We start from the raw sequence: 57,671 nt of genomic DNA on the forward strand, positions 1-57,671 counted from the left end.
GTTCAGGGCCAGGCCGGTCAGGAGCACGAGGGTGATGGCGCCGGCGATGGGAGCCGCTCTGCGCCAGGGGGACGGTGTGCGGGGCGCGGGCGCGGGCGGGAAGTAGTTGTGCTGGATGTTGGAGGCGCCGTGCTGCTGCGCGGTGTTCCCGGAGAAGGCCGCGGTGCCCGTGTTGTGGCTGCCGGTCTGGACCGTGGTCGGCCCGGCGAAGATGTTCTGCTCCGCGGTGCCGCCGTCTCCGGCCGTCGGCCCGGTGATCGCCTGGATCTGGGCGACGGCGTGCTGCAGGCTTTCGGCGAACGCGGGATCCTGCTCCATGGCACGTCTCAGGGCGAGTTCCACCTGCTGCCGGGTGCGCGCGGTGGGGTGCTCCCGCGCCGAGCCGGCCTCCTCGGTCAGGTCGCGGAGCGCGGGGTCCTCGCCGAGCTTGCGGCTGACCAGGTCGTGGAGTCGGCGCATACCGGCGTCCAGTGCGTGGTCGACCTCATCGTCGGCCAGTCCGGCCACCCGCTTCGCCTTGCCGACCAGCCAGGCGAACACGTACCCGACCGCGATCTCCACGCCCGTCACCGCCGCCCCCAAGCAAGGTTGACTGCCCGTCAGACGGTACCGGTCAGGGCCTGCGCCTGCGCCGCATTTGACGGACACCTCGATCGGAGAGGTCCGCCGGAACGGAGCGGGCGCAGGCCCCGGGAGGTCAGGACGCCGGGCCGGTCCAGGTGGTGGGGACGTGGCCGAGGCGGACGCGTTGGGGGTGGTCGCCGACGGGGACGGAGGAAGTGGGGAGGCCGGTGGCGAAGTCGATCGCGGTGACGCGGTCGGCGCCGCTCTCGGAGATGATGCAGGAGCGGCCGTCGCCGCTCACCGTGGCCCAGTACGGCTTGACGGCCGGGACCAGCGGGCCCTCCTGGAGGGTGGCGCGGTCGACGACGGTGGCGTAGTCGTCCATCGTGCCCGCGACGCACAGCCGGTCGCCGGCGGGGCTCATCGCCAGGCCGTGGTGGCGGGAGTCGTTCACCCAGGTGGTGCGGTCCTCGCTGGTCGCGGGGTTCTTCGGCAGGGTCTTGACCCGGGTGATCCGGTCGCCGGCGACGTCGTACTCCACGAAGCCGTTGAAGAAGGAGACCTGGAAGTACAGCGTCGAGCCGTCGGGGGTGAACGCGGCCGGGCGGACCGCGTTGGACAGGTCGGAGCGGCCGAAGGCGTCGAGCCGCTGGCGCATGTCGATGGTGCGGACCGGCTGGAAGGTGTCGGCGTCGACGACGGTGATGTGGCGGTCGCCCTTGGTCCAGTCGAGCCACGGTGCGTCCAGCGCGGTGGTGACGTCGCCGATCGACATGTTCCAGATCAGCCGGCCGCCGTCGGTGAACAGGTTCTCGTGCGGCTTGTCGCCGGTCCGGAACGAGCCGAGCTGCCGACCGGTGGCGATGTCCAGCACGTGCACCGTGTTGGCGGTGGAGGCGGAGACCGCGACCCGGGTGCCGTCCGGCGAGACCGCCATGTGGTCGGATCGGTAACCCGCCACCGGGAAGCGCCAGTTGATCCGTCCGGTGGCGACGTCGATGGAGACCACGTCGGCGAAGCTCGGCCGGGAGACCACCACCGCCGAGCCGTCCGGGGTGGAGTACATGTCGTCGACGAACTGGTCGTGCCCCTCGCCGGGGCCGAGCCGTACGCCGAGGAAGTAGCCGAGCTTGACGGGGTTCAGGTAGATCTCGGCGAGGCGCTGGTCCTTGTCGGGGATGACGTTGATCCGGCCGATCCGGGCCAGGTCGCCGCGGGAGGTGATGACGTCCGCGGTGCCGTCCCAGTTGTTGCCCACGAACATCACCTCCCGCAGCGACGGGGCGGCCTGCTGCGGCCCGCTCGCGGCGGAGGCCGCGGCCGAGGCCGCAGACGGGAGGGCCAGGCTCAGCGCCGCCGCGAGGCCGAGGAGCGGCCGAAGACGACGGGAGCGCCGGTGCTGGGGGAGGGACATCGCGGGCTCCTTCGCGGTGCGCGGGCGGGCCGGCGGCCGGTGGGCAGGCCGGGGCCGCGCTGCGCACGAAGTCTGAAATGACGGATTGTCAGATTGGCGCTACTCGACGGTAGGGAGGGTGCGGCGGCCCTGACAAGACCCCGGTGGGCGAGAATCGTGTCGGGCGGCGAGGCGATGGGGCGGGTGGGGCGGATGGGGCAGGCGACGGGCACGTACGGCGGCCGGTCGGCGCAGGAGCGGCAGGCCGAGCGGCGGGAGCGCTTCCTGGCGGCCGGACTCCAGCAGTTCGGCGACCGGCCCGGTTACCGGCACGCCTCGGTGGCCGGGCTGTGCGAGGCGGCCGGACTGTCGACCCGTCAGTTCTACGAGGAGTTCCGCAACCTGGAACAGGTCCTCGCCCAGCTCCACCTGCAGGTCAACGACCACAAGGAGCAGGCCGTCCTGCACGCCCTGACCAACGCCGCCGGGCAGCCCTTCGCCCAGCGGATCGCCGCCGTGCTCGGCGCCTACGTCACCGCCGCCACCGAGGACCCCCGCCGGCTGCGCATCGCCTTCGTCGAAATCGTCGGCGTCAGCGAGGAGTTGGAACGCCAGCGGCTGGTGCGGCGCAAGCGCTGGGTCGAACTGATCGTGGCCGAGGCGGAGGCCGCCGCCGCCCGCGGCGAAGTGCCGCCCCGGGACTTCCGGATCGCCGCCACCGCCTTCATCGGCGCCGTCAACGGACTCCTCCACGACTGGACGGCCGGACAGTTCGAAGCCACCCTCGACCAGGTGGTCCACGAGCTGACCACCCTCCTGCTCGGCGCCACCGGCCGCTGACACCCGGCGCGCCGGCACGCCGCCCGGCGGTGGCGACCAGGCGATGGCGGCCGGCCCGGTGGCGACCAGGCGGCACCGGCCCGGCGGTGGCGGCCAGGCGGGTGGAAACGGGACGGGCGGGTGGGGATCGGCCGGGTCGGCGGGCGGGGGCGTGGTCGGCTTGACGGGTGGTCGAATCCGCCGCCGGCCCGTTCCGTGCCGGTCCGTTCCGTGGGAAGTGATGTGCTGTGATGCGACGATCCTCGGCTCTGCGGCTGGCCGCCGTCCTGGTGGCCGCAGCCGTGCTCGGCCCGGTCGGCGGGGTGCAGGCGCAGGCCGCGCCGGTGTCCGTGGTGGCGCCGCGGACGGTGGACGAGGACTGCCCGCTGGACCCGGCGCTGGCGGCGCGGCTGGACGAGGCGATCGCGCGGGTGCAGGCCGAGACGGGGACGCCCGGCGTCGCGGTGGGAGTGTGGCTGCCGGGGCGGGGGAGCTACCTCCGGGCGACCGGGGTGGCCGACCTCGCGACCGGCGAGCCGATGCGGACCGACATGATGGTGCGGATCGGCAGCGAGACCAAGACGTTCACCGTCACCGCACTGCTGGAACTCGTCGACCAGGGACTGGTCGGACTGGACGACCCGATCGCGAAGTACGTGGACGGCGTGCCCGACGGGGCGAACATCACGCTGCGTCAGCTCGCCGGGATGCGCAGCGGGCTGTTCCCGTACACCTCGGACGAGGAACTGCTGCGCACGGTCTTCACCGACCCCGGGCGGAGCTGGACGCCCCAGGAGCTGCTGGCGTACGGCTTCCGGCACGACAACACCTTCGCGCCCGGCGCGCAGTTCGAGTACTCCAACACCAACCTGATCCTGCTCGGCCTGGTGGTGGAGAAGATGACCCACCGGGACCTGGCGGAGGTGATCCGCGACCGGGTCGTGCGGCCGGCGCACCTGCACCGGACGTTCCTGCCGTCCGGGCCGGAGTTCCCGCAGCCGCACCCGCACGGGTACACGCTGGACCTCGCCGGGCAGCGCGTCGACGCCACCGACTGGAACCCGAGCTGGGCGTGGGCCGCCGGCGCGATGATCTCCGACCTGCCGGACCTGCGGCGCTGGGCGAAGGTGGTGGCCACCGGCGAACTGCTCAGCCCCGCGACCCAGGCGCAGCGCCTGCGCTTCGAGCCGACCGGCTTCCCCGGGACGGGCTACGGCCTCGGCCTGATCGACAGCGACGGCTGGATCGGGCACAACGGTTCGCTGCCGGGCTACGAGACGGTGACCGTCTACCTGCCGGAACAGGACGCCACCCTGGTGATGATGCTGAACACCGACCAGCTCGTCGGGACCCAGGAGCCGAGTTCGCTGTTCGCCCGCGCGATCACCGAGATCATCACACCGGACCACGTCTACGACCCGAAGCAGCCCCCGCTGCGCTGACGGGTCGTCGGACGGTGCGGCTCGGGTCTACGCGGCGAGCAGCGGGGCGGTCTCGGCGCGGGTGAGTGCGATCAGGGCGACGTCGTCGGCGAGGTGGTGGGTCCAGTCGCGGACGTCGTGGTCGAGGAAGGCCAGGAGCTCGGCGGGGCTCTCGCAGGGGTGCGTGGTGACGCGGTCCGCGGCGGGGTAGAACTCGCCGCTGGCGTTCCGGGCCTCGGTCAGGCCGTCGGTGTACAGCAGGAGCGACTCGCCGTCGACCAGCGGGAGTTGACGGGGCGTCGGGGCGTCCGCGCCGAGCGCGCCGAAGCCGAGCGGGAGCAGCGACGGGACGGCCACCTCGCGGGCGCCGGACGGGCCGACGGCGAGCGGGGCGAGGTGGCCGCAGTTGACCACCTCGACGGCGGGACGGTCGGCCCGGTGCTCCAGCAGCAGCGCGGTGGCGAACAGCTCGTGGTCGCCCCGGGACGCGGCGACCCGGGAGGTCTGCCGGTCCAGCCGGGCGGCCACTCGCCGAGGTCGCCGGTCTCGTGGGCCTGGGAGCGGAAGCAGCCGAGCAGGTCGGTGACGGTCTGCACGGCCTGCAGGCCCTTGCCGCGGACGTCGCCGATCAGGATCCGGGTGCCGTGCTCGGTGTGCACCGCCTCGAAGAAGTCGCCGCCGATGCCGGTGCCCGCGGTCGCCGGCTCCTAGTGGCCGGCCAGCCGCAGACCGCCGAGACGCTCCGGAATGGTGTGCAGCACGGCCTGCTGCAGGGCCGCCTCGCTGGCCCGGCTGCGGGCCAGCCGCTCGCTCTGCTGCCGGCGGGTCCACACCGCGAGGCCGGTCACCGCGCCGACCGCCAGCGCCGCGGCCAGCGCCGCCGGACGCTGCGCCGCCTGCTCGCCGGCGATCACCCGCACCAGCAGGTACTCGCCGCCCGCCGCGGCGGCCACGCCGACCGCCACCGCCGGGATGCCCGCGACCAGCGCGGCGGCGGCCACCACGCCGACGGCGACCCAGAGCAGCTGGGTGGCGTCGCCCGGGGCCGCACCCAGGCTGATCGCCGAGGTGTAGGGAAGGGCCTGCGCCGCGGCCGCGCCGAGCAGCACCGCGACCGGGTGCAGGGCCGCGGCGCCGAGCCGGGCCCGCGGCAGCGAGGAGAGGAACCAGGCCATCTGCGGGACCTGGGCGATCATCACACCGAGGCCGGTGAGCGCGGTGGCGAGCGAACCGGCGGCCAGCCAGGCGTCCGTACCGGCGGGCAGCACGTGCAGCAGCACCAGGCCGAGCGCGGCCAGCGGGAGGCCGAGCGAGCAGCCGGCGACCGGGGCGATCCGGCGGTGGCGCACCAGCACGGACCCGGCCGCGCCGCCCAGGCCGAACATCGACAGCAGCAGCGTGCCCTGCGCGGGGGTCGCCCCGGCCTGCACGGCCAGCACCGGCACGGCGGCCATCAGCGCCAGCTGGGTGCAGCCGACGGCGACACCGGTGGCCAGTGCCATCCAGGCCGCCCGGGCGGGCATCGCGAACGGCAGGCCGCGGCGGACCAGCCGCCAGCCCAGCACGGTCAGCCCGAGCGGGACGGCGGCGAACAGGGCGACCGTCCGCGGGTCGGCCCAGCCCCAGACCGGGGCGACCTGCAGGGCGGCGACCGCGGTGGCCGCGACGCCCGCCAGGGCGGTGGTCAGCACCCGGTCCCAGGTCCCGGCCGGGGAGCCGACCGGCTCCGGCAGCCGGCGGCGGGCCGAGGCCAGCAGGACCAGGGCGATCAGGCAGCCGATTCCGGCGGCAGCGCGCAGCGAGAACAGCGACGGGGTGCGCGGGATCAGGTTGGCGGAGACGAAGAACGCCGCCGACATCACGGCCAGCCAGCCGCCCAGCACCCGGGTCATCCGGCCCGGGGCGTTGAGCGCCGGCACCAGCATCAGACAGCTGACGAACAGCGCCGCCGCGGCGACCGTGATCACCCCCCGGCCGAGCAGGTACGACCAGCCGGAGAAGGCCGCCGTCTGGACGGCCAGACCGGCGGCGAGCGCCGCCAGCGACCACAGCAGCACCCGCCGCCGGCCCCAGCGGTCGCCCGCCTGGCCCGTGCCGAACATGGTCAGCACCGTGGCCGCTGCGCCCGCCACCTTCATCACGGCGACCTGGCCGGGGCGCAGGTCGAAGGCGGCCACCACGACGGGCTGGGCCGCACCCTGCAGCACCGGGGTGATGACGTAGTAGACGGCCGCCAGCGACAACAGCACCGAGACCGGCCGTCCGGCACCGCCCCGCGCCAGGGCGGGCAGGGCGGTGACGGCGCGCGGCGGGTCGGCCGTGATCTCGGCGGCCATGCGGAGAACCTCGTTTTCGGTGGCGAGTGGGACTTCCTCCCCCTACATTCCGAGGCTCCCGCGAAAATGTGCCGCAGATAAGTAACAAAAGTCCCCTGTCGGGAAAGGCTCGGCGAGCCTGCCTGAACCTAGGGCAGCGGAGCGAGCGAGACGCCCGAGGCGTCCTGGCCCGCGGTGCTGCGACAGGCGAAGTTCCGGCCGGCCGGCTGGGCGGAGACCAGGTTCAGGCAGCGGCCGAGGCCGAGCTCCCCGTAGTAGTTCGGGTGGAACGACTCCTGCATGGTGCCCTGGGTGGCGCCGGTGGTGAGGAAGCGCGCCCACTCGCCGGTGGCCGCCGTCACCGGCTTGGTGTCGGTGGCCAGCCGGGCCGCGGTGGCGCAGACCTCGTGGCCCTGCAGGAAGTTCTGCAGGTCGAGGAACTGCACCCGGCGGTCCGCCGCCACCTGGGCGAGACGCTGCGCCAGCTGCGGGACCAGGCCGTCGCGGGCCCAGTCCAGGTCGCCGTCCCAGAACGGGCAGCCGCCCGTGCTGGTGCGGGCCCAGCCGCTCTCGCCGTAGCGGGCCTCGGAGCTGCGCGGGATCGGCGACGGGTAGGACTGCAGCACGATCCGGTAGTCGGCGTCCGCGTAGCCGTCGGCGGTCATCACGGCGCGGATCTCGTCGATCGACCGGCCGACGTCGGCCATCGCCGAGTCGATCTTCGCGTCGATGGCGGCCTGCTGGTCGTCGTGGCAGTACGAGTACCAGATCTCGTAGTCCTTGACGCAGGTCGCGATGGCGTCGGCGAAGCCGAGGTCGTTGCCGCCGATCGACAGTGCGATCAGGCCGACCCGGCGCTGCGACGCCAGCGTGGCGAGCTGGTCGGCCTGCGGGGCCTCGCCCTTGAAGGACTGGCCGCCGCTGCCGGCGCGGAACACGTTCGCGGTGGTGGCGCCGGAGCAGGCCAGGTTGACCGCGGTGGCGGAGCCGAAGGCGCTGAGCACCTCGGCGGAGTCGGAGCGGTCGCACCCGCTCTGGTAGGTCGTGCCGTACACCTTGGCCGGGGTGTAGCCGCTGCCGTTCCACGCCCGGTCGGTGCCGCTGCGGCTGCCGGAGGAGGTGTCGCTGTTGCCGGCCCAGCGGCCGCCCTCGCCGGAGATGTAGCTGTCGCCCAGCGACACCGCGATGGCGGGGCCGCTGCCCGGGGCGGCCAGCGCGGTGGGGGCGCCGACGGCCAGCAGGCCCGGGACGAGGAGCGGGAGCGTGAGGGCGGCGGCGGTGAGCCGTCTGCGGGCGCGCCGGGGCGCGGTGGGGCTGATCGGTGACATGTGAGGGTACTCCTGCGCTCGGCCTCAACTGCCTGACACAGCAAGGCGCGACGGGGGAAACAGGAACCGGCGGGGGCGGATCCGCCCAAGGGCCGGATATGGCGAGAAATGTGACACAACCGGCTTTGTTACCGCTAGGTATCTGCAGCACCTTTCTCGGCTCGCCGCCCCACCCGTCACATCTACGCGCGATGCTCAACCCGCCTGGTCCGTACCAGAGTTGATCTCCGGGCGGGCATCCCGGGGGTCGGTGGCGGGGCGTGACAAGTCGAGCGCGGAAAGTGTTCACTCGATCGGATGGCCGACGGTGCGTCAGGGCGCGGCGGGCGCGGGTTCGTGGCTTGCTGGCACCTGGTGGAGCGCGGAAGGCGCGCTGCGGAGGAGCGGGAGTCCAGTTGCCCAGAGTCACACCGGACCGGCGGGACGGCGGTCGCCGGGCGGAAGCGCCGGAACTCGCCCGGGGGCAGGTGCGGCCGTGACGCCGGGGGCGGCCCTGCTGGTCGTGGCCGGGGTGCTGGCCGGATCGGCGCTCGGCTGGTGCGCGGTGAACCGGGTCGTGGGCCGCCGCGAGCGGGCCCGGGCCGAGCGGGCCGCCGCCGACCTGGCGCTGTGCGAACGCCTGTGGGCGCTGCCCGCCCGCGACCGGGACCGGGGCTGACAGCGGAGCGGGGCGGCGGCCCGGCCGTCGGTCAGTGGTGGTCGGCGGGTCGCGGGTGGTGGCCGCCGCGGGGCTTGGGCAGGTGGTTGTCCAGCGCGTGGCCGGTGTGGTCGTCGGTGTGCCAGGACTGCGACTGGAAGGCCAGGAACATCGCGATCCAGCGTGACGCGCCCGGCAGATGGATCAGCAGCGCGCCGTCCTGCCACACGCCGTCGTCGCCGCGGAACTGCGTGCTGTTGCCCTGGTTCATGTGCACGTCGTGCACGCCGTTGCCCGGCTTGAAGCCGAACACCTTGTCCGGCACGCTCGCCTCGGTCGGCCACCGCTGGCCGAACACGTACAGCACCGCCCGCGGGTCCTCGATCGCCTGCAGCACCTGACGGTCCAGCAGGTCCGGCAGGTCGTTGTCCGCGCCCGGGCGGTCCGGCGGCAGCGTGCGCATCGCCGCGTGGTCGAACAGCTTGCCGCGCACGAAGTCCAGCGCCGCCGTGCCCGGCCGGGACGGCAGCGCCGTCCAGCCGGCGGCGGTGGCCGGAAGCTGCGCCGTCACCGGGTGTGCGAAGTCCTCGTCCACCAGGTACAGCAGCTCCGAAGGGGCCTGCTGCGACTGGACGTTGACGGCGGCCCGGAAGTGCGTGCCGGCCTGGTCCACCAGGTGGATCTGGTAGTGCGGGGTGTCGGTCGTGCCCTCGCGGCGACGGTCGACGGCCCGGGCGGCGAGCACGCCGTAGTGGTCGATGGGCATCCGGAGTCCTCCCGGCGGACGGGTACGAGGCGAGCTTTCCTTCCCCGCACTCTCCCGCACGGCTCGTCGCCCCGGCCGCCAAGTCACCCGATGTTCACCCGCCCGGAAGCCAACTCGCGCGTACGCCTTGACCGGGTCCGGCCGAGCTCCGGAACGGCGACGGTCTCCGCCAGCCTGATCCCGCGCGCTCCCCAGCTTCGAAGGTTCCCGCACTGGCGGAGCAGCGCTAGGCCACCGGCGGGTGTCAGGAGGCCTCGCGGAGGGGGCGGGTGCGGGCGGAGTCGGTGTGCAGGAGGGTGCGGGCGGCGAGGTCCACGGCGAGGTGGGTGCCGCCGAGGAGGACGGCGCGGTCGCCGAGCGCGGAGCGGAGGACGGCGGGCGGTTCGGGCAGACGGCGGGCGAGTTCGGCCCGCAGCGGGCGAAGCATCCCGGTCGGGTCGAGCCCGCCGCTTCCGCCGAGGACCACGGTCTCCAGGCCGGTGGCGAGGGCGAGCGGCACCAGCGCGTCCACCAGCCGGGCGAGCGTCTCGGCGGGCGTGGCCGGGACCGGTCGCGGCGAGCCCGGACGGGCGGCCAGGTGTGGTCGGCGGTGCAGCACCAGCCCTACGCCGGACGGATCGGCCACGTCCACGAACGCCAGGTGTTCGACCTCGCGGCCCGCATTCAGCAGGTGCCGGTGCTCTGCGTACGCGGCGAGCTGGGACGGCCGGACCTGGATCGGTTCGGCGACGGTCTCCCGGCCGACGGTGCCCTGCCCGGCGCCGGTGGCGGCGGTCCGGCCGCTGGCGCCGTCGCGGCCGTGCACGGCGAGCACCCCGCCGTGCAGATCGGCGACCGTCACGCCGGTGCCGCGCAGCAGCAGCTCGCGTAGGCGGCGGGCCTCCTGGCGGGGGTCGTCGGTGCGGCGGCGGGGCCGTTCGACCTCGGCCAGCGGGACGCCGTCGAAGCCGGCCAGCAGGGCCCGGCACGTGTCCGGGCCGATCTCGGCGACCAGAACCCAGGCGGCCTCCGGGGCGAGCGCGAACGCGACGGGGGGCCGCCCGGTGCGCACGGTCGCGCCGTCCGCGCGGACCAGGCCCTTGTCGAGCAGGTCCTCGAAGATCGCGGAGACCGTGGGCTTGGACAGCCCGGTCAAGCGGGCGAAGTCGGCGCGCGAGCCGGGGCCGCCGGTGCGGAGCCAGTCGACGGCGAGGCGCAGGTTGTGGACGCGGGTGAACTGCGGGGTGGCTCCTGCCGGGAAGCGCATGGGTCTGCCTCTGCGGGATCGGGAATCGGATGGTCGGAGCGCGCCGGGCGGAGCGGGAGACCTGACGGTCCAGCCTGCCGGGAGGTCGGGGTCGTTGGGCCTGACGGTGCGCCAGGTCGGGAAGGTGCTGCGGGTGACGGTCCGGCGGGCGGACGACGGGCGTCCGCCCGCGTGTCGGAGCGTCGGGAGCGGGGTGTCGGTGGAACGGTGGCAGCGGACGGTGCGTCAGTGGACGGCGGCGCCGGACAGGTCGGGGAAGAGCACCTCGGTGAGGTAGCGCTCGGCCTCCTGCGGGCCGAGGACCCTGGTGAGGATCGCGCGGCGACCCGGGTCGGTCAGCTGGGCGGCCCGGTAGCGGTCCCAGTGGGCGAGGAGTCGGCGGTCGAGCGCAGGTCGTCGAGCGGTTCCTCGGAGGCGATCGCGGCCAGGTACTCCTCGATCACGGTGGCCGCGAATGCGCAGAAGTCCTCCAGCTCCGCCGGGTCGGCGGGCGTGACGGCCAGGCAGAACGAGGAGAACACCGAACACCACGGCGGCAGTTCACGGGCCACCGAGCGGGTCGGCCGGTCCGGCGTGGCCAGGATGCGCCGGTAGCGCTCGGGCAGGCCGGCCTCGGAGACGGGGGAGAGGTCGACCACCGCCGCCAGGGCGCCGCGCGGACCGGCCGCCGCGAAGAGGCCGAGGATCGGGGCGGGCCGCTCCGGCCACGGCACGGCCACCACCCGCACCCCGCTGACCTGGCCGAGGAACTCCTGGACGTCCACGTAGGCGAAGTGCTCGGAGCGCAGCGGCGTCGGGCGGACGGTGTACGCGCCGTCCGGGCTCGACAGTTCCGGGGCGTCGAACTCGGCCGGTATCGGGGCGGGCATCACGCCCGGCAGGGCCAGCAAGCCTGGTGCGGGTCTCGGCCGCGAAACCCGCGAGCAGCTCCGGGAAGCCCGGGCCCGTCGCGGCCTGCCCGCCGAGGCGGCACCGGCGCAGCCAGCGGCCGAAGGCGTGGAAGTGCGCACTGGCCGCCGCGGTGGCGGCGGCAGTCCCGGCATCGTCGAAGCCCTGGGCCTCGGCGACCTCCACGAACGAGCGGAACCGGCGGCGGGCGTCGCCGTCACCGGCGAAGAAGGCCACCCCGTGCTCGGGGGTCAGGCCCAGCGCGTCGTTCACCCAACGGGTGATCAACTGCGCGCCCAGGCCGGATCCCTCGACCACGTACAGCATGCCGAACAGCCCGGCCGGGCCGTCCGGGCGGGGTACCTCGGTACAGCGCGGCAGAGCGGCGATCCGCTCCGCCGACCAGCCGAGCCGGCGCAGGTCCTGCACCAGCCGCGCGGCGCCCGGCGGGACCCGCCAGGCCAGGCCGTGTTCGGCGGCGGTCGCCGCGAGAAGGTCCTCCAGGGGCTCCTGGAAACCCAGGAACGCGCCGAGTACCGCCGCGTACGCCTCCTCCGAGGTCAGGCGGGCCAGGAAGTCGAGTTCCTCCTCCTGCGCGGCGTGCGCCGCTCGGGTGCCGTCGCGCAGGTGCTGGAGCAGCGGGGTGGAGGTGGTCGGTCGCACAGTCGCCATGCTGGATGTCCGTCCGGTCGGATGCCCGTGTGCGGGGTGAACGCCCACCGTTGGGCCCCACACCCCGTGCAACGGGCCGTTGCCGGGACCGGTTCGAAATCCGGCCGCATCTGCTCGAACCGGCCCGTGTCCGGCCACGTTCACCGCGCGAGGAGCACCATCGCGTTCCCCGGCGTTGGCTGTGCGGCCCTCCACGCTCGGCGCCCTCACCGGGGGTGGGGGGGAATGCCGTGACGTGCGCACGCGGCTGCTTCGCCGGCTGGGGACGTAGCTCCGGGCGCCTGCGGCGGGCCGGGCGGACGGTCGGGGAGCCGGGCCGTGTGCTCCCGGCGGTCGGCCGGGGTGGCGTGACGCGGGCTCAGGCGAGGAGGGCCTGGACGGTGCGGGGGACGGCTTCGGCGGGCGGGGTGGTGGTCCAGCCCAGCTCGGTGCGGGCACGGGTGGCGTCGGGGAGGGGGTGGGAGAGCAGGAAGTGGAGTTCGCCGCTGGCGAGCAGCGGGGGACGGCGCAGCAGGCGGGCGGCGGACTCGCCGAGGGCGGCGAGGGCCTTGGCGACGGGGGCGGGCATGGTGGGCGGGACCTTGGCGCCGGGGGCCGCGGCGGCGACGAGCTCGGCGATCCGACGGAGCGTCAGGTACTGGTCGGAGAGGATGTAGCGGGAGCCGACCGGCGCGGCGGCCGCGAGCAGGTGGCCTTCGGCGACATCCGGGGCGTAGACGACGGGCAGGCCGCCGGGCGGCAGCGCGGGGACCTGGTTGCGCAGCAGCTTGAGCAGGACCTGGTTGAGCGTGGTGCCGACCGTGCCGGGGCCGTACACCGCGGACGGGTGGACGATCCGGGCGGGCAGCCCGTCGCGGAGCACCGCCTCGGTGACGTGCTCGTCCGCGGCGAGCTTGGAGCGCTGGTAGGCGGTTCCGAGGCGGCCACTCGCCAGCCGGCTCTCGTCGAACGGGACGCCGGGGCTGCGCTCCAGGGCGTCGATGGTGCTGGTGTGGACGAAGCACCGGACGCCCTCGGCGAGGGAGGCGGCGACCAGGTGGCGGGTGCCGCCGAGGTTGACCCGCTCGAAGGCGCCCGGGTCGGACAGCCACTGCTCCGGCAGGCCGGCCACGTGGAAGACCGTGTCGCAGCCCGCGACGGCCTGCCGGACGCTCGCCTCGTCGGTGACGTCGCCGGCCGCCAGCTCCACCGCGGCGGGCAGCAGCGCGGCCGCCCGGCCGGGTGCGCGGACCAGCGCGCGGACCTGGATGCCGTCTGCGAGCAGCCGCCGGGCGACCAGATTGCCCACCGTGCCGGTGGCGCCGGTGACGAGTGCGCGGTGCATGGAGAATTCCCTTCCGTCGGAGAGTGATTGAGCGTATCAGTCGGTGGTCGGGGAGAATTCCCGGTGAACCGGCGGGGGTTGGCGGGACGTCAACGGGAACGGAGCAGATATCACGATCCGGAGAAGGTGAACCCGCATGGCGGAAACCCGAATGACCCGACAGAACTCGCTGGTCCGTGCGGTGGCGGTGTTCGCGCTCACCGCCGCGGGGCTGGCCTCGAGTTCCCCCGCACAGGGCCGGTCGGCGCCCGACCATGCCGGCACGGCGGCGGCGCCGGCCCCGCGCTGGGAGCTCGGCACCGCGAGCCGGGGCGGTGAACGTCCGCAGCTGACAACCGATCTGACGGACCGTCCGGAGCTGCGCGGCGCCGACCACGGAGTCCAGCGACTGCCTGTGGTACCGCCGCCCGCCGCGCAGCCGGCGGCCCAGACCGTGGTCGAGCCGGTGACCGAGGCGCGGGGCGAACGGGCCGTCCGGCTGGCGCTGGAGCAGGTCGGGAAACCGTATCGCTGGGGGGCCGAAGGGCCCGATTCCTTCGACTGTTCCGGCCTGATCGAGTTCGTCTACGGAAAGTCCGGTGTGGAATTGCCGAGAACCACCTGGGACCAGCTGGGAACCGGGCGTCGGGTGAATGTGTCGGAAATCGCTCCGGGCGATCTGGTCTTCTATCACCAGGGCTCGCACGTCGCCCTCTACATCGGCGGCGGGAAGGTGGTCCACGCGCCGCACACCGGCACCGACGTGCGGGTCGCCGAGCTCGACATGATGCCGGTGCAGACCGTGGTGCGGCTGCCGCGCGCGGCGGAACGCACGGAGGTCGGGCGGTGACGGCGAAGGCGGGCCTGCTGGCCGTGCTCGCGCTGCACGTCTGCTCGCTGCTCGGCTGGTTCGCGGCGAAGACGGTGTCGGTCCGCCGGGAACGGACCAGGGCTCGGATGGCCGCCGCCGACCTGGCGGTGTGCGAGCACCTGTGGGCGCTGCCCGAACGCGAGCACGACCGCGACTGACGGCCCGTCACTCCACCTCGCGCCCCAGGTAGCGGCGGTGCTGGAGGTCGACGAAGGCGGTGATCGCGTCGGTCACGGCGGCCGTGCGGCGGGACGGGAAGACGTCGAACATGTGCTGCGCGCCGGACAGTTCCGCGTAGGCGACGGGTTCGGCGGAGACCGCGCGCAGGCGGTCGGCGAAGCGGCGGGCGCCCGACGCCGGGACCAGGCAGTCCTCCGCGCCGTGCAGGACCAGGAACGGTGGCGCCGCGGCGTGCACCCGGTGGACCGGGGAGGCGGCGGTGTAGGCGCCCGGATCGCGGTCCAGCGGGACCTGCATGATCTGCTGCTCCAGCCGGCGCAGCCACAGCGGACGCCAGGTCTCCCGGGCGTCGGTGACGTCGTACACGCCGTGCAGGGTCACGGCGGCGCGGACCGAGGTGTCCACCTCCTCGAAACCCGGCTGGTAGCGCGGGTCGTCCGGGGTGAGCGCGACCAGGGCGGCCAGCAGGGCGCCCGCGGAGCCGCCGGTGACGCAGAGGAAGTCCGGGTCGGCACCGAACTCCCGGGCGTGGGCGCGGTACCAGGCGATCGCCCGCTTGCAGTCCGCCAGCTGGGTGGGGAAGGCGACCTGCGGGCTGAGCCGGTAGTTGGCGTTCAGCCCGACCCAGCCCGCCGCGACCAGACGGCGCAGCAGCGGCCCGCCCTGGCTGCGCTTGTCGCCGTCGAGCAGCGAGCCGCCGTGCAGGTACAGGACGCCGGGCCTCAGCCGCTCCGGCACCGGGTCGGCGGCGGGCCGGTACACGTCGAGGTGCAGCGGGACGCCCGCGACCTCGGCGTACACCACGTCGCGGGTGACGATCCGTCCGGCGAGGGGCGGGCCGCCCGCCGGGGGCAGCCCCGCCGCGTGCAGCACCGCCGGGGTGCGGTGGGCGAGCGCGACGACCCGGAGCAGGCCGGCCGCGCCGAGCGCCGCCGCAGCGAGGCCGACCAGGCCGGCCGTCCGGTCCAGCGCCCCGGCCGCGGCCAGCGCCGTGGTCAGCAAGGCATCGGCGGCCAGCCAGGTCGGGGCGAGTTCGGCCGTCACCAGGACGGCGAGGAAGACCGTCTTCGGGGCGTCGGCTGGCGGGCGCAGCGCCAGCGCGGCGAGCCCGCAGAAGGCGACGCCGACGAGCAGGAGGAGAAGTGCCATGGATGCGCTGGGTTCCTTGCCGGTGGGTGGTCAGGGCCGTTCGATCAGCAGCTGGTAGGTGTCGAGGAACCCGGAGCGGAACCCGGCCTCCGAGTAGGCGAGGTAGAGCGTCCACATCCGGCGGAAGGTCTCGTCGAAGCCCTGCGCGTCGATCGCCGGCGCGGCGGCGGTGAACGCCTCGCGCCACAGCCGCAGGGTCTCGGCGTAGTGCGCGCCCATCGACAGCCGGTCGGTGACCCGCAGCGAGGTGGCGGCGAGATGCTGGTCGACGGCCTCGGTGGAGACCAGCTGGCCGCCGGGGAAGACGTACTTGTCGATGAAGGTGAAGGTGTCGCGGGCCCGCAGCATCCGCTCGTGCGGCATGGTGATGGCCTGCAGGCCGATCCGGCCGCCGGGGGCCAGCCGCTCGTCCAGGGTGCGGAAGTAGACCGGCCAGTAGCGGTAGCCGACCGCCTCGATCATCTCGACGCTGAGAATCACGTCGTAGCGGCCGCGGACCTCCCGGTAGTCGGACAGCTCCACCGCGACCCGGTCGGCCAGGCCGGCCCGGGCGATCCGCTGCCGCGCCAGGTCGCGTTGCTGGTGGGAGAGGGTCAGCGAGACCACGTCGGCACCGCGGGCGGCGGCGCGAAGGGCGAGCTCGCCCCAGCCGGTGCCGATCTCCAGCACCCGCACGCCCGGGCCGACGCCGGTGGCGTCCAGCAGGCGGTCGATCTTGCGGTGCTGAGCGGCCGTCAGCAGCTCGGGGGCGGCCACCGGCCGGCCCGCCGGGTCGGTGTCGAACAGCGCGGCCGAGTAGGTCATCGACTCGTCCAGCCAGGCGGCGAACAGGTCGTTGGACAGGTCGTAGTGCGCGGACACGTCGCGTCTGGCCGCCTCCACGGTGCCGTGCCGCTCAAGCCGGCGGCGCGGCAGCACCAGGCGGCGCAGCGACTGCAGGACCGGCGGCACCAGACCGTCCAGGCGCTCGGCGAGCACGGTCAGCACCGCGGTGGGGTCGTCGGCATCCCACTCGCCGGCCAGGTAGGACTCGCCGAAGCCGACCAGGCCGCCGGTGCCGAGCCGCGCCGCGAACGCCGCCGGCCGGTGGACCCGCAGCACCGGACCGCCGGCACCGAGCCGGCCGTCGGTGCCGGGCCGCTCGGCGGTGGGCGGCAGTTCGACGGAGAGCGGGAGGTCACGCACGGCGCGGGTGAACACCGCCCAGGCGGCGCGGGCTCGCAGCGGGGCGCGCGGGACGCGGGCGACGTCCGGCCAGCGGTCGGCGTTCGGCTGCGGCAGGGCGGCGGCGTGCTGCGCACGGGTGCGGGTCGGCGTGGTCAACGTCGGACTCCCTCGGGGACGGTGCGGGCGGTGCGGGCGGGGCGGGGGAAGACGGGCAGTCCGGCCAGCCACAGCCGGACGCCCTGGAGGCGGATCCGGGCGGCGGCGGCCAGCGGGGCGAGCGGATGGCGTACGGCCAGCCGCAGCAGCGCGGCCGGAGTGGCGGTGCGGCGCACACCGCGCACGGCGGCGGTGAACTGCCGCCCGCCGGGCGGCTTCAGCACCACCGAGAGGGCGAGGTCGGCGCCGGGCTCGGGCACGGTCATCCGGTACTCACCCACCGGCGGGTGGAACGGAGAGACGTAGAAGTCCTTGGCGGCGGTGGCCCGGCCGCGCTCGTCCGGGTGCAGCAGGTACGTGTGCCGCCCGCCGTAGGTGTTGTGCACCTCGGCGAGCACGCCGGCCGACGAGCCGTCCCGGCGGTGGCACCAGTACAGGGTCAGCGGGTTGAAGACGTGGCCGAGCACCCGGGCCTGGGTGAGCATCAGGATCCGGCCGCCGTCCAGGTCGACGCCGTGCCGGGCGAGTTCGGCCTGCACGGTCGCCCGGATCGACGCCCCGGCGGCGGACCGGCGTCCGCGGGGCAGGTCGCCGCCGGTCAGGTGGTCACGGGCGTCGAAGCGGGCCAGCGGACGCAACGGCCGGGGCAGGCGCGGCAGTTGGTCCAGGTCGACCAGCCAGAGGTAGCCGCGGTGGCGGAAGGCGTGGGGGATCGGCGCGGTACGGACGTGCGTGATCGTGCACGGGTACAGCGCGGCGCCCGGCAGCGGCCGGGTCAGCGCCCTCACCAGCCGACCCCGAGCGCCGCGGCCGCGCGCACCCCGGAGGCGCAGCCGTCCTCGTGGAATCCCCAGCCGTGGTACGCCCCCGCGTACACCGTGCGGGCCGTGTCCAGCTCCGGGAGCCGGCGCTGCGCGGCCACCGAGGCCGGGGTGTAGACCGGGTGACGGTACGTCATCTCGGCGACTGCGGCGCCGGGTCGGACCGGGCGGTCGCCGAGGGTCACCACGCAGTCGCCGGGGATGTCCAGGCGTTGCAGGCGCTTGACGTCGTAGCTGATCCGCACCTCGGCGCCGCCGGTGGTGGCGCAGCCGTCGACCAGGTAGTTCCAGCTGGCGCGCACGGAGCGGCGGCCCGGCAGCGCCGAGCCGTCGGTGTGCAGCACGGCCCGGTTCGGGGCGTAGCCGATCGCGCCGAGCACCGCCCGCTCGTCGCCGGTCGGGTCGGTGAGCAGGCGCAGCGCCTGGTCCGGATGGACGGCGACGACGGCCGCGTCGAAGGGCAGCAGCTCACCGTCGGCGCGTACGTCGACCCGGTCGCGGTGGCGGGTCAGCGCTCGCACCGGGGTCGAGGTGCGCACCGCGGTGAGGTCCTTGACGGCCCGTTCGACGTAGGCGCGGGAACCGCCCTCGATGCTCCGCCACACCGGGGAGCCGGTGACCCGCAGCAGGCCGTGGTTGGCCAGGAAGGCCATCAGGTAGCGGGCCGGGTAGTGCAGCGCCTGCCCGGCCGGGCAGGACCACACCGCGGCGACCAGCGGCACCACGAAGTGGTTGGTGAAGTACCGGTCGAAGCCGTGGAGTCGAAGGAACTCGCCGAGGGTCGGCTCGTCCGAGCCGGCGGGCGCGGTGGCCAGCGCGCGGCCGAGGCGGTGGAAGCGCGGCACCTCGGTGAGCAGCCGCAGGTAGCGCGGCCGGGCCGCCGCCCCGGGGTGGGGCAGCAGGCCGCGCAGCCCCCGGCCGCCCGCGTACTGCAGGCCGCAGCCGCGGCACGTGACCGACATGCTCATCTCGGTGTCGAAGGTGCGCACCCCGAGTTCGCGGAAGAGCCGGGTCAGCTGCGGGTAGGTCCGCTCGTTGTGGACCAGGAACGCCGAGTCGACCGGCACGGGGCCGCTCGGCGTCGGCAGGTCGTGGGTGTGGGCGTGCCCGCCGAGGCGGTCGTCGGCCTCGAACAGGGTGACGTCGTAGGCGCGTTGCAGCAGGTAGGCGGCGGTCAACCCGGCCACGCCGGAGCCGATCACGGCGACCTTCCGCCGCGGGGCGCCGGGGGTCGGAACTGGGGTCGGCACATCCATGACGGGCGCCCTTCAGGCTCGGCGATCTTACGAAACCGGTACACGGCGGCCCGGCCGACACGGGTTCAGATCTCGTCCGCGGAACTGCGCAGCAGCGCGTCGACGTCGAGGGCGGCGTGCTCCGTGCCGGCCGGCGCCAAGGCCAGCGAACGCTCGAGGAAGAGCTCCAGGAACGCCCGCGGCACCAGCAGCACGCAGTGCCCGTCCGGACCCTGAAGCAGCACGTGCACCACCGCCCGGCCCGCGTACACCTCGGGCCGGGCCTTGACCGCCAGCAGGCCGGCCGGCCGCTGCAGCCCCTCCAGCAGCACCTCGCGCGGCAGTTCCCACACCGGGTGGCTGCCGGGCTCGAAGTGGAAGGTGCTGCGGACGAAGTGAGGATCGGCTGCCGAGTACGAGAACTCCACAGGCAGCAACAGCAGTTGCTCACCGGGCAGGCTCAGCACCAGCTCCGCCCAGCCGCACAGCTCCGCCCGGCCGGGCTCGTCCGTCGCGATCCCCGACCAACCGTGGGCCGGCGCCAGCATCGCCATCCGGCCGAGCGCCGCCGGCCCGGTGCGACGGCGCAGTGCGAGCGCCCCGGGCGTGCCCAGGGAGGACGCCTCCAGCAGCTCCAGGAACTGCAGCACCTCGCCCAGCCCGTCGCCGGTCGCGATCTCCTGACCGTCCGCCAGCTCCAACCGCAGCCGCACCAGGCACAGCAGCTCCGCCCAGCGCTGGATCTCGTGCTCGTACCGGGCGTCCGGGAGCGCCCTGGTCAGCGCAGCCACCGCGGACCTGGTCGAGGCGATCAGCCGCTGGTGGCGCTCGCGCAGATCGGTGTCCTCGGCATCCGTCGGTAGGCCCGTGCACCGGTCGCGCAGCACCCCGGACCGGCGGCCGGCCGGCCGGCCGAAGGGCAGCCGCACCTTGGACGACACCGCCAACTGTTCGCCGATCTCCGCCGAACTCCAGCCCTGCACCCGGGCCAGCACCGCCCCCGCACGGTCGTGGTCGAGCGGAGCGAGCAACTCCACCAACCGCTCCCGGCCGACGGTCTGCAGGCGCTCGTTGGCGAACGGGTCCCCCGGTGAGGACTCCCACACCCCGAAGCCGTGGAACAGCGCCCGGTGCTCCGGGTCCACCCCGCCGGGTCGACGCAGCACCACCCGGACCTCGTGCTCCACCCAGCGCAGGAACCCGGCCTTCAACCCGGCCTGCCGCGCCGGTCGTCGCGCCGCGGTGGCGGTCCTGGCGTTCGCTCCGACCGGGGCTGCGGACATCGCGCGGCCGAGGGCGGTGCGGGCGGCCTTGGCGGCGGCAGCGCCGGTGACCGCTCGGGTGGCGGTGCGGCTCGGGGTGCCGCTCGCGGTGCGGGTGGACTTGCGGGTGGAGGACTTGCGCGTGGCCTTGCGGAAGGGCCTGCCCGGCGGCCGGGCCGGCCTCCCCGGGCGGTCGCCGACGGGCAGGCCCTTGGCGCGCAGCCGGGCCACCGCCCGGGCCACCGCCAGGTAGGCCGTCTCCTCGCACTCGGCAGCCGCCAGGCGGGCCGAGCGTGGCCCGGGCAGCCGGCCTGCGTACAGCGCGGCGAGCACCAACGGCAGTGCGTAGCAAGCGAGTTCGGCGGCCACCAGCTCGAAGCGCGGCCCGCCGAAACCGTCCGCGGCCAGCTCCCGGTGCAGCCGGCGGTCGGCCCGCTGCCGCTCCCGGTCGCGGCGCGCGGCCAGCCCGTGCAGCACCCGGAGCCCGCTTGGCGAGCCGACCACCGCCAACGCCTCCTCGAACAGCTCGTCGCCCACACCGCGGGCGCCGTTCCCATCGCACGATTGCCGAGTCACCGGTCTGCCTCTCGCTCGTCGTCCCCCCGGATCGGACCGCGCCGCCGAGCCGGGCCGCTCTTCGGCCAGATCCGAGAGAGCGGACTGGGCCCGGAAAACGCGAGGGCCCCGGCCCACCGCACGGGGAACGGCGGGACCGGGGCCTACGAGCCCGGAGCACAGGGGCCGACGGCGGAGGGGAGACGCCGCCGTCGGATCACTCCGGGCGGTGTGCGGTCCGCCGCGAACGACGGGGGCAGAAGGACGCGAGGACCGCACATCCCTCACCACGGACCGAGGAGCGGCGGCGGTTCACCGCGGGTCCCGCGCCAGGGGACGTCCGAGCCGAGGGCCGGCTCCCGGGCGACCCTCGAGGCGCGCTGCCGCAAGGCGAGGACGTGGCCCCGCTGAACCGCCGGTCGCCGGGTGCCGTTCTTGCGGATGCCGCCCCGCCGCGGCACCCGACTTCGACAGGAGCGACCATGGATCGCCTTCGTGGCGCCGTCGTGCTCGGCACGACCGCGCTCATCACCGTGGGCGGCGCGAGCACCGCCTTCGCCTGGCCGGCCGGGAGCATCACGCTCACCGCGACCTGCCGCAACGACCCCGGCAAGATCGTGCTGACCGTCAGTGACACGTACAGTGCCGGGATCGACTTCACGCTGACCAACGACAAGACCACCGAGAAGGTCACCGGACACGTCGAGGGCCACGGCAAGACCGAGAAGACCGTGCACTACAACGGCGCGGGCACCGTGTGGACCTTCAAGGCCGTCACCGACAAGGGCGAGAACCTCAGCACCTCGGTCACCCTCGCCGACGAGAAGCGCTGCAAGGAGGCCACCCCGACGCCCACCCCGAGCCCCACCCACAGCCCCAGCCCGACGCCCACGCCGACGCCCACCCCGACCCCCACGCCGACGCCCAGTCCCACGCCCACCAAGCCGCCGGCGCAGCAGCTCGCGTACACCGGCATGGAGGACCCGGCGGTGGTGGTCGGTGGCAGCGCCGTCCTGCTCGGCGGCGGCCTCGGCGCCGCCTACCTCACCCGCCGGGCGCGCCGCCGGATCTGATGGCGTGCCAGCGGCCGGATCCGACGGCGCACCAGCCGTCGGATCACTCGACGCACCGTGAACGCACGACTCGAGCCGCCCGCGACCACCCGGTGAACGGGAGATGCGGGCGGCTCCGTTCTACCCCCTGAAGGCAGATGGGGAACGAAGGAAGGATGCCCCGGTGACGATCGAACAGGTTGGCGCCGACTCCCGTGTGGAGCGGCTCGAAGAGGGCGGCCGCTGGGACTGGGCGGGTGCTCCCGACTACGGCCCGGCCGGCTGGCTCGCCGCCTCGCTGCGCCCCGCCACCCCCCAGGAGTCGGGAGTCGTGCTGGACGCGTTCGGCACCACGCTGAAGCCCGTGCAGCCGGAAGCCGCCGGCACGGTCGTCGTGCCGGCCGGGCTGCTCGTGCCACCGGGAACGGTCGCCCCGCCCGGTCCGACCGTTCCGGTTGCTCCGGTTGCTCCGGTCGTTCCGGTCGTTCCGGTCGTGTCGCCTGCGGCCGGGGGACCGGTCGACGCCGTGACGCCCGTGGTGGCGGTGCCGCCCGGGCCGCTCGCCTCGCCCGCGCTGCCCGGGCAGATGGTGTCGCCGATGCCGGTGCAGGCGGCATACACGGTGCAGGCGCCGCACGTGGTGCAGGCACCGCCCGCGGTGCCGACCGTGGCCGTGGCGCCGCCCCTGCCGGCGGCGCCTCCCGCTCCTTCGCCCGTTCCGGCCGCTGCCGTTGCTGCCGCCGCCGTTCCCGCTCCGACCGATGGCGGGACCGATGCCGAGGCCGGGCCCGTCGGCCCGCCGCGGACCGAGCGGGCGCCGCTGGGAAGTGCGGCCGCCGTCGACCTCTCCTCCGAGAAGCTGATCCGCAAACAGCCCAACCCGCGCGGCGGCCTTCGCAGGTTCACCGGCCTGGTCGGCGGACGTCCGCACGCCGACCAGCTCCGCACCGTCCGCACTCCGCTGCAGCGCTGCTACCGGATCGCCGTGATCAGCCTCAAGGGCGGCGTCAGCAAGACCACCACCACGGCCGTGCTCGGCGCGATGCTCGCCGGGGAGCGCGCCGACCGGGTCATCGCGATCGACGCCAACCCCGACTCCGGCACGCTCGGCCGCCGGGTCGAGCGGCAGACCGACGCGACCATCCGCGACCTGGTCTCCGCGCTGCCCGACCTCGACACCTACATGGACATCCGCCGCTTCACGTCGCAGATGTCCGGCGGCCTGGAGATCCTCGCCAACGACACCGACCCGGCGGTCTCCCGCACCTTCAACGACCAGGACTACCGGCGGGTGATGGACACCCTGAGCCGCCAGTACCCGATCGTGCTCACCGACTCCGGCACCGGCCTGCTCTACAGCGCGATGCGCGGCGTGCTCGAACTCGCCGACCAGGTCGTGGTGGTGGCCACCCCCAGTGTCGACGGTGCCACCAGCGCCAGCATGACCCTCGACTGGCTGGAGGCCCACGGCTTCGACGAGCTCGCCGAACGCGCCGTCACCGTGGTCTCCGGCGTCCGCGAGACCGGCAAGCTGCTGCGCGTCGACGACGTGGTCGCGCACTTCGAGAGCCGCTGCCGCGGCGTCGTGGTGGTCCCGTTCGACGAGCACCTCTCGCTCGGCGCCGAGATCGACCTCGACCTGATGCGACCCAAGACCCGGGCCGCCTACTTCGACCTCGCCGCCATGGTGGCCGAGGACTTCGCCCGGCCGCAGCCACAGCGCCACTGACCGCACCCTGCGGCCCGACCGGTCGGTGAATGGGACTCACCGACCGGTCGGGCCGCAGCGTCGTGCGGTGCTACCAGCCGATCCCGATGGTCAGCCGGCTCGGCGGGTTGGCGTTGGGCAGGATCCGCACCGAGCTCTGGTCGTCGATGTCGTCGATGTCGTCGATGTCGTCGATGTCGTCGTAGGCGAAGCCGTAGGCGCGGTGGCCGAGGCCGACGGTGTGGAAGAAGCCCGCGTAGTCGTTCTTCGTCCCGGACGCCGGGTAGTAGGCGGACGGGGCGTACCACTTGGCGGTGTCGAGGGCCACGCCGCGGTTGAAGGCCGCGCAGAACTCCGCGCCGAGCTCCAGCTCGGTGGTGGCCATGCCGGCCGAGGCGAGCGCGCCGGAGCAGGCCATCACGTCCGCGGTGGTGGGCTTGCTCAGGTAGAACGGGCCGACGCCGTCCTTGGTGAACTGGAGCCGGCCGCCCGTCACCCGCCTGGAGAAGGTCTGGTTCAGCCGGGTCAGGGTGAACTGGTTCGCGGTGTAGTAGGCCCAGGCCTGGTCGATGGCGGGCTGCAGGTAGCCGGCCTGGCCGCCCCCGGGGCGGAACGCCGACGCGCTGCGCGGCGCGGTGATCCAGTCGGCGCCGGCCAGCGGGCGGAAGGCCGCGCCGACGGCGGAGCCGTACTGGGCGAGGACCTGATCGCGGGTCAGGGCGATGCCGACGGTCTGGTCGTAGGCGGTGGCGGTCTGCTCCAGCCGGGCGGTGACGGGGAAGCCGAACATGTCGACCTGGGTGGTGTTGCCCCCGAACGGGATCACGCCGTACTGGTAGGTGAACTCGTACCAGTCGAAGTACACGTCGCTGTTCGGGTCGGCGGGGTTGAGCAGATCGGGCCCGCCCCAGCCCGCGTCGTCCGGCGAGACCGGGATGTACATCGGCGAGCCGACGGACAGGTACATCCGCGCGCCCTCCAGGTGGGCGGGGACGGTCACGGTCGACGCCTGGGCCAGCGAGAAGGACATCGCGGCGTAGGTGCGGCCGTTCTTGGCCGCGGGTGTTGTTCTCTTCGTCCAGGTGCCGACACCCACGACGTCTCCCTCACCTTCAAAAGCGGGCAGCCGGCCGACTTCGTCAACCTCAACTGGTTCTCGTTCGGGCACTGACGCCCTGACGCGGCGAGCCCCGGCGCGGGTGGATCACCCGCGCCGGGGCCCTTCCGGCGGATTCCGGCGTCCGGGAGCCGGGCGAGTCTCTTTAGCCGGCAGCGGAGTTGATGGTGGCGAGGAAGGCGTCGGCGATCAGCCCGTAGCCGGCCGGGGTCGGGTGCAGGTCGCGGGCGGCGGTGCACTGGGTGGTGTAGGCGCAGATCAGGCCGACGTTGAGCGGGACGGTGCCGACGCCGGGCAGCGTCATGGTGCTGGTGAAGTCGGCGGTGTGCCAGAGCTGGTCCGAGTCGACGGTGCGGAAGTCCTCCGCGGCGTAGTCGGCGGCCTCCTGCGTGTTGAACTGCCCGACCACCTGGACCGACTGGGCGGCCACGGTCTGCCCGGCCGGGCCGGTCAGCCAGGTCGCCAGCAGCGGGTCGTAGGTGCCGTTGCCCACGTACACGGGGCTCTTGCCGCCGGCGATGTGCAGCCGGGCCAGCAGGGCCGTCAGGTTGGTGCGCACGGTGCTCAGCGCGCCGGGGACGCAGGCGGCGTCCACGCCGGTCGGACCGGCGCAGGCGTTGAGGTCGTTGGCGCCGATGTTGAGCGTGACGAACGAGACCTGGCCGCGGTGCGAGGACAGGAACGCCTCCGCCGCGGCCAGCTGGCTGGAGTAGCCGTCGTAGGCGCAGTGCCCGCCGGCCACGAAGGTCACGCTGGTCTCGCCGGTGCAGCCCAGCTTCACCAGCCGCAGCCCGGGGCGGGTCTGCGACAGCTTGGCGAACAGCTGGTCCGCGTACCCCTGGTTGGTGTTGCCCAGGCCGGGCTGGTAGCCCTGGGCGAGCGAGTCGCCGAGCGACAGGTAGTAGGTGACGTTGGAGGTCGTCGGCGCGGGGGTGGTCGCCGCGGAGGCCGCGGACTGCCCGGCGAGGGCGAGGGACAGGGCCGCGGCGGCGGCCAGTCCGAGGCGGTTGAGCTTGCCGAGCTTGCCGAAGGTGCGCAAGGAATCTCCCAGGGGAAGGTGGCGGCCGAGGTGATGGCGAGCGTTGCCCATCCGCACCAACGGCCGTACCCGGGAGCCCGGTTCAACGGACCGGTCGAGGGCCGGAGCGGCCGGCTCGCTGGTGGGTGCGCGTGCGTGACCCGCCCGTGCCCCGGGGTTGGTGGGGGCACGGGCGGGTGCGGCGGGGGCCGGTGCGGTCAGAGGGCCAGGCCCGGGGTGAGGTGGATGCGGTGGGGCTTGGGCAGGCGGCGGCGTTCGGCGGGGGAGACCGCGTCGCGGCGTTCGAACCAGGACTGGAGGCGGGCCAGCACCTGGCGGTCGCGGTCCTCGGACGGGGATTCGCCTTCCGTGGCAGCGAGTTCGCGCAGCAGGACCCGCGCCGGGGTGACGTCGGGCTCGCCCGGCAGGACGGCCAGGACGGAGAACCGGGTGTGCGGCGGGAAGACCACCTCGGGTTCGTCGCCCGGGCCGCCGAAGATGCCGGTGCGGCGGCCGGTGGTCGACCAGATACCGAACTCCACCGGGGTTTCCAGTTCCACGTCGCGGGCCGCGACCGCCGCGACGGCGGCCGGTTCGGTGAGCACGGTCCCCGGGACGTACAGGTCCGCGAGCGCGGCTTCGATCGGGGCGCCGAGCAGCACCGCGCCATGGTGGCTGGGCAGCCGCCGCAGGCCCGAACCGAGGCAGGAGAGCAGCGGCGCAAGCGGGCCGGCGGTGGCCGCACGGGCGGCCGTGACCAACTCGGCGCGGGAAGCCGGGAGTTCGCCGTCCGCGTGATGCACCATCACGGCCACCAGGTCGGGCCGCAGGTCGTCCTGCCGGGCCGAGCGCAGGCCCGGGAGGCGGGTGGCGATCAGGTCCGTGCGGCTGGCGAGGCGGTGGTAGTCGCCGCCCAGGAGGGTCTTCAGGGCGAGCCGGGCCGAGGGGAGGTCGGCGGCCGGGAGGTGGGCGGCGGGGGTGAGGAGGGCGGCGCCTGAGGCGGGCGCGGGGGCCTCGGGTGCGAGCGCGGTCGTTGCTGACGGTGTCTCAAATACCGCTGCGGGAGCGGATATTGACGGGTCCGGGTCGGCGGGTGGCGGGAGATCCACCACCGCGCTGGACACCGTCCGGGCTGCGGTCGGCGGGGGAGGGGGGACGTCGAGGAGCGCGGCCGGGTCCTCGGCAGGCCTGGGCGTGGGCGCGGTGAGCGGGGCGGGCGGGTCGGCGACGGCTGAAGCGGCGGGGACCGCGGGGGAGGCCGGGACCGGCGCGGTCGCTGGGACGGGAGCGGGGGCGGGGACGGGGACGGTCGGGGCGGGGGAGGTGAGCTCGGGGTCGAGCCAGTCCAGGTTGTGCATGCGGGCGATGAAGCCCCCGACGGCGAGGGCGTCGGCGTCGGCGGTGCCGTGCAGCAGGAGGCCGAGGCGGGTGGTGCCGCCGAGGTCGGGGAGGGCCTGCAGGACGGTGCCCAGGTTGCTCCACACCTCCTCGCCGACCGGGCGTTCGCGTTCGCCGACGAGCAGTAGCGGGCGGAGCGGGTCCGGGCGGAGCATCCGGGCCGCGGCCTGCCGGGGAATGCCCTCCGGGCGCAGCCACACGCCGGCCGGGACGGCTTCCACCACCCAGCCGTCGAAGGCGCGGTACAGCGCGGGGCCGAGTGGCTCCAGGCCGGTGAGGACGCGCCAGGCGGAGCTGACGACCCGTCCGCGTTCCGGGGAGGCGGTGAGCGCCAGCAGCACGGGCTCCCAGGTGGGCGAGCCGTCGGGGGCCAGGAAGGTCGAAGTCGGGCCGGCCGGGCCGAGCACCGGCAGGCCCACGGAGGCGCGGACCTCGCGGCCGAGTTCGGCGGCAAGGGCGGTGGCCATGCCGACGAGGGCCGAGGTGTTGGCCCACGGCGCGCTGAGCAGTACGTCGTCGGCGGCGAGGGAGTGCTGCCGGACGGCCTCCAGCAGCTTCGGGCCCGACAGGTGCGGACGCTCGGGGGTGCCGACCGCCAGCAGCCGGGTGCCGCGCTCGGGCATCGCGAAGCCGAGCGCCGCCGCGGGCGGCTCCGCCGGGGCGTCGGCCGCGGTCAGCCAGTGCCCGGCGGGCAGCGGCAGGACCCGGGCAGCGACGAGGGCGGCGGGCGGGGTCTCCGTGCGCGGTGAGAGCACGGCGCTGAGATCGGCCGCGGCGGGCGACTCGCCCAGTACGGGCGGCGGCGGTGCGGCCGCGGCGGGAGACGGGAGCGAGGGTGACGCGGGCTCGGCCGGCCGCGTACCGCTCGGGGGCGGGGTGTCGGCGGCGTCCGGTCCGGCCGCCTCCGGTGCGGGGGCCGCGTCGCCGTCCTGGCGGGGCCAGGTGGAGCCGTAGGGGGACGCCGGGCCGGACGGCGGGGTGTGCCACCAGGTGCCGGGCTCGGGCGAGGTGAGGGAGGTGACCAGCAGGGTGCCGTCGGGTTCGACGGAGACCAGGCCGTCGGGGGCGAGCACCGGCAGGCCGGCGGCGCGGGCGACCTGTTCGACCGGGCGGCGGCCGTCGGGCGTGGGAGCGGCCAGTCCGGAAGCGGCGAGGACGAGCGTGTGGGCGCCGCGTTCGGCGGCCAGCCGGGCGAGTTCGGGGAGGTCGCGGCGGAGGACCGGCGCGGCGTCGGGCGCGGCGGCCAGTACGAGCAGGCTGCCGGGCTCGGGGCGGACCGCGGCGAGCGCGTCGCCGAGCGCCCGGTCGTCCCCGGCGGGCGCGATGACCAGGTGCGGCCCGACCGGGCGCAGCGCCGAGCCGGCGGCTTCCGGGGCGGGCGGCGCGGCGGGGGCCCTGCGGGCCCCGGGGCGGCGGCGCGGCGGGGTGGGCACGTCGGCGGCCGGGCGGGTGGTGGCGCTCATCGGGTGTCTCCGTCCATGGTGAGCCGGCCGGTCTGGACCTGGACGGTGCGCCGCCGGGTGATGTAGTGGGCCCGGCCGGCGGGCAGCACCCGGGGCTTGAGGCCGCCGAAGAGGATGCCTTCGGACGGCGGGCAGGAGAGCAGCAGGGCAGGGGAGTTGACCTCGCTGAGCTTGCGCATCAGCGGGTCGCTGAGGCCGCGCGCGGCGTTGTTGACGGAGCGGGCCACGATCACGTGCAGGCCGATCTCGGCGCCCTGCGCCAGGTAGTCGAGGACACCGGCGAAGGGGTGGGTGCCGGACGGGGAGACCATGTCGTAGTCGTCGACGATGATGAACAGCTCGGGGCCGGTCCACCAGTCGCGCAGCTTGAGCCGGTCGGGGGTGATGTCCGCGGAGGGCACCCGGTTGACCATGGCGTGCGCGGCGCCGCCGACCACCTGGCGCAGCACGTCCACGGAGACCGCGTAGCCGAGGCGGTACTCCTCGGGGACGGTGTCGTACAGCTCGCGGCGGAAGTCGACCATCATGATGCGGGCCTGGTCCGGGGTGTACGCCTGCATCACCGAACTGGCGATCAGCTTCAGCAGGTTGGTCTTCCCGGACTCGCTGTCGCCGAGCACCATCAGGTGCGGGTCCTGGCCGAAGTCGTGCCAGAGCGGGGAGATGTCCTGGTCCTCCAGGCCGAGCGCGACCTGCAGGCTGCCGCGCGGGGCGGGCAGGTCGGCGGCGTCCAGGACCAGCGGCAGCATCCGTACCTCGGGGGCGCGCCTGCCGGTCCAGTGCTCGGCGACGGCGTCGACCAGGTCGGCGACGCCGTCGCCGAGGTCGTCGGTGGTTCCGGTGCCGTCGATCCGCGGCAGTGCGGTGAGGAAGTGCAGCTGCTCGTCGGTGAGGCCGCGGCCGGGCGACTTCGGGACCTTGCCGGCGGCGCGCATGTTGATCAGCGAGTCGACCGGGTCGCCGAGGCGCAGCTCCAGCCGGGTCTGCAACTGGTCGCGCAGCGAGGAGGACAGCTCGCCCCAGCGGGTGGTGGCGATCACCAGGTGGACGCCGTAGTTGAGGCCGCGCTGGGAGATCTGGCCGAGCGCCTGCGGCAGGTCGGGGAACTCCTGACGGACGGTGTTCCAGCCGTCGATGACCAGGAAGACGTCGCCGTACGCGTCGTCGGGCAGCTCGCCCGCGGCCTTGCGGCGGCGGAACGTGGCGATGGAGTCGATGCCGAGCTCGGCGAAGTACTTCTCCCGGCGGGTGATGACGCCGTTCACCTCGGCGACGGTGCGGTTCACCCGCTCCGGGTCGTGCCGGCCGGTGACCCCGCCGACGTGCGGCAGTCCGCGCAGCGAGGTGAGCGTGCCGCCGCCGAAGTCCAGGCAGTAGAACTGCACTTCGGCGGGGGAGTGGGTGAGCGCGAGACCGGTGATCAGGGTGCGCAGCATGGTGGACTTGCCGCTCTGCGGGGCGCCGGCGATGCCGACGTGGCCGTCGGCGCCGGACAGGTCGGCGGTCAGCAGGTCGCGGCGCTGCTGGAACGGCTTGTCGATGACGCCGAGCGGCACCCGCAGGGTGCCCCGGCCGGAGCCGTGCTCGGTGGTCAGCCCGAGCTCCGGGTCGGGCGCCAGCGGCGGCAGCAGCTCGTCCAGGGTCGGCGGGACGTCCAGCGGCGGCAGCCACACCTGGTACGCGGGCGGGCCGGCGTCGTACAGCCGCTCGGCGGCCAGCTCCAGCAAGGAGCGGGTCTCCTCCACCTCCGGCTCGGCCTCCTCGACCACCGGCAGCTGACGGGGCGCCACGTACTCGGTGTCGTAGGCGACCACCTGGCCGGCCACCACGGACTGCTGCGCCGAGCGGCGCTTCATCTTGTACGCGCCGGAGACGTACGCGGCCTTGAAGCGCGACAGCGTGGAGATGTCGCTGCGCAGGAAGCCGTTGCCGGGCTGCGAGGGCAACTGGTACGCGTCCGGGACGCCGAGGACGCCGCGGCTCTCCATCGCCGAGAAGGTGCGCAGGCCGATCCGGTACGACAGGTGCGACTCCAGCGCGTGCACCCGGCCCTCGTCCAGGCGCTGGGAGGCGAGCAGCAGGTGCACGCCGAGCGATCGGCCGAGGCGGCCGATCATCACGAACAGGTCCATGAAGTCGCGGTGCGCGGCGAGGAGTTCGGAGAACTCGTCGACCACGACGAACAGCGTCGGCAGCGGCGCCAGCGCGGTGCCGGCGGCTCGCGCGGTCTCGTACTCCAGCAGCGAGGCGTAGTTGCCGGCTGCCCGCAGCAGCTCCTGACGGCGGATCATCTCGCCGTGCAGGGCGTCGCGCATCCGGTCGACCAGCTCGGCCTCGTCGGCCAGGTTGGTGATCACCGCGGAGGTGTGCGGCAGGGCGTCCAGGCCGAGGAAGGTCGCGCCGCCCTTGAAGTCGACCAGCACGAAGTTGAGGATCTCCGAGGAGTGGGTGAGCGCCAGGGCCAGCACCAGGGTGCGCAGCAGCTCGGACTTGCCGGAGCCGGTCGCGCCGATCAGCATGCCGTGCGGGCCCATGCCGCCCTGCGCCGACTCCTTGATGTCCAGGTCGACCGGCTGTCCGTCGGCGCCCAGACCGATCGGGATGCGCAGCTTGTTCTGCTGGTTGCGCTGCGACCACTGCTGCTGCACGTCGTGCTTGTACAGGTCGTGGATGCCGAGCAGCGAGGTCAGGTCGAAGTCGGTGGCCAGCGGCTCGGAGGACTCGACGGTGTCGCCCATCCGGTACGGGGCCATCACCGTGGCCAGCCGGCGGGCGGCGTCGGCGGAGAGCTCGTCGGGGCGGCCCAGCGGCGTCACCTCGTCCTTGCGGTTGCGGTCCGCGCCGACCATCTCCAACTCGCCCTCGGCGATCCGCAGCCGCAGCGTCGCCCGGGTGTCCTTCCACTCCAGGGCGTCGCCGAGGTCGATCAGCGTCGCGTTGCGGTAGCCGGCCAGCGCCGCCCGGTGCGGGGTGCCGAACTGCACGCCGTCCAGCACGATCACCGTGTACGGCTCCTCCCGAGTGGGCTCCGCCTCCGGCTCGTACGGCGGCCGGGCCGCGAAGTCCTCGCCCAGCAACTGCTCCAGCTCGCCGATCGAACCGGCCACCAGGCGCAGCGGGCCCGCGCCGTCGCTCTCCACCGGGTGCAGCCCGTGCGGCAGCCACTTCACCCACTCCCAGTCGGCGCGCCGGTCCGGACCCGCCACCACCGCGATCCGCAGGTCCTCCGGCGCGTGGAACACCGCCAGTTGGGCGAGCACCGCCCGCACCAGGGCCCGCGCCTGCTCCTCGTCGTCGGTGCGCACCAGCACGTGCGCGAAACCACGCAGGTGGATCGCGATCGGCTGGTCGGCCACGGTGCCGTACGCGTGGATGAAGCGGCGCAGCGCGTGCGCGCACAGCGGCTCCAGGTCCTCGATCGGCTTGGTCGCCAGCGGCGCCAGCCGCACCGCGAGGCGCTGCGAGCCGACGCCGATCCGCACGTCGGTGAAGTCCGGGTGCGACAGCCGACGCTCCCACAGCCGGGAGGTGCGCACCAGCGAACGCAGCTCCTCCGGAGCCGGGTTGCGCCAGGCCAGCGCCTCCTGCTGCATGCCGATGTGCTTGCGGACCTGACGGCGCATCTGCGACAGGTAGCGCAGGTAGTCGCGCCGCTCGCCGCGCAGCTGGGCCTTGCGGTCGGTGCTGCCGCGGATCAGCTGGGTGACCAGCATGCCGACCGCGGACAGCACCATGGTGCCCATCGCGATGTACGTCATCACCCCGCCGTCCGGGCGGAGGAAGACGAACACCATCGAGAGCGAGCTGAGCGCCATCGGCAGCATGGTGATCATGTTGGCGGCGCCGCTCTGCAGCTCGGGCAGGACGGGGGGTTCCTGGAGTTGGATCTCCCCGTCGGGCATCTCAGGACCGGGCCGCCGGGCCGGGCGGTTGACAAGGACCACGCTCAACGAAGGGCTCCTCGATCCTGGATGGCCGGGGCGGTCCCGTCCAACGGGAGACACGGGCGCCGCCTTCCGGCGGGTTCATCAGGCGGCCTGCTCGGACCGGGCCACGGCCAGGTGCCGGTACGGGGCCGCGGTGCGGGCGGTGCGCAGGTGTACGGCGGCGGCCGCGGCGGTCAGCTTCAGCGCCACCGCGATCGCCTCCTCGTCCCAGCCCGCGTCCGCCAGCCGGTACGCCACCGACGGCATCGCGATCAGGCGCACCTCGGCGGGTCGACCGGCGAGCAGGGCGGACGCCTCGGCCTGGCCGAGGGTCTGCAGGCGACGTGCCTCCACGAACAGGCGGTGCCGCTCACGGGTGGTCAGACCGCCCCAGATGCCCTGCGGTTCGCGGTTCACCAGGGCCGCCGCCAGGCAGGGCTCGCGCACCGGGCAGGCGTTGCACACCCGCTTCGCGGCCAGCCCGCGCTGTTGCACCGCGGAGGAGTGCTGGGACGGGAAGAAGAGTTCCGGATCGACGTACCGGCACGCCGCGTCCGGCACCCACTCCGGCTCGGGCAGCAGCTCGCCCGGCTGGTGGCGGGCCGGGGTGATCCGGCGGACCGCGAGAACGCTGGAAGCCTGCATGGTGGGTCGGTTCCTCTCTGACGTGCGGGGTCGTACGCGGGTGCGCGGGGTTGGACGGGGACTCACCCGTCAACACGGGCCGGACCGCCGGTCGGCTCAATCGCGGCGAGGCTGAACCCCGCACGCGAACGGGCCGTTCCAGCGGGTGTTCCGGGGTGCGGCCGACCGTCCGCGGGCCCCGTCGCACCGACCAGAGCGAGGTACCGATGGAGACGCCGCACCCCGACCGAACCGCTGCCACCGCGCTGAGCGCCTGGTCCTTCGGGCCCCGCCGGCGGTTCGCGCTGCGCCGCGCCAAGCTGCGCCGCCTCAAGCTCTCCAGGGCCGGCAGCGCCGCCCTGGTGGCGGTCGGCATCGCCTTGCCCGCCCCGCTGGTCTACCAGTTGACGGTCGGGGACCAGGAGGCCAGGCAGGAGGGCGCCGTCACCACCGCCGAGCTCCAGCGCAGCTGGCACTCCGACGCACCGTCGACTCCCGCGCCGGCCAGGTCGGTTGCCCCCGGTGCGTCCCCCGCGGCGGTCCCACCTGTCGCCTCGGCGTCCGCCCCGCGGCCGGTGCCCAGCTACCCCGCGCACTACCCGCTGGGGCAGGCCTTCGCCGTCCTGCACGTGCCGGCCATCGGCCTCGACACCGCGATCGCCGAGGGCACCGACCAGGGCCCCGTCCTCGACCGGGGACTGGTCGGCCACTACGCGGGCACCCTGCAGTCCGCGTACCCCTGGCAGGGCAGCGGCAACACCGCCCTCGCCGCCCACCGCACCACGCACGGCGCGCCGTTCCGCCGCCTCGACGAACTCAAGCCCGGTGACGAGGCGGTGGTGGAGACCGAGCAGGAGTTCTTCGTCTACCGCATCACCGGCGGCATCGAGGAGGTCTCCCCGAGTGAGGTCGGCGTCGTCGCACCGGTTCCCGCCGGCTCCGGGTTCAGGGGGCCCGGCCGATACCTCACCCTCACCACCTGCACCCCCGAGTACTCCTCGCGCGGCCGGCTGATCCGCTTCGGCGTCCTGGTCCGGACGGTCGCCCGGGCCGACCAGCCCACCGGACTGCCGGGGCTGTGACCGTCCCGGACCGGTCTGGACCTATGAGGTCTAGACCGGCGGCACGGTGTGGTCTGGACCACAGGGGTGGAAAGTGGCTCTGATACACGCCTGTGACAGAACGCGGACCCGACGGCGACGGCCTCGCCCGTTCATCAGGGTGACCGACCCCGCACCCCAGGAGGACACCCGATGAACGCCGCCGACGTCACCGCCGAAATGCTCGCCCTCGCCGCTGCCGCGACCGACTGCACCGACCCGGCCGCGCGGTCCGCGATGCGCGAGCGCGCCTGGTCGCTGCACCAGCTGGCCCTGCTGGACCTGGTCCGCGAGGTGGAGTCCGCCGTACTGTCCGCCGACCGCGCGGCCCTGGACTCCTGGACCGCCGCCGGACTGCTCCAGCCCGGCGAGGCCGACCGGGCCCAGGTCGACGACGACGCCCTCGACTCGCTCGCCCACGAGCTCTTCCGCAACACTCCCGCGGGCCTCGCCTTCCTCCGCGTCACCGCCCGCCGCTGAGCTCCTGACGGTCCGTTCGGTCAGCCGAGGTGGCCGCGCAGGCGGTGGAGGGCCTCGGCGAGGTGGTGCTCGGGAAGGGCGAAGCAGGCGCGGGCACGGGAGGCGGTGCCCGACCAGGACGGCGTGTTGAGGCGGACGCCGGCCTGCTGTTCGAGGGCCAGGACGAAGGCGTCGGGGTCGCTGGTGAGCGGCGCGACGTCCGGGTGGAGGAAGAGGCCGCCGCGCGGGCCGTCGGGCAGACCGAAGCCGAGTTCCCGTAGGCAGTCGGAGAGTTGGGCCCGATGAGAGGCCAACTCGGCGCGGAGGGACTTGAGTTCCGGCCAGAGCGCGGGGAGGTCGGCGAACAGGCGGGTCGCCGTGATGCGCAGGTGCGGTGGCAGGGGGGAGAGCCGCTGCGCCCGCAGGGCGCCGCTCCACTCGGGATCGGCGGTGGCGGCGAAGCCGAGGCGCAGGCCGCCGGCGGCGAACTCCTTGGAGAGGCCGCCGACGAGGAGCAGGGCTCGGCGTTCCGCGGGGCTGAGGCCCGCCCAGCGGTCGCCGCCGAGGGGGAGGGGCCCGTCCAGGTCGGCGAGGAGGCCGAAGACCTCGTCCAGGATCACCTTCGCGTCGCAGGCCGAGGCAGCCGCGACCAGGGAGCGGAGCACCGCGGGCGGGACGTGGACGCCGGTCGGGTTGCCCGGGCTGGTGAGGAGCAGGACGTCGAACGGCCCGGCGGCGGCGAGTGCCTCGGGGGTGGCGAGGAAGTCCGGGGGCACGGCGGGCAGGGTCCGCACGGTGCCGCCCGCGGCGCGGACGAGTGGGCCGAAGAGGCCGTACGAGCCCTGCGGGAGGAGCACGACGGGTCCGCGGCCCAGCGTCCGGTGGCGGGCGCGCAGGGCGTCGAAGAGCAGGGGGAGTGAGCCTGCGCCGAGGGTGACCTGAGCGGCCGTCACCTCGGGCAGCCGGGTGGCCCGCAGGTAGCCGGCCACGGCGGCCCGGTCCCGGCGTGCCTCGGCCTCCCCGGAGGCCGAGCGGGCGCGCAGCACGCCGTGCACCATGGCGGAGCGCAGCGCGGGCGGCAGGGGGAGTTCGTTCTCGCCGTAGTCGAGGCGGATCGTGCCCGCGGCGGGCGCGGGCCGGGCGAACGCCGGGTGGGCGGCGGCCTCGCGAGCGGTGGGGCCGGGCGGCGGGCCGGGCCTGGCCGGCGGTGGGGGTGCGGAGTCGGTGGGCAGCACCCCGCCAGGGCCGTCCGCGGCCGAAGGTCGAGCGAGCAGCCCGTCCACCAGGGTGAGCAGGGCGAACTCGGCGACCTGGGAGACCCGGGACCAGGTGAGTTCGGCGGCGATCTCCAGGTGGTCCAGCAGGCGCCGGTCGCGGGAGAGCAGCAGCCCGAGGGCGAGCCCGGCGGGGCCGGCCTCGGTGAGGACGGCCAGGTGGCCGGAGGCGGGGTGGTCGCGCAGGAGGCGGAGCGAGGCGTTGCCGACGGTCTCGGCACCGGTGGCGAGGAGTCCGGTGGCCAGGAGGGCGGGTGCGTCCACCAGCAGGAGGGCATCGGTGTCCTCACAGGCCGTCAGCAGCCGGGCCAGGCGCGGGTCGGCTCCGGTGGCCACCACCACGCGGGCGTCGAGGGACGGGAGCCGGCGGGCGGCTTCGACGGGGTCGGCGGGGAGGTGGACGGCCGTCAGCCCGGCCTTGCGGACGGCCGCGGACAGCCGGGGCCGGACGCCCTCGGTCAGGGCCACCGTGTCGCCGGGCGTGGTGAGGGTGAGCAGGACGGCGTGCAGGAGGTCGACGCGGCCGGGGGCGGCGAAGATCTCCGCGGGGGCGAGGGGGAGCGAGTGGTGGGACTGGAGGACGGTGGCGAGGCGGGAGCGGAGCCGGGCGCTGCCCGCCTCGTGGGGGTACGGGGAGAACGGCGCGTCGGCGAGGTGGGCGGCGAAGCGGGCGGCGAGGCGGGAGAGGGACCAGGCACCGTGCCCGGAGCGGTGCGGCGTGTCGGCGCTGCGGGCCCGCGGGACCGCGTTGCTGCGGCGGGCCGGGCGGTGACCCTCCATCACGTGCAGGTCGTGGTAGACCGGACGGCCGTTGGCGAGGACGGCGCGGGCGGTGGTGGCGGGCACCGGTTCGGCGGCGTCGCGTTCGAGGTAGAAGGCGCACGGGTGGCCGGACCCCGACTCCAGCTCGGCGAGCGGGGTGATGTCGGTGTCCGCGGCCTGCCGGACCCGGGCGGTGTGCAGGGTGGCCGAGGTGTAGCCGTGGCGGCGGAACATCCGGCGCAGCACGGCGGCACCGGGGCGGCCGGCCAGGTTGAGGACGACGGACCCGCCCGGGTCGAGGAGTTCGGCCGCCTCGGCGAGGGCACGGGAGTTCAGGCCGAGGCCGTAGCGGTCCTCGGACAGGCCCTGGGGAAGGGCGTAGTTGCACAGGTCGTACGGGCCCTGCTCGGTGCCGAGGTCGAGTTCGGCGGTGGCGACCTGCGGGATGCAGCCGATCACCAGGTCGGCCCGCCGGCCGCTCAGCCGGGGCTCGGTGAGCAGGTCGGAGGCGACGGCGTCGTAGCGTTCGGCGAGCCGGCCGGGGCGGGGGCGGCCCAGGGAGTCGTAGCCGTTGAGGACGGCGTTGAGCCGGGAGACCAGGACCGCCTGGGGGTTGAGGTCGACGCCGAGGACGGAGCGCAGGTCGGTGAGGGTGAGCAGGGCCAGTGAGATCCAGCCGGAGCCGCAACCCAGTTCGATCATCCGCTTGTCGTGGAACGCCTGGCGGGGCTTGCGCAGCAGGCCGCGCAGGAACGCCACGCTCCACTCGTCGTCGGGCGGGAAGATGCTCGGCAGGGCCAGCAGGTCCAGCCGGACCCGGCCTTCGGGCAGGCGCAGGTCGACCGGGACGAGCCGGAACAGCGGGTGCGGACGCTCGCGCAGCGCGTCGGCGAGGGCGTGCAGCACCGGGGCGAGCCGCTCGGCGGGTTCGTCGCGCAGCCGGGCGGCGAGCCGCGGCAGCGGGTCGGCCAGATCGAGCAGGGACTCGGCGGCGAGCGCCGAGCGGTCGGCCGGGAGCGGGTGGACAGGAGCCGTGACCATGGCGGGAATGCCTCCTGGGATGAGGGAACATCCCGCTCAACGGCCCCCGTGCGGCCCGGAGTTCAGTGCACCCGGGCCGCCCCGGCCGGTTCAGCCGACGGCCGCCAGCGGCCCCATCCCGCGCGCCTCCAGCACCGGGCGCAGCGCCCGCATCGCGTAGTACGTACGGGACTTGACGGTTCCCGCCGGGATGCCCAGGGTGCGGGCGGCCTCGGCGACGGAACGGCCGCGCAGGTGCACCTCGACGAGTACCGCCCGGTGGTCGGGCGCCAGTTGGGCGAGCGCCGCGGCCAGGTCGTGCCCGGCGAGCACCGCCTCGTACGGGTCGCCGGCGGCGGGCCGTTCGGCGGCCGAGTCGTCCCACACCTCCTGCGGGCGCACCGACTGCATCCGGAAGTGGTCGATGGCGATCCGGCGGGCCACCGTGAACAGCCACGGCCGACCGTACTCGGGGCCCTGGGTGAACGCCTCCGGGTGGGTCCAGGCCCGCACCAGGGTCTCCTGCAGGATGTCCTCGGCCTTCGACCGGTCGCCGCCGGTGAGCTTGAGCAGGGCGCGCAGCAGGTACGGCCCGTGCATCCGGTACAGCTCGCCCAGGGTCTCCTCGTCCAGCCGTGCGCCCGTGTTGCCGCCCAAAGTCCCCATCGCCGACCTCGCTCCCGTCCGAACCGCCTCGATCTGATGATCCGTACGGTGTCAGCGGCCGCCAACGCGGGCCGAACGAACCGCCAACGCCGTCCCGTGGGTGCCGTTGGCGGGCGCGCCCAGGCGTTGGCCGCCGACCCGTCAGGCGTTGGCGGCGGGCAAGGAGGCGTGGGGCGGGACGGGGTCGGAGGCGGACGCGGGGTCGGCCTCGGCCTCGGTCAGGCGGCGCAGGTCCTCGGCGATCCGGGCGGAGGCCGCCGCGTCGTGCCGTTCGGCGGCCAGCTCGGCGGCCCGGCGCAGGTGGACGAGAGCCTCGGTGCGGCGCCCGAGGCCCTCCAGCAGCGTGGCGTAGCGCCACTCGGCGGTGGCGAGCACCCTGGTGTGCCCGAGATCGGCGGCGGCGGTGATCGCCTCCGCCCACAGCTGCTCGGACTCGTCGTCCCGGCCGAGTCGGCGCTGCGCGTCCGCCTCGCTGACCAGCGCGGTCAACGCGGTGTTGGAGGTGGGCAGGTCGGCCAGGATGGTGCGGGCCTGGCGGGCCCGGTCGAGGGCGGCGGCGTTCTTGCCGCAGGCCAGCAGCGCCTCCGCCATGGTGGCCAGGGTGAGGCCCTCGGCCCGGGCGTCGCCGAGTCGGCGGCTCTCCTCGAGCGCGAGTTCGAAGACGTCGGCGGCGAACTCGTGCTGCCCGAGCGCGGCCTCGGCGACACCGAGCGCCAGCCGGCTGCGCACCAGGTCGACGGAGAGCTCCAACGCCTCCTGGTACTGCACCGCCTGGCGCAGGTGGCGGACCGCCTCGCCGGGCCGGCCGCGCTCGGTGAGCGCCGCACCGACGGCTGCCGTCATCCGGCCGACCGCGACCGGTTCGCCGGACCGCTCCGCCGCCCGCAGACCCGCCTGGACGCAGGACAGCCACGCCGAGACCGTGCCGGTGCCGTGGTAGAGGGTCACCGCGGCGTCGGCGAGCCGCCAGGCCGGCCCGTACGCCCGCTCGGTGCTCGCGGACTCCACCAGGGCGCGCAGCGTGGGCTCCTCGCGGCGGAACCAGTCCAGTGCCTGCCCGGCGTCGGCGAGCGCCGGCAGCGACGGCTCGGAGCCGCCGGCCGGCGGCGGGCCACCGCGGTGCAGGGTCGTGAAGGAGCCGGCCCGGACGGTCGCCGCCAGGTAGTAGTCGAGCAGCCGTTCGGCGGCCTGCTGCCGCTCCTCGGCGGTCAGGTCGTGCTCGCCGAGCCGCGCCGAGTACAGCCGCACCAGGTCGTGGCAGGTGAACCGGCCCGGGCTGACCTCCGTCACCAGGTGGAAGACCGCCAGGATGCCCAGCGCGGCCCGGGCGACCTGCTCGTTGGCGCCGAGCAACGCGGCCGCGGCCGGGGCGTCGATCTCCACCCCGGGATGGAGGGCGAGCCGGGTGAGCAGCCGCACGGCGTCCGGGCTGAGCTGGTGCAGGGTCGCGCCGAGCGCCGCGGTGACGCTGGACTCGCCCGCCGTGTCGAGGAGTTCGAGGCGCATCCGCTCGTCCTCCAGTTCCTCGACCAGGTCGCCGATCAGCCAGGCCGGACGAGCGGTCAGCCGGGCCACCGCGATCCGCAGCGCCAGCGGCAGCCGGTCGCACAGCTCGACCAGCCGCAGCGTCATCTCCGGCTCGGCGCGCACCCGTTCGCCGCCGACCAGGCGCTCCACCAGCTCGATCGCGTCGGAGACCGGCAGCGCGCCCAGCGACAGCGTCGCCGCGCCGTCCAGCACGACCAGGTCGCTCAGCACGTTGCGGCTGGTCACCACCATCGAACTGCCCGAGCCGGCCGGGATCAGCGGCCGTACGGTGTCCGCGCGCCCCACGTTGTCGAGCACCACCAGCAGCCGCAGCGACTGGGTGACCGAGCGGTACAGGTCCTCGGCGCGGGCGGGCTCGTCCGGGATCTGGGGCTCGGGTACGCCCAGTGCCTGCAGGAAGGTCCGGCACACCTCGTGCGGCTCGACCGGGCTGCCGCGGTCCAGGCCGCGCAGGTCGGCGAAGAGCTGGCCGTCCGGGAAGCCGTCGGCCCGCTGGTGCGCCCACCGCAGCACCGTCGTGCTCTTCCCCGACCCGGCCGCGCCGGTCACCACCGCCAGGCCGCCGCCGTCGCCGTCCGCGCCGAGCTGCTCGTCCAGCCAGTCCGTCTCCGCGTCACGGCCGACCAGCCCGCCCTGCAGCCGTGGCAGTTGACGGGGCACCTGGGTTCGCGCCGCCGCCACCGGCGCGGGCGCCGACGACCGGGCCGGTGGCGTGGGGGAGGGGGCGACCGGCTCCTCGGAGCCGGCCTGGTCGAGCACCTCGGCCAGCGCGCCCTGCAGGGCCGGGCCCGGCACCACGCCGAGCTGGTCGGCGAGCAGCCGCCGGCAGCGGTGGTAGGCGGTCAGCGCCTCCGCCTGGCGGCCCTCCTGAAGCAGCGCCAGCATCAGCAGCCGCACCAGCGGCTCGCGCAGCCCGTCCTCGCGCAGCGCCGCCTCGATCGCGCCGGTCGCCTCGCCGGCCCGGCCGAGCGTCAGCAGCCGCTGCGCCCACTCCTCCAGGGTGCGCAGCCGGGCCTCGGCGAGGTCGTTGCCCCAGCGGGTCCGCAGTTCGCCCTCCGGGACGCCGGTCAGCGGCTCGCCGCGCCACAGTGCGAGGGCCTGGCCGAGCAACTCGGTGGCCTGCTCGTCGGGAGCGGTGCGGGCCTCGGCGATCAGCCGGTCGAACCGCCGCGCGTCTACCTGCTCCTCGTCACCGCGCAGCAGGTAGCCGGGGGCCTGGGTGACCACGGTCAGTGACGTGCCGTCACAGAGCTTGCGCAGTCCGGCGATGTGGCCCTGCAGCGCGGCGCGGGCCTGCGGCGGCGGGTCGCCGTCCCACACCAGGTCGAAGAAACGTTCCACCGGGACGACGCGGTTGATCTCCAGGGCGAGCAGGGCGAGTACCGACCGCCGCTTACCGGCCGGTACGTCCAGGGTGTCGCCAGTCGATGAGGTGAACTCCACCGATCCCAGCAGCGACACCCTCACACCGACCACACCCCATTCACATCGCCCACTGTCCGCCCGCCGCACGCAGACCGAACGGCCGGCGGACCGGGTGACCCGCTCCGACCTGCACCGTTCTGACAGATCGAAGATTCCGCACCTAGCGTTGCCACGTCAAGGGAGCCGCTGAAAAGACCTCAAAACGCTATCTGACCTGCGACGAATTTCTTCACCGTATGCCCACGGTTCATCCGCGCCGGACCGGTTTCACGAGCCGCGCACGCCCTCGGCCGCCGCCAGCTCCCGCCGGGCCTGCTCGGCCAGCGGCGACCCCGCTCGCACCAGCTGGTCGACCGCGAGCCGCAGATGCTTCCTGGCCTCGGCCGCCCGGCCGCCGGCGAGCAACAGCTCCGCCAGCAGCCGGTGCCCCTCCGGTTCCCGCGCGGTGTAGCCGAGCCGCCCGAGGACCGCCGTCGCCTCCTCGGCCGGCGCCAGGGCCTGCTCCGCCCGGCCGAGCCGGGCCAGCACCTGGGCACGCAGCAGCACCAGCCACACCCGCTCGTTGTCCTTCGCGCCCGGCAGCAGCGCCAGTGAGGCGTCCGCGTCCGCGAGCGCCTGCTCCAGTTGCCCGCCCGCGAGCCGGGCCCGGCCCAGGTGGTACAGCGCCACCGACTTGGTGCGATCGTCGCCGAGCTCGTCCGCCAGGCGCCCCGCGCTCTCGAACGCGGCCGCGGCCCGCTCCGGCGGCGCCCCGCACTCCAGGTAGCCGACGCCGAGCCGCATGAAGGTGACCAGCCGGTCGCGCGGGTCGCTGAGCTGAGCGTCCATGTCGCGGGCCCGCTCCAGGAAGCTCACCCCCTGCTCGGCCCGGCCCGCCCCGATCAGCGCCACCCCCAGCGCACTGCGCGCGTGTGCCACGCCCGCGCCGGGCCGCACCGCCATCGCCGCGGCCAGGCCGTCCCGGCACACCGCCACCCAGGAGTCGGCCGGACCGGCCAGGTAGTAGAAGATGTACGCGTTCTGAGCCAGTCGGTAGGCCCCGTCGTGGTCGCCGCGGGTCAGCGCCTGCTGCACCACCGCCCGCACCAGCGGCTCGTTCCCGGCGAACCAGGCCACCGCGCCGGCCGGCGAGTCGATCGCCCGGGGCAGGCCGGCGTTCGCCGCCGCTGCGGGCTCCAGCAACTGCCGGTAGGGAGTCAGCGGCCCCGCGCCCGCGTACGTCGCGGCCACGCAGTACTCGGTCAGCCGCCGCCAGACGGCGCCGACCACCGCCGGGTCCGCCGTCTCCGCCAGGAGTTGACGGGCGTACAGGCCGACCAGGCTGTGCCGGCGGAACCGGCCGGGGCGGGGCTCCTCCAGCAGGTGCATCGCCGCCAGCACGCCCAACGCGTGCCGCGCCTCCGCCAGGCTCTGGCCGAGCAGTGCGGCCGCCGTGCAGGCGTCCAACTCCTCCACCGGCAGGACCCCGAGCAGGGCCAGCAACCGGGCCGCCTCCGGCGGCAGCAGACGGCCCGTCACCGCGATCGCCGCCCGTACCCCGACTCCGCCCGGCACCGCCAGCCCGGACAGCCGGTGCCGCTCGTCCTCGATCTCCGCGACGGTCTGCGCGATGCTCCACTGCGGACGGGTCACCAGCCGCGAGGCGGAGATCCGCAGCGCCAGCGGCAGATGGTCGCACAGCTCGACCCAGCGCCGGGCCGACTCCGGCTCCGCCGCCACCCGGTCCACGCCGGCCACCGCCGCGACCAGCGCCACCGCGTCCGCGGCGGGCAGCGGCGACAGCGCCACCCGGCGGGCACCCTCCCGCAACTCCAGCTCGGAGAGCGCCGAACGGCTGGTCACCACCGCCAGACTGCCCGAGCCGGACGGCAGCAGCCCGCGCACGCTCGCCGCGTCCCGCGCGTTGTCCAGCACCACCAGCAGCCGGCGCCGGGCCAGCAACGACCGCAGCATCGCCGCCCGTTCGCCGGGCTGGGTCGGCAGCTGCCCGCCGCTCACGCCGAGCGCGTGCAGGAACCCGGAGACCACCGCGTCGACGCGCTCCGGATCGCCCTCGTCGAACCCCCGCAGATCCGCGAAGAGCTGACCGTCCGGGAACCGCTCCGCCACCCGGTGCGCCCAGCGCACCACCAGGGCGGTCTTGCCCACGCCCGCCGGTCCGACCACCGCCAGCACCCCCGGGCCCGCGGCGGCGGCCCGGTCCAGCTCCGCCAGCTCCGCCTCCCGGCCGACGAACCCGCCGGTGCGGCGCGGCAGTTGACGGGGCACCAGGGCCGGACCCGCGGCAGGTGCCGCGGGCTCGGGCCGGACGCTGATTCGGGCCAGTGCGTCGAGCAGCTGCGGGCCCGGCTGCGCGCCGAGCTCGTCGGCCAGGCCCTCCCGGGTCTGCTCGTACAGCTCGACGGCCTCGGCGGTGCGGCCCGTCTGGTGCAGACACAGCATCAGCAGCCGCACCAGCGGCTCGCGCAGCGCGTGAGCCCGCACGGCCATGGTCAGCGCCGGGACGACCTGCCCGGCCCGGCCGAGCCGCAGCATCCGCTCCGCGTACGCCTCGATCGCCCGCATCCGCCGCTCGGACAGCCGGCGCGCCAGCGGCGGGCACACCACCTCGCCGTTCGGGCCGGTCAACCCGTCGCCGCGCCAGGACTTGACGGCGGCCAGCAGCAGTCGCGCCGCCTCCTCGTCGTCGCGCACCGCCCGTGCCTCGTCGAAGCGGTCCTCGAAGCGGCAGGAGTCGACCCGGGCCCGGTCGCCCTCCAGCCGGTAGCCGCCCGGCGTGCTGACCAGGTGAAGACCCTCGCCGAGCAGCTTGCGCAGCGCCGCGACGTGTCCCTGCAGGGCGGCCCGGGCGGTCGGCGGGGGTTCGCCCGCCCACACCTGGTCGGCCAGCGACTCCACCGTCACGGCCTCGTTGAGGTGTACCGCCAGCACGGCGAGCACCGCCCAGCGCCGCGCGCCGCCCACGGCGAGCACCGCGCCGCTCTCGGTGCGCAGTTCGACCGGGCCCAGCACCAGGACGTCCACAGATCTCCTGCCATCTCGTGTCGCCCCCGGGTGCGACCGACACTACCGGCCGGCGGGTCAGGAGTGAACCACTGGGACGGCCCTTCTCGTTGTGCGGAACAGGGGGGACGGACCCGTCGACGACTGTTCAGGGGGTGGCCACGTGAGGTTCGGCCGACGGATCGAGGCGGACGCGGTCCGCCTGATGATCGGCAGCTGGCAGCCGGTGGAGCTGCCGCCCGACACCCCGGACGACCGACCGGTCGGCGGACTCGACCTGCCGCCCGCCGACGCCTCCGCCGTCATCCGCGAGGCGCGCAACGTGCTCGCCCTCGGCGGCGACCCCGACCCGAGGCTGGTCGCCGTCGCCCGCACCGCGCCCGGCTTCGCGGCGCTGTGCCGGATCTCCGGTGCCCTCGTCGTCGACGAGCACCCCTCCGTCGGCGGGTGGAGCCCCGTCGAACGTCGAGCCGTCACCGAATGGGTCGCCGTCCTGATCGCCAGACTCGGCGCGGAAGGAGTGGAACGCCTGGTGGAACGCCTCGCGGCCGGGCGCTGACCCGCCGTCGGCAGCCGCCGGAGAACTCGTCGAAATTTCCTTCGACGAGGCTGAACCACCCGACCCTCGCGGCCCGTTCGACCGTGAGGAGCGGAGCGTCCCCAAAAACGGACCCCGCCGGACGTGAGGGAAGAGGTGGGCGTGCCGTGTCCGCAGGCAGCGCCATTGTGGTGGACGTCGACGGCCCGCTGATGCGCGTCGTCGTCAACCGGCCGGACCGGGCCAACGCCCTCGACCGCGCAGCCCTGCGTGACCTCGCCGCCGTCTTCGAAAGCCTCTCCGAACGCCCCGCGATCCGGGTCGTCACCCTGCGCGGAGCCGGACCCTCGTTCTGCACCGGCGTCGACCTCGCCGAACCCGGCACCGACCACCCCGACGCCGCCGCCGAACAGGCCGCCCTCTCCGCCCGCGCCGTCGCCGCCGTCACCGCCGCACCCGCCGTCACCCTCGCCCGGGTCCACGGCGCCGCCACCGGACTCGGCCTGTCCCTCGCCGTCGCCTGCGACCTGCGCCTCGCCGACGAGGACGCCGTCTTCCGGCTCCCCGAACTGTACGTCCGTCAACCGCCCTGCTGGGGCGATGCGTTGACGCGTCTGGTGGCCGAGATCGGACCCGCCCGGGCCCGCGAGCTCGTCCTGCTCGGCGAACGCGTCGACGCCGCCACCGCCACCCGCTACGGCCTGGTCAACCGCACCGGCCCCACCGAGCTCATCGACCGCCTGGAAAGCCGCTGGACCCGCCGCCTGGCCCGCGCCGCCCCGGCGGGCGTCCTGCTGGCCAAAGCGCGACTGCGCGCCCAGGAACCGCCCGGCCGGCCCGACGACAGCCTCACCGAGGCCGAACTCGCCGCCGTCCACGCCGACCAGCGGGCCCGCGCCGACCACCCGGACGCCCAGCGCGCGCCGTGGTGACACCCGCCCGTCCCATCCAGCTACGGAGACCGCAGATGACCGACACCCCCGTGCTCGTCCCGCTCGATCCGCACGCCGCCGACCGCGACGCGGAACGCACCCGCCTGGTCGCCGCCGGCCCCGTCGCCCGGGTCGAACTCCCCGGCGGCGTCCGGATGTGGGCCGTCACGCACCAGGACGCCGCCCGCCGACTCCTCACCGACGCCCGCTTCGTCAAGGACGTCAACCGCTGGGGCGCCTGGCAGCGCGGCGAGATCCCCGAAGGCTGGTCGCTCACCGCCGCCGTCAACCCCGGCCGCAGCGTGGTCACCGTCGACGGCGCCGACCACCGCCGCCTGCGCTCCCTCACCGCCGCCGCCCTGACCCCCGGCCGGGTCGACGCGCTGCGGCCCCGGATCACCGAGGTCACCGACGAACTCCTCGACCACCTGGCCGGCCACGGCACCGAGGTCGTCGACCTGAAGAGCGCGTTCGCGTTCCCGCTGCCGATGAACGTGATCGGCGAACTCTGCGGCCTCGACCGCGCGGACACCGGCGACCTGCGCCGCCTCTACGACTCGCTGTTCTCCTCCGTCGCCGGCCCCGCCGAGGTGATGGCCACCATCGCCGCCCTGCGGGCCTTCTACACCCGGGTCCTCGACGACAAGCGCGCCCACCCCGGCGACGACCTGGCCAGCGCCCTGCTCGCCGCCGGCGAGGGCGGCGAACGCTTCACCGACGAGGAAGTCCAGGGCACCCTCTCCGTGATGGTCGCGGCCGGCCACGAGACCACCGTCAACCTGATCGTCAACGCCGTCCGCGCGCTCTGCGGCCACCGCGACCAGCTCGACCTGCTGCTCACCGGCCGGGCCGACTGGACCGCCGCCGTCGAGGAGACCCTGCGCTGGGCCTCCCCGGTCAACAACTTCCTCGCCCGCTACGCCACCGAGGACATCGACCTGGCCGGCACCCTCGTCGAGGAGGGCGAAGCCGTGCTGGTCGCGTACGGCGCGCTCGGCCACGACCCCGCCGAACACGGCCCCGACGCCGACCGCTTCGACGTCACCCGCCCGGCCACCCGCAACCTCGCCTTCGGCCACGGCCCGCACATCTGCCCCGGCTCGCACCTGGCCCGCCTCGAAGCCGCGATCGCCCTCCCCGCCCTGTTCGAGCGCTACCCCGAGCTGCACCTCGCCGTCCCCGACGCCGAGCTGGCCCCCAGCCCCGCCATCGCGCTGAACAGCCTCCAGGCGCTCCCCGTGCGCCTCCACCGCCAGCACGGCCCGGAGAGCGGAGCGTGAGAGCAGCCGCCACCGTCCTGCGGCCCGCCGGGCCCGTCGCCACCCGCCCCGCAGCGACCCGCCCGCTCGGTCAACTCGCCGACTCGGTCGGCGAGTTCACCTTCGCCGGCAGCTGCGGCCGGATCCGGCGCACCGTCGACTCCGCCCCCCGCTACGACGCGATCGCCCGCCTGCTGACCGACCACGTGCGCGGCGAGCCGCTCAGCCAAGCGCTCGCCGCCCGCGGACCCGCCGCCCTCACCGGCTACGCCGAAGCGATCGCCCGGGCCACCGACGAGGTCCTGCTCTGCGGCTGCGGCCGGGTCGGCCACGAACAGGCCGCCGAAGCCGCCATGGGCGCCTGCCTGTGGCACGTCCTGGCCCCGTCGCCCGCGATCCTCGTCCAGCTGCACGCCCGCGCCGCCGACGACTCGCCCACCCGGACCGCCTACCGCCACCGTCCGGCCCACACCAGGCTGCGCGCCGCGGCGGCCACCGTCCTGCGCCCCGGCCACCTGCTGCACCACCCCGACGGGCACCCGCTGTGGTCCACCCGGCCCGCCCCGCCCGGCGGCCCCGCCGAGCAGCTGGCCCGCCGCGCCACCCGCCGCACCCTCGGCGCCCGCATCCCCGACACCGACCACGCCCGCACCGTCAAAGCGCTCGCCGAATCCGTCCTCACCGACTGCGACTGGGCCGCAGACAGCCGCGCCCTGCGCAGCCTCGGCTCCCGCTGGCGCGAACTCTTCGACGCCGCCACCGCCACCGCTCCCGACCTCGGCACCAGCCACGACGAGCTGCGGGACCTGCTGACCCGCACCTGGCACGCCGTCACCGCCGAACCCGACCCCACCCTCCTGCCCGACACCGACCAGGCCCTCCGCCGCACCCACCGCCTGCCCGCCGCGTCCGGCCGCACCCTCCACCGCGCCTTCCTCGGCCTCGCCACCACCATGATCGAACTCACCGGGCTCGGCCCCTACACCCGAGCGACCGAAGGCACCGCCGCGGTCCATCGCGCCTCCCACGGCTGAAGGCGTGGACCGCAGCGGGTGCCCGACGGTCCGTCAGCCGGTCGCCGTCTCCGTCAGCACCTCGGCGAACACCGCCGCGAAGGTGTGCGCGTCACCCGGCCAGCGGGCGGAGACGTAGCGCCCGTCCCGGACCACGAAGGCGGGGCGGGCGTCCGACGGGGTGTCACGGTGCCGACCGGCGAGCTTGCGCCGGGCGTCGGGGTCGGTGCCCGGGACGTCCAGGAAGTCGGCGGGGGAGGCCAGGAAGCGGGTGACCTCCTGCTGCACCGACATGTAGCCCGCGGGGTTGCCGGGGCCGTCGGGGTAGGTGCGGTAGTAGTCGGGCTCCCAGAAGCGGGTGCGGCGGGCGACCCGCCAGGCGCGGCCCTCCAGGGACCAGGTGAGGGCGGTGGTACGGCGGCCGTGGAGGACGGAGCGGCCCGTCGCGGGGTCGGCGCTGCGCGCGGCGAGCAGCACGCCGTGGCAGATCGCCGCGACCGGCAGGTCCCGGGCGAAGGCGGTGGCGACCAGCGACTGCAGGTCGGCGCTCTCCAGGAACTCCCGCATGCCGCGCGCCCGGTGACCGCCCGGCAGGAGCAGCCCGTCCACGCCGTCCAGCGTCGACCCGGACCAGGTGGCGGGCGCGCGGTACGCGGGGTCCGCGGTCATCTCGGCGTACGCCCGCCGAGCCGCGGCGTCGGCGCGCAGTGCGCGGCCGACCAGCACCAGGCGGCCCAGGCCCGGCACCCGGGCCCACGGGTCGAGGCCGCGGCCGGTGACCATCAGGTCGTCGGCGACGCCCGGCCGGCCGTCCGGGGTGGCGAAGCGCACCGTGTGGCCGGCGTCGGTGAGGACCCGCCAGCTGACGGCGGCCTCGGAGGGGTCGAAGTCACGGCTGGGCAGGGGCATGAGTACGGTCGCCACGGCGATACCTCGGTTCGGGGCAGGAGTTGCGAGGCCCGGCGGCAGCAGCCACCGGTCCGGACCGCTCGGCGCGGGTCCTCAGGAGAGTACGTGCCGCGGCCCGCCACGGGTTTGGTACGGACCTGTCGGCAGTCCGCCCCGGTCGCTACTGTGGGGTAGGTACACCAGGACTGCCGAGGGGGCCGAGTGAACCGGGACGAGCGCGAGGACGAGGTGCGCCTCCTGCTGCGCGACTGGCTGGAGGCCCCGCGCCCGGCCGCGGACGCCCAGCTCGACGTGCCCGCGCTGGACGTCCCGCCGGGCGACGCCGCCACGCTGATCGGGGCCGTCCGCGACCTGCTCGGCCCGACCGCCCGGCACGCCGCCCCGCGCGAGCTCAGCACCCTCGCGGACCGCCGCTTCACCGAACTGCGGCTGCTCGCCGAGTCGCTGGTCCTCGACGAGCACCCCTCCGTCGGCAGTTGGAGCCTGCCCGACCGGTACCAGGCCGGCTGCTGGCTCGCCGTGCTGATCGAACGCCGCGGCGACGCGGGCGTCGAACACCTGCTGGACGTCCTGCGCCGCTCCGCCGCCCGCCGGTGAACTGAACCCCGCACCCTGCCCGTTCCGCTGTCCGGAGGCGCTTCGGCGCGAGGCGCCCGACGGCGCGTGGACGGCGGGAAGGACGGGGCAGTGAGCAGCAGTACCGTGGCAGGACTGTGCCGATTGAGGTTCCACGGTCCGGAGAAGGTCTTCGAGCTGTCGGTACCCGCCGACATCCCGCTCGCCGACCTGCTCCCGACGATCATCGGCTACGCGGGGCAGGACCTGGACGAGGACGCCGTCGAGCACGGCGGCTGGGTGCTGCAACGGCTCGGCGAGGAACCGCTCGACGAGGACCAGACACCCGAGGCGCTCAAGCTCAACGACGGCACCGAACTCTTCCTACGGCACCGCCGCGACGCACTGCCGCCGGTCCACTTCGACGACCTGATCGACGGCGTCACCACCGGCATGCAGCAGCGCGCCGACTCCTGGCGACCCGCGATCACCCACCACCTGGCGCTCGGACTGTCGATGCTGTCGCTGGCCGCCGGCCTCGTGCTGCTCGTGCTCCCCGGCCCGCACCAGCCGCGGCTGCTCGCCGCCGCCACCCTCGGCGGACTGCTGCTGCTCGGCGCGGGCAGCGCCTCGCGCGCGGTCGGCGACGGCGCGGCCGGCACCGCACTCGGTGCCGCCGCCGTTCCCTACCTCGCCCTGGCCGGCGCCCTGCTGCCCGCCGGGGCCACCGACCTGACAGCCGCTCGACTGCTCGCGGGCAGCTCCGCCGCCGCGGGCGCCGCCGTGCTGGCGCTCGCCGCCGTGGCCTGCTCGGCGCCGCTGTTCCTCGCCGTGCTCGCCGCCTCCGGCCTCGGCGTGCTCGCCGGAGCGCTCTCCCTCGCCGACCTGGAACCCGGCCACACCGCCGCGCTGCTCGCGGTGGCCGTGGTGATCTTCGGCGCGTTCGCGCCCGGCATCTCCTTCAAGCTCTCCGGACTGCGGCTGCCGCCGCTGCCGCGCACCGCCGACGAACTCCAGGAGAACATCGAGCCGTTCCCGGCCGAGGAGGTACTGGACCGGACCGGAGTCGCCGACGGCTACCTGACGGCCTTTCACCTGGCCATCGGCGCGGCCTGCGTCGGCTGTCTGACCGCGCTGTCGGACCTGACGGGAACCCTCGCCGTCGCGATGACCGCCGCGCTCTCCGTCCTGCTCCTGCTGCACGCCCGTGCCGTCGGCAGCATTCCGCAGCGCCTGGCCATGGTGGTGCCCGGAGTGTACGGGCTCGGGCTGCTCGGCGCGGGCTACGCCGGCGAGCAGGACCCCTCCGGGCGGCTGCTGGTCCTGGCGGGCCTCGCCGCGCTGGCGGCGGTGCTCGCCATCGCCTCCTGGACGGTGCCGGGCCGGCGCCTGCTGCCGTACTGGGGCCGGATCGCCGACGTCCTGCACACCATGGTCGCGCTGAGCCTGCTCCCGCTGGCCCTCGGCGTGGCCGGGGTGTTCGCGCTGGTCCGCGGCCTCAACGGCTGAGCAGCCCCACCGCGCCCACCACCGCACCTGCCGTCGCCGCGCCCGCGCCGTCGTCCCCGCCGTCCCCGCACGCCGTATCCGAGGAGGAGTCAGATGCAGTCCAGGCGCGACCAGGTCCAGGCGCACCTGTTCGTGATGAGCCGGCTCGCCGCAGGCATGCTGCGGGCCGAGCCCGACGCGCCGGACATCCCCACCGGCCGCACCACCCGCGGCGTCCGGAACGGGCTGTTCATCGGCGTCGGCATCGCCCTGATCATGGGCCTGTACGGAGTGATCGTGCCCGGCGGCGCGACCGGCTGGCGCAAACCCGGCACGCTGATCGTGGTCACCGAGACCGGCGCCCGGTTCCTCTACCTCGGCGGTGAACTGCACCCCGTCCTCAACCAGGCCAGCGCCAAACTGATCGCCGGGGAGAAGATGGTGCTCACCGACGTCCGCGAGAAGTCGCTCGGCGACACGCCGCGCGGCGGGGCGGTCGGCATCCTCGGCGCACCCGACGCGCTGCCCTCGGCGAAATCGCTGAGCGGCGACGGCTGGCTGGCCTGCGCCGCCCGGGAGACCACGCCGTCCGGCAGCACCGCCCCCGGACTCGCCCTGGTGATCGCCCCCGACCGGGACGGCAACCCGCTCACCGCCACCGACGGCGTCCTGATCGCCACCCCCGACGGCACCCCCTATCTGCTGCGCCAGGGCAAGCGGCACAAGCTCGACACCGCGAACGGCGCGCCGCGGGCACTCGGCTACTCCGGCACCACGCCCTACCCGGTGACCACCGCCTTCCTCAACGCGCTGCCGGTCGGCGCCGACCTCGCCCCGCCGGACGTCCCCGGACGCGGAACCGACGGACCGTCACTCGCCGGACGCCCCACCAGGATCGGGCAGCTGTTCACCGGACCGGCCGGCGAACACTACCTGCTCGGCCAGGGCGGACTGGAACAGATCACCGCCACGGTCTTCGAACTGCTCCGCGGTGACCCGCGGACCCAGAGCTCGGCCTACGGCAACACCCCGGCGCTCGCCCTGCCGATCGGCGCGGCCGATCTCGCCGACCACCCGCCGGTCGCCACCGCGCACGGCACCGACCTGCCCGCCGAGCCGCCCAAGCTGCTCAACCCCGCCCAGGGGCAGAGCATCTGCGCCGAACTGCGGCCGGCCGCCGCCGGCCCGATCACCCTGGTCACCGTGGTCGACACCGCGGCGCTGGGCGGCCGCGCCCCCAGCCGCGAACCCGGCATCCTGCCCACCTGCACCGAAGCCGACCGGATCGCCGTCCGCCCCGGCGGCGGCGCCCTGGTCCGAGCCCTGTCCGGCGGCGGCACCGGAGCCACCGACTACCTGGTCACCGACAACGGTGTGAAGTACCCGCTGCCCAACAAGGACGCCGAGAAGAAACTCGGCTACGCCGGCGCCATCCCGGTCGGTGTCCCCGACACCCTGCTCACCCTGCTGCCGACCGGCCCCAGCCTGGACCCGGCGGCGCTCGCCAACGGCGGCGTGGTCTCCCGGCTCGCCCCCGCGGATGCCTGCACCCCCGTCAAGGGCGGCTGAACCCACCTGCGGCGCAAGGCCGTTCCACCTGGCGAGGGCTCGGCCGGGCCGCCCCGCACGGCGGCCGCGAAACGGGCCCGAAGACACCACGCACCGAGGAGAACACGTGGCAGGCGAGAACAAGACAGTAGCCATCGATGAGGTACTGCAGCGGTTGCTCCAGCACCTCGACGGCTACGTCAGCCAGATGAGGAGCACCAAGTCCCAGGTCGACGAGCTGATGGGTCGGGTCGGCACCGGGTTCCAGTCCGAGGCCGGTCGGCTGTTCTGCCGCAAGGTCGAGGAGTGGATCATGGGCTACGACACGATCATGCAGAAGTACCAGGCGCTGCACGAGGCCACCCTCGGCTCGAGCTCGGCCCTCGGCCGGGCGACCCAGGACGGCGTCGCGGTCGCCCAGAGCTGGACCACAAGCCCGGGCTACGACGTCGGCGTGGCCACCGTCCTCAACGGCTGATCAACCTCCCAGAACAGAAAGCAGGGTTGCCATGTCCGATCTGGACATCAACGTCGACCACACCGTCGTCACCGAGGCCACCGAGCAGATGAAGGCCTACGCGCACCAGATGCACAGCAGCCTCGAGCAGCTGATGCAGGAACTGATGCCGGCCGTCGACTCCTTCCAGGGTGCGGCGGGCACCGCGTTCCAGGACTTCAAGCGCACCGTGGAGGCGCTGGACACCGCGATGACCACCGAGTTCGACTCCGGTGCCGACCGCCTCGCCGACATGCACGACACGCTGCGCAGCGCCGACCAGCGCAGCGCCCAGCTGTTCGGCTAGCGCCGGCTCGGCCGGACACCCGAGGACCCGACTCGCACCGCGCGAGTCGGGTCCTCACACGTTCCGGGAGGTGAACCGCCGTTCGGCAGGCCGCCGTTCCCCCTGATGACCCCGAACGAGCGCAACGAGAGGACGACCTGCCCGATGGCCACGACGACCGACACCGAGCAGTCGGACGACAAGAAGACCGCGGACGACAAGAAGACCGCGGACGACAAGAAGACCGCGGACGACAAGAAGAAGGTGGATCCCAAGGCTCCGCCGGAGGACGGCAGCTTCAAGGTCACCGACCAGTACCTGGAGGAGTGCGCCAAGAAGGTCGAGGCGTTCCTGAAGGACCTTCAGACCAACCACTGGGTCATGATGCTCCGCGAGGCCTGGGCCCAGGGCAAGCTCACCGGCGACGCCGGGCAGCTGCTGCCCGGCAACCCCGAGGAGCTGGAGAGCATCCGCTCACTGCAGTCGACCTTCCAGGCCTTCTGCAAGCAACTGCTCGACGCGATCGAGTCGTTCGAGCGATCCATGCACGCCACGTTCGTCAGCCTGAAGAACGTCAAGCTGCTGATCCAGAACGCGGCGGACGACACCGTGACGGTCGCCCAGATGTGGGACGTGCTGAACGCCATCAAGTCGGGCTCGGCGAAGCCCGCCTCGTCCGCACCGAGCACCACCACCGAGACCACCACCACCTGAGCCACGGGAAGGGGGCAGCGCCATGGGAGTGCAGAAGTCCTGGGAGGACGCGCTCAAGATCCTGGAAGAGAAGCAGACCCAGGGTCCGACCAACCGGCTCACGGTGGCCGGCGACGGGTCGGCGCGCTGGATCGGCGGGAACGGCAAGAGCTGGGCGGTGAAGCAGTACAACAGCTTCGTCCCGGAGCAGGACCACAGCTTCGACATCTGGTGGTCCACCCAGCTCGTCGACCCGTTCGCGGCCACCGGCACCGCCGGCTACGGCAGCGGCTACGCCTTCGTGGTCGGGTTCAATGCGGACTGGTCGATGTTCGACTCCACGTCGTCGGCGTACAACACGTTCCACAACGACCCGGAGAAGAACCTGGCCCCGCTCATCTCGATGCCGTACAAGAACCGGGTCACCGACCTGTGGACGTTCGACAACGCGGGCGAGATGCTCACCGGCGTCGGCGGCTTCCTGGACACCTGGATTCCCACCTTCAAGACCTGGGCGGAGAGCCTCGACCAGGGCAAGGCCTCCGACTGGAGCGGCAACGCGGCCGGTACCTTCCGCAAGTTCCTCAGCACCCTCACGCTCGCCATGGTGAACGTCAAGACGGACCTCACCGAGCCGACCAACTACGTGCAGGAGCTGCACTCCGCCCGCGAGGAGCTGGGGTCCGCCCAGCTCGCCATGTACAACGCGTACCACGCCTGGATGAGCGAGCGCTGGGCCGGAGCCCTGAACGCCCTGCACGACTCCTTTCTGGAGGCGATGGCCGGTGCCAGCGTCAAGTGGGAGTTCACCTACGACTCCAACTCCGGTGTCTCCAAGCTCACTTCCGCCAAGGTGCTCAGCGCGAGCGGAGAGGACGTCAACTCGCAGGCCTTCTTCGACAAGATCGAGAAGGCCGCGAAGACGAAGTGGATGTCCACCCTCGTCACGCTGGACACGGCGTCCAAGGACGCGTTCTCCAAGCTCGACGACAAGTACACCTCGGTGGCCGGCGCCCTGCGGCGCGGCATCATCCCGCCGAACCTGGAGATGCCCAAGCCGTCCACCTCGGGCACCGGAACGGGCGGGCTGACGGAGCAGGAGCTGCAGGACAAGTACCAGAAGCAGGCCGACGACCAGCAGAAGAAGTACCAGGACGAGCTCGACAAGCTCAAGCAGAGCGGGAGCGCCGACGGCAAGACCGATCCGAACGGCAAGACCGGACCGGACGGTGCGATCCCGGGCCTCGACTCGACCGGCACCGGTACCGGTACCGGAGGAAAGAAGACGGTCTCCGGCACCACCCCGGGCCTGCCCGGCGGAGACCCGAACATCAAGCTGCCCGGGACCTCCACCAGCACCACGACCACCGGCACCGACGGCAGGTCCTCGCTGGTCGACTCGAACGGCAACCCCGTCCTCGACAAGAACAAGCAGCCGATCATGGTGCCGGCCGGCTCCCGGATCGACAAGAACGGCCTGGTCTTCGACTCCTCCGGCAAGCCGGTCCTCGGCCCGGACGGCAAGCAGCTGGTCGCCCCCAAGGGTTCCAGCGTCAAGCAGTCCGACCCGCAGAGCGGCTACACGCCGGACCAGCGGTTCAACCAGATCACCGTCCCCGATGGCGCGAAGATCAGCAACGGTCAGCTGCTGGACGCCAACAACAAGCCGCTGGTCGACTCGAACGGCAACCCGTACGTGCTGCCGAAGGACGCCCAGATCAAGGACGGCGTCCTGCTCGACGGCAACGGCAAGCCGATCGACCGCACCTCGCAGCTGGTGACCAACCAGGAACAGGCGCTGCTCGACGCGCGCAACCAGTACCGGTCCACCACCAGCTCCGGCTACAGCACCGGCACCAGCGGCGTCAGCACCGGATCCGGCTTCGGCAGCGGTGTCACCACCGGCACCGGGTCCGGAGGCTACGGCGGCACCGGCAAGAACAGCACGACCACGGTCGGCGGCAGTTCCCCGCTGCTCAATCCGGAGACCGGGATGAGCCAGAAGGCCGTGGCCGGCGGCGGCGACCCCACCGGCGGTGACGCCCTGCTGCGGGAGACCCAGGCCGAGGCCGAGAAGCGCGCCGCGGCCGCCGCCGAGCAGCAGGCCACCGCCCAGGGCAGCGGCCCCGGCCAGCAGCCCCCGATGATGCCCCCGATGGGCGGAATGGGCGGCATGTCGCCCCAGGGCGGCCCCGGCGGGCAGGCCCGGCAGCGGACCACCTGGCTCGCCGAGGACGAGGAGGCCTGGGGCACCGAGAACAAGTCGGTGAGCGGCGTCATCGGCCGCTGAACCGTTAAGTCCCGGCGGCCCGTTGTGGGGCGGGTCGCCGGTCCCCTGCGGGCGCCCGGCAACCGGGCCGTGGCCGCGGTCGATCCGATCGCGTCCCGGTTCGGTTGATCCCCGGGCGCCCGCTTCTCCGTTCCTATCAGTAGCAACCCGAGAGACCCGAGAGGAGTCGCGATGAACCTGGACGTCGAAGGGCGCATCGAGGCCGCCATGGCCGTGATGCGCGAGCAGCAGCAGAAGATGGCCGCGGCCAAGGCCGAACTGGACAAGGTCACCACCACGGTCACCTCCAAGGACCGCCTGGTCAGCGTCACCGTCGGCCCGCAGGGCCAGGTCACCTCGATCAAGTTCCTCAACACCGCCTACCAGTCGATGGCACCCGCCGAACTCTCCGCCGCCCTGGTCACCGTCCTCAACGAGGCCCGCGGCCGGATGGGCGAGAAGGTGACGCGGCGCATCTCCCAGTTCTCCAACGTCGGCCAACTCGTCCAGGCCGCCGCCGGGTTCGGCGACGACCTGCCCGCCGACCTGGAGGAGCTGATGAAGCCGCTGCGCGCCATGCGACCTGGCTTCGAAGCCGAGGAGGCCGAGGCCAAGCGAACCAAGCAGGAGCAGTTCGAGGCCGAGGAACGCGCCGCCGCCAAGAAGGCCGCCGCCGAGAAGCAGGCCGAGTTCAAGCAGGACGAGCCCAAGCGTCGCCGCAAGTCGGCCCAGAAGCAGGAGGAATTCAGTGGCTAAGAAGCTCAAGGCCCTCAGCGACCTCAAGGCCTACTTCGGCAACTACGAGGACTTCGAGCACCGGCTGAAGAACCTCAACACCAGCATCGTCCACCTCAACAAGCTCAACAAGACCTCGGCCGGCAACGACGACATCGGCAAGCAGTACCACCAGCAGGTGGACAAGCCCACCGAAGACCTCACCAAGACCGTCGGTTACATCGGCACCTCCCTCGGTCGGGTCGGCACCGCCGGCAAGACCACCGCCGATCAGCTCCAGACCGCCGACGACGACGCCTCCAAGAAGTCCAACAACTGGTAACACTCCCTCACCCGGGACCTGCCGCACCCCAGTTGACCCCCCTACCTCGTTCGTAGTTCTCCGCACAAAGGTGGCTGCCGCCATGTCGATCAATCCTTCGCCTGAGATCGCCGGGTTCTTCTCGTTCGTGACGGGGATGCCGTGGCCGGAGGCGGATGAGGATCTGATGCGGTCGGTGGCGGACGACTATTACGCGGTGGCGGACGACCTGAAGGTGTTGGGGGGTTATGTCGGCGAGTTGGTGCCGGTGATTCTGGAGAATTTCGAGGGTGATGCTGCGGAGGCGTTCGTGGCGGCGATCCGGGATCTGGTGGGGC

The 57,671-nt window shown here is 74.3% G+C and carries 45 protein-coding genes and 3 pseudogenes (1 of these 48 running past the window's edge); 23 read left to right on the forward strand and 25 right to left on the reverse strand.

Annotation, left to right across the window (positions count from 1 at the left end):
* Positions 1–561, reverse strand: a 561-nt coding sequence (locus AB0K51_RS26025) for a hypothetical protein (RefSeq protein ID WP_363459536.1), incomplete at its 3' end; no start/stop codon positions are given.
* Positions 562–697: 136 nt separating this feature from the next.
* Complete coding sequence (locus AB0K51_RS26030; protein WP_363459538.1) at positions 698–1,978, reverse strand: YncE family protein; 1,281 nt, start codon at positions 1,976–1,978, stop codon at positions 698–700.
* Positions 1,979–2,170: 192 nt separating this feature from the next.
* On the opposite strand from AB0K51_RS26030, the gene AB0K51_RS26035 reads away from it, so the two are divergent.
* Together AB0K51_RS26035 and AB0K51_RS26040 are read left to right on the forward strand one after the other, a co-directional pair.
* A complete protein-coding gene (locus tag AB0K51_RS26035) occupies positions 2,171–2,797 on the forward strand; it encodes a TetR/AcrR family transcriptional regulator (protein ID WP_363459540.1) in 627 nt (208 codons plus the stop codon).
* Between the two features lie 230 nt (positions 2,798–3,027).
* The gene (locus tag AB0K51_RS26040; RefSeq protein ID WP_363459542.1) at positions 3,028–4,218 is read left to right on the forward strand and encodes a serine hydrolase domain-containing protein; all 1,191 of its coding nucleotides are present in this window, start codon (positions 3,028–3,030) and stop codon (positions 4,216–4,218) included.
* A 27-nt stretch (positions 4,219–4,245) separates the two neighbouring features.
* On the opposite strand, the gene AB0K51_RS26045 is transcribed toward AB0K51_RS26040, so the two are convergent.
* The 3 genes from AB0K51_RS26045 to AB0K51_RS26055 form a co-directional block, all read right to left on the reverse strand.
* Positions 4,246–4,767: a PP2C family protein-serine/threonine phosphatase gene (locus tag AB0K51_RS26045; RefSeq protein ID WP_363459605.1), complete on the reverse strand. Its 522-nt coding sequence runs from the start codon at positions 4,765–4,767 to the stop codon at positions 4,246–4,248.
* A 137-nt stretch (positions 4,768–4,904) separates the two neighbouring features.
* Positions 4,905–6,533, reverse strand: coding sequence for an MFS transporter (locus tag AB0K51_RS26050; RefSeq protein WP_363459544.1), 1,629 nt, complete (start codon positions 6,531–6,533; stop codon positions 4,905–4,907).
* Positions 6,534–6,661: 128 nt separating this feature from the next.
* Positions 6,662–7,840: a GDSL-type esterase/lipase family protein gene (locus tag AB0K51_RS26055; RefSeq protein WP_363459546.1), complete on the reverse strand. Its 1,179-nt coding sequence runs from the start codon at positions 7,838–7,840 to the stop codon at positions 6,662–6,664.
* 475 nt (positions 7,841–8,315) lie between these two features.
* Between AB0K51_RS26055 and AB0K51_RS26060 the strand changes: the two genes are divergently transcribed.
* Complete coding sequence (locus AB0K51_RS26060) at positions 8,316–8,498, forward strand: hypothetical protein (protein WP_363459548.1); 183 nt, start codon at positions 8,316–8,318, stop codon at positions 8,496–8,498.
* A gap of 31 nt (positions 8,499–8,529) precedes the next feature.
* On the opposite strand, the gene AB0K51_RS26065 is transcribed toward AB0K51_RS26060, so the two are convergent.
* From AB0K51_RS26065 to AB0K51_RS26085, 5 genes and pseudogenes are all read right to left on the reverse strand, one after another.
* On the reverse strand, positions 8,530–9,243 hold the full coding sequence (locus AB0K51_RS26065) for a YukJ family protein (RefSeq protein ID WP_363459550.1): 714 nt from the start codon (positions 9,241–9,243) through the stop codon (positions 8,530–8,532).
* A gap of 244 nt (positions 9,244–9,487) precedes the next feature.
* Entirely contained in the window at positions 9,488–10,489 is a 1,002-nt protein-coding gene (locus AB0K51_RS26070; RefSeq protein ID WP_363459552.1) for a crosslink repair DNA glycosylase YcaQ family protein, read from the reverse strand.
* Positions 10,490–10,824: 335 nt separating this feature from the next.
* Positions 10,825–11,379 carry a hypothetical protein gene (locus AB0K51_RS26075; protein WP_363459554.1) on the reverse strand — a complete coding sequence of 185 codons (555 nt, stop codon included), beginning with the start codon at positions 11,377–11,379 and terminating at the stop codon, positions 10,825–10,827.
* A gap of 97 nt (positions 11,380–11,476) precedes the next feature.
* Positions 11,477–12,049 (reverse strand): annotated as a pseudogene (locus tag AB0K51_RS26080) (biliverdin-producing heme oxygenase); the annotation flags it as partial.
* Positions 12,050–12,407: 358 nt separating this feature from the next.
* The gene (locus tag AB0K51_RS26085) at positions 12,408–13,373 is read right to left on the reverse strand and encodes an SDR family NAD(P)-dependent oxidoreductase (RefSeq protein WP_363459556.1); all 966 of its coding nucleotides are present in this window, start codon (positions 13,371–13,373) and stop codon (positions 12,408–12,410) included.
* Between the two features lie 136 nt (positions 13,374–13,509).
* Here AB0K51_RS26085 and AB0K51_RS26090 point away from each other — a divergent pair, with 136 nt between their 5' ends.
* Both AB0K51_RS26090 and AB0K51_RS26095 read left to right on the forward strand, forming a co-directional pair.
* Positions 13,510–14,202, forward strand: coding sequence for a C40 family peptidase (locus tag AB0K51_RS26090; RefSeq protein ID WP_363459558.1), 693 nt, complete (start codon positions 13,510–13,512; stop codon positions 14,200–14,202).
* A complete protein-coding gene (locus AB0K51_RS26095) occupies positions 14,199–14,381 on the forward strand; it encodes a hypothetical protein (RefSeq protein ID WP_363459560.1) in 183 nt (60 codons plus the stop codon). The genes AB0K51_RS26090 and AB0K51_RS26095 overlap by 4 nt, the downstream gene beginning before the upstream one ends.
* A gap of 7 nt (positions 14,382–14,388) precedes the next feature.
* On the opposite strand, the gene AB0K51_RS26100 is transcribed toward AB0K51_RS26095, so the two are convergent.
* The 5 genes from AB0K51_RS26100 to AB0K51_RS26120 all read right to left on the reverse strand — a co-directional run bounded on the left by AB0K51_RS26100 (position 14,389) and on the right by AB0K51_RS26120 (position 20,730).
* The gene (locus AB0K51_RS26100) at positions 14,389–15,552 is read right to left on the reverse strand and encodes an alpha/beta hydrolase (protein ID WP_363459562.1); all 1,164 of its coding nucleotides are present in this window, start codon (positions 15,550–15,552) and stop codon (positions 14,389–14,391) included.
* A gap of 30 nt (positions 15,553–15,582) precedes the next feature.
* Positions 15,583–16,875: a class I SAM-dependent methyltransferase gene (locus tag AB0K51_RS26105; protein WP_363459564.1), complete on the reverse strand. Its 1,293-nt coding sequence runs from the start codon at positions 16,873–16,875 to the stop codon at positions 15,583–15,585.
* Positions 16,872–17,663 (reverse strand): DUF1365 domain-containing protein, encoded by a 792-nt coding sequence (locus tag AB0K51_RS26110; protein WP_363459566.1) that lies wholly within the window; start codon positions 17,661–17,663, stop codon positions 16,872–16,874. The genes AB0K51_RS26105 and AB0K51_RS26110 overlap by 4 nt, the downstream gene beginning before the upstream one ends.
* Positions 17,660–18,952, reverse strand: coding sequence for an FAD-dependent oxidoreductase (locus AB0K51_RS26115; protein ID WP_363459568.1), 1,293 nt, complete (start codon positions 18,950–18,952; stop codon positions 17,660–17,662). The genes AB0K51_RS26110 and AB0K51_RS26115 overlap by 4 nt, the downstream gene beginning before the upstream one ends.
* Positions 18,953–19,017: 65 nt before the next feature.
* Positions 19,018–20,730, reverse strand: a complete 1,713-nt coding sequence (locus AB0K51_RS26120; RefSeq protein ID WP_363459570.1) for an SsgA family sporulation/cell division regulator — start codon at positions 20,728–20,730, stop codon at positions 19,018–19,020.
* A gap of 500 nt (positions 20,731–21,230) precedes the next feature.
* Here AB0K51_RS26120 and AB0K51_RS26125 point away from each other — a divergent pair, with 500 nt between their 5' ends.
* Both AB0K51_RS26125 and AB0K51_RS26130 read left to right on the forward strand, forming a co-directional pair.
* Positions 21,231–21,821 (forward strand): hypothetical protein, encoded by a 591-nt coding sequence (locus AB0K51_RS26125; protein WP_363459572.1) that lies wholly within the window; start codon positions 21,231–21,233, stop codon positions 21,819–21,821.
* 793 nt (positions 21,822–22,614) lie between these two features.
* Positions 22,615–23,502: pseudogene (locus tag AB0K51_RS26130) on the forward strand (MinD/ParA family protein); the annotation flags it as partial.
* A 97-nt stretch (positions 23,503–23,599) separates the two neighbouring features.
* On the opposite strand, the gene AB0K51_RS26135 reads toward AB0K51_RS26130, so the two are convergent.
* The 5 genes and pseudogenes from AB0K51_RS26135 to AB0K51_RS26155 form a co-directional block, all read right to left on the reverse strand.
* A complete protein-coding gene (locus tag AB0K51_RS26135; RefSeq protein WP_363459573.1) occupies positions 23,600–24,538 on the reverse strand; it encodes a beta-1,3-glucanase family protein in 939 nt (312 codons plus the stop codon).
* Between the two features lie 232 nt (positions 24,539–24,770).
* On the reverse strand, positions 24,771–25,664 hold the full coding sequence (locus AB0K51_RS26140; RefSeq protein ID WP_363459575.1) for an SGNH/GDSL hydrolase family protein: 894 nt from the start codon (positions 25,662–25,664) through the stop codon (positions 24,771–24,773).
* Between the two features lie 197 nt (positions 25,665–25,861).
* Complete coding sequence (locus AB0K51_RS26145) at positions 25,862–28,504, reverse strand: hypothetical protein (RefSeq protein WP_363459577.1); 2,643 nt, start codon at positions 28,502–28,504, stop codon at positions 25,862–25,864.
* Complete coding sequence (gene eccCa / locus AB0K51_RS26150; protein ID WP_363459578.1) at positions 28,501–32,454, reverse strand: type VII secretion protein EccCa; 3,954 nt, start codon at positions 32,452–32,454, stop codon at positions 28,501–28,503. Before eccCa ends, AB0K51_RS26145 begins: the two co-directional genes overlap by 4 nt.
* Positions 32,455–32,796: 342 nt before the next feature.
* Positions 32,797–33,075 (reverse strand): annotated as a pseudogene (locus AB0K51_RS26155) (WhiB family transcriptional regulator); the annotation flags it as partial.
* Between the two features lie 206 nt (positions 33,076–33,281).
* Here AB0K51_RS26155 and AB0K51_RS26160 point away from each other — a divergent pair.
* Positions 33,282–34,136: a class E sortase gene (locus tag AB0K51_RS26160; RefSeq protein ID WP_363459580.1), complete on the forward strand. Its 855-nt coding sequence runs from the start codon at positions 33,282–33,284 to the stop codon at positions 34,134–34,136.
* A gap of 171 nt (positions 34,137–34,307) precedes the next feature.
* Entirely contained in the window at positions 34,308–34,634 is a 327-nt protein-coding gene (locus AB0K51_RS26165; protein WP_363459582.1) for a hypothetical protein, read from the forward strand.
* A 20-nt stretch (positions 34,635–34,654) separates the two neighbouring features.
* Here AB0K51_RS26165 and AB0K51_RS26170 read toward each other — a convergent pair whose 3' ends face one another.
* The 4 genes from AB0K51_RS26170 to AB0K51_RS26185 form a co-directional block, all read right to left on the reverse strand.
* The gene (locus tag AB0K51_RS26170) at positions 34,655–37,690 is read right to left on the reverse strand and encodes an aminotransferase class I/II-fold pyridoxal phosphate-dependent enzyme (protein WP_363459584.1); all 3,036 of its coding nucleotides are present in this window, start codon (positions 37,688–37,690) and stop codon (positions 34,655–34,657) included.
* Between the two features lie 90 nt (positions 37,691–37,780).
* The gene (locus AB0K51_RS26175) at positions 37,781–38,335 is read right to left on the reverse strand and encodes a sigma-70 family RNA polymerase sigma factor (protein WP_363459586.1); all 555 of its coding nucleotides are present in this window, start codon (positions 38,333–38,335) and stop codon (positions 37,781–37,783) included.
* Positions 38,336–38,476: 141 nt separating this feature from the next.
* Entirely contained in the window at positions 38,477–41,344 is a 2,868-nt protein-coding gene (locus AB0K51_RS26180; protein WP_363459588.1) for a BTAD domain-containing putative transcriptional regulator, read from the reverse strand.
* Positions 41,345–41,575: 231 nt separating this feature from the next.
* Entirely contained in the window at positions 41,576–44,332 is a 2,757-nt protein-coding gene (locus tag AB0K51_RS26185) for a BTAD domain-containing putative transcriptional regulator (RefSeq protein ID WP_363459589.1), read from the reverse strand.
* A 142-nt stretch (positions 44,333–44,474) separates the two neighbouring features.
* Between AB0K51_RS26185 and AB0K51_RS26190 the strand changes: the two genes are divergently transcribed.
* From AB0K51_RS26190 to AB0K51_RS26205, 4 genes are all read left to right on the forward strand, one after another.
* Positions 44,475–44,870: a hypothetical protein gene (locus AB0K51_RS26190; protein ID WP_363459590.1), complete on the forward strand. Its 396-nt coding sequence runs from the start codon at positions 44,475–44,477 to the stop codon at positions 44,868–44,870.
* Positions 44,871–45,016: 146 nt separating this feature from the next.
* Entirely contained in the window at positions 45,017–45,781 is a 765-nt protein-coding gene (locus AB0K51_RS26195) for an enoyl-CoA hydratase/isomerase family protein (protein ID WP_363459591.1), read from the forward strand.
* A gap of 35 nt (positions 45,782–45,816) precedes the next feature.
* Positions 45,817–47,061, forward strand: coding sequence for a cytochrome P450 (locus AB0K51_RS26200; RefSeq protein WP_363459592.1), 1,245 nt, complete (start codon positions 45,817–45,819; stop codon positions 47,059–47,061).
* On the forward strand, positions 47,058–48,074 hold the full coding sequence (locus tag AB0K51_RS26205) for a hypothetical protein (RefSeq protein ID WP_363459593.1): 1,017 nt from the start codon (positions 47,058–47,060) through the stop codon (positions 48,072–48,074). Before AB0K51_RS26200 ends, AB0K51_RS26205 begins: the two co-directional genes overlap by 4 nt.
* A 33-nt stretch (positions 48,075–48,107) precedes the next feature.
* On the opposite strand, the gene AB0K51_RS26210 is transcribed toward AB0K51_RS26205, so the two are convergent.
* Entirely contained in the window at positions 48,108–48,977 is an 870-nt protein-coding gene (locus AB0K51_RS26210) for a type 1 glutamine amidotransferase domain-containing protein (protein ID WP_363459594.1), read from the reverse strand.
* A 186-nt stretch (positions 48,978–49,163) separates the two neighbouring features.
* Between AB0K51_RS26210 and AB0K51_RS26215 the strand changes: the two genes are divergently transcribed.
* From AB0K51_RS26215 to AB0K51_RS26260, 10 genes are all read left to right on the forward strand, one after another.
* Positions 49,164–49,559, forward strand: a complete 396-nt coding sequence (locus AB0K51_RS26215) for a hypothetical protein (protein WP_363459595.1) — start codon at positions 49,164–49,166, stop codon at positions 49,557–49,559.
* Between the two features lie 90 nt (positions 49,560–49,649).
* Positions 49,650–51,026 carry a type VII secretion integral membrane protein EccD gene (eccD, locus tag AB0K51_RS26220; protein ID WP_363459596.1) on the forward strand — a complete coding sequence of 459 codons (1,377 nt, stop codon included), beginning with the start codon at positions 49,650–49,652 and terminating at the stop codon, positions 51,024–51,026.
* A 93-nt stretch (positions 51,027–51,119) separates the two neighbouring features.
* Positions 51,120–52,574 (forward strand): type VII secretion protein EccB, encoded by a 1,455-nt coding sequence (gene eccB / locus AB0K51_RS26225; protein WP_363459597.1) that lies wholly within the window; start codon positions 51,120–51,122, stop codon positions 52,572–52,574.
* A 106-nt stretch (positions 52,575–52,680) separates the two neighbouring features.
* A complete protein-coding gene (locus AB0K51_RS26230; protein WP_363459598.1) occupies positions 52,681–53,031 on the forward strand; it encodes a hypothetical protein in 351 nt (116 codons plus the stop codon).
* Positions 53,032–53,062: 31 nt separating this feature from the next.
* On the forward strand, positions 53,063–53,356 hold the full coding sequence (locus AB0K51_RS26235; protein ID WP_363459599.1) for a WXG100 family type VII secretion target: 294 nt from the start codon (positions 53,063–53,065) through the stop codon (positions 53,354–53,356).
* A gap of 144 nt (positions 53,357–53,500) precedes the next feature.
* Complete coding sequence (locus tag AB0K51_RS26240; RefSeq protein WP_363459600.1) at positions 53,501–54,049, forward strand: hypothetical protein; 549 nt, start codon at positions 53,501–53,503, stop codon at positions 54,047–54,049.
* Between the two features lie 22 nt (positions 54,050–54,071).
* Positions 54,072–56,318, forward strand: coding sequence for a hypothetical protein (locus tag AB0K51_RS26245; protein ID WP_363459601.1), 2,247 nt, complete (start codon positions 54,072–54,074; stop codon positions 56,316–56,318).
* 171 nt (positions 56,319–56,489) lie between these two features.
* A complete protein-coding gene (locus tag AB0K51_RS26250) occupies positions 56,490–57,053 on the forward strand; it encodes a YbaB/EbfC family nucleoid-associated protein (protein ID WP_363459602.1) in 564 nt (187 codons plus the stop codon).
* Complete coding sequence (locus AB0K51_RS26255) at positions 57,046–57,354, forward strand: hypothetical protein (protein WP_363459603.1); 309 nt, start codon at positions 57,046–57,048, stop codon at positions 57,352–57,354. The genes AB0K51_RS26250 and AB0K51_RS26255 overlap by 8 nt, the downstream gene beginning before the upstream one ends.
* 82 nt (positions 57,355–57,436) lie before the next feature.
* On the forward strand, positions 57,437–57,671 hold part of the coding region annotated (locus AB0K51_RS26260; RefSeq protein ID WP_363459604.1) for a hypothetical protein (this coding region is incomplete at its 3' end). The annotated region continues 134 nt past the right edge of the window; 235 of 369 annotated nt are visible.

The organism is Kitasatospora sp. NPDC049285 (assembly GCF_040678815.1).
GTDB lineage: Bacteria > Actinomycetota > Actinomycetes > Streptomycetales > Streptomycetaceae > Kitasatospora.

What these genes read in the sequence shown, in the direction of transcription:
- AB0K51_RS26055 (WP_363459546.1), bottom strand. Translation starts at nt 7,840, where the DNA reads ATGTCACCGATCAGCCCCACCGCGCCCCGGCGCGCCCGCAGACGGCTC.
- AB0K51_RS26170 (WP_363459584.1), bottom strand. Translation starts at nt 37,690, where the DNA reads ATGGTCACGGCTCCTGTCCACCCGCTCCCGGCCGACCGCTCGGCGCTC.
- AB0K51_RS26050 (WP_363459544.1), bottom strand. Translation starts at nt 6,533, where the DNA reads ATGGCCGCCGAGATCACGGCCGACCCGCCGCGCGCCGTCACCGCCCTG.
- AB0K51_RS26240 (WP_363459600.1), top strand. Translation starts at nt 53,501, where the DNA reads ATGGCCACGACGACCGACACCGAGCAGTCGGACGACAAGAAGACCGCG.
- AB0K51_RS26160 (WP_363459580.1), top strand. Translation starts at nt 33,282, where the DNA reads ATGGAGACGCCGCACCCCGACCGAACCGCTGCCACCGCGCTGAGCGCC.
- AB0K51_RS26165 (WP_363459582.1), top strand. Translation starts at nt 34,308, where the DNA reads ATGAACGCCGCCGACGTCACCGCCGAAATGCTCGCCCTCGCCGCTGCC.
- AB0K51_RS26250 (WP_363459602.1), top strand. Translation starts at nt 56,490, where the DNA reads ATGAACCTGGACGTCGAAGGGCGCATCGAGGCCGCCATGGCCGTGATG.
- AB0K51_RS26100 (WP_363459562.1), bottom strand. Translation starts at nt 15,552, where the DNA reads ATGGCACTTCTCCTCCTGCTCGTCGGCGTCGCCTTCTGCGGGCTCGCC.
- AB0K51_RS26070 (WP_363459552.1), bottom strand. Translation starts at nt 10,489, where the DNA reads ATGCGCTTCCCGGCAGGAGCCACCCCGCAGTTCACCCGCGTCCACAAC.
- AB0K51_RS26200 (WP_363459592.1), top strand. Translation starts at nt 45,817, where the DNA reads ATGACCGACACCCCCGTGCTCGTCCCGCTCGATCCGCACGCCGCCGAC.
- AB0K51_RS26090 (WP_363459558.1), top strand. Translation starts at nt 13,510, where the DNA reads ATGGCGGAAACCCGAATGACCCGACAGAACTCGCTGGTCCGTGCGGTG.
- AB0K51_RS26065 (WP_363459550.1), bottom strand. Translation starts at nt 9,243, where the DNA reads ATGCCCATCGACCACTACGGCGTGCTCGCCGCCCGGGCCGTCGACCGT.
- AB0K51_RS26085 (WP_363459556.1), bottom strand. Translation starts at nt 13,373, where the DNA reads ATGCACCGCGCACTCGTCACCGGCGCCACCGGCACGGTGGGCAATCTG.
- AB0K51_RS26125 (WP_363459572.1), top strand. Translation starts at nt 21,231, where the DNA reads ATGGATCGCCTTCGTGGCGCCGTCGTGCTCGGCACGACCGCGCTCATC.
- eccB (WP_363459597.1), top strand. Translation starts at nt 51,120, where the DNA reads ATGCAGTCCAGGCGCGACCAGGTCCAGGCGCACCTGTTCGTGATGAGC.
- AB0K51_RS26035 (WP_363459540.1), top strand. Translation starts at nt 2,171, where the DNA reads ATGGGGCAGGCGACGGGCACGTACGGCGGCCGGTCGGCGCAGGAGCGG.
- AB0K51_RS26115 (WP_363459568.1), bottom strand. Translation starts at nt 18,952, where the DNA reads ATGGATGTGCCGACCCCAGTTCCGACCCCCGGCGCCCCGCGGCGGAAG.
- AB0K51_RS26030 (WP_363459538.1), bottom strand. Translation starts at nt 1,978, where the DNA reads ATGTCCCTCCCCCAGCACCGGCGCTCCCGTCGTCTTCGGCCGCTCCTC.
- AB0K51_RS26235 (WP_363459599.1), top strand. Translation starts at nt 53,063, where the DNA reads ATGTCCGATCTGGACATCAACGTCGACCACACCGTCGTCACCGAGGCC.
- AB0K51_RS26175 (WP_363459586.1), bottom strand. Translation starts at nt 38,335, where the DNA reads ATGGGGACTTTGGGCGGCAACACGGGCGCACGGCTGGACGAGGAGACC.
- AB0K51_RS26145 (WP_363459577.1), bottom strand. Translation starts at nt 28,504, where the DNA reads ATGAGCGCCACCACCCGCCCGGCCGCCGACGTGCCCACCCCGCCGCGC.
- AB0K51_RS26245 (WP_363459601.1), top strand. Translation starts at nt 54,072, where the DNA reads ATGGGAGTGCAGAAGTCCTGGGAGGACGCGCTCAAGATCCTGGAAGAG.
- AB0K51_RS26040 (WP_363459542.1), top strand. Translation starts at nt 3,028, where the DNA reads ATGCGACGATCCTCGGCTCTGCGGCTGGCCGCCGTCCTGGTGGCCGCA.
- AB0K51_RS26135 (WP_363459573.1), bottom strand. Translation starts at nt 24,538, where the DNA reads ATGTCCTTCTCGCTGGCCCAGGCGTCGACCGTGACCGTCCCCGCCCAC.